The following is a 47,614-nucleotide window of genomic DNA, read 5'->3' on the forward strand; positions in this document are numbered from 1 at the left end:
TGGGGCGGCCTTCCTTGACCAGTGCGGCGAACGCCTCGAACTGGTCGGCCGGGTGCATCTGCTCGCGCAGCAGGTTTTCCGCGAGGCTGACGGTACGGGCCGAAGCGTCCGGCACCAGCAGGCAAGGCACCTCAAAGTCGGCGGCGATGCGCTTCTTCTTCGCCAGCAGCTTCAACGCGGTCAGTCGGCGGTCGCCGGCCACCACTTCGTATTGCTCGCCATCAGCGGCAAGGATGACGACGAGATTTTGCAGCAGGCCGATGCGGGCGATGCTCGCGGCCAGTTCAGGAATGGACAGGCGCGGGGTCTTGCGTGCGTTGCGCTTGGAACGGCGCGGCAGCAACTGCGAGAGCGAAACCAAAATCAGGTTCTTGGTCGGGTCGGCCACTTCCAGCGGTACGGCGGTTTCGATGGCGCGGGTTTCGGTTTGGGTAACGGCGTTCATGGTGATAACTCCTTGCGGTTAGGGATGCAGCAGCGAGAGAAGCGGCAAGGGCTGCTGCCTGCCCCTGCCGCGTGGGGGTTCAGGCTTTCAACTGGCGCATGCCATCGGCCAGCAGCCAAAGCGCACGGTTGAGGCGGATGTTTTGGTCGATGCCCTGCACCGGGCGGGTTTGCTGGCGGCGTCCGTTGGCGCTGCGCCCGCGCAGGCCGCCTTGGGTCAGGTTCTCTTGCGTGCGGTTGAACACGCTCCACAAGTCCGGGCGGCGGTCATCAAAGCGGCGCGGCATCAGGATTTGCGATTCCGTGATGGGCGCGGGCTTGTCGGGGTCGTCGTACTTGAGGGCCAGCGCGGCGCGGGCGAACACTTCGGATTCGCCATCGTTCAAGGTGATGGCGCGCATGGAATCGCGGGATTCCTGCACGCGATCGAAGCCGCTCAACACTTCGTAAGCGCCTTCGATGACCAGTCCGGCCACGTCGCCTTTGTGGGGCACGCGCACGTCTGCCACGGTGTCGCCGCAGACAAGACCGTTGCTGCACACGAACCGGAACATTCCGGCGAGCATCTGATAGCTGCTCGTGCCGTCGTGGGAATTGAGCAGCACGATTTCATTGGCTTCCGCGCCGTTGATCTGGCTTGCATGGCGCAGGCGCAGCATGTGTTTGGTGTGTTCGCGCTTGCCTTCGTCGCGCACGCGGGTCTGGCACGCCATGAAGGGCTGGAAGCCTTCTTTGCGAAGCTCGGCCAACACGGCGGCGGTGGGGATATAGGCATACCGCTCGGAACGGCTTTCGTGCGGGGCGTCCGCGAAGATGGACGGCGCGACCGTGCGGATTTGATCGTCGGACAGCGGGTAATCGCTGCGCAGCGAAGGGGAACGGGAAGCGAATCGGGATGCGAGTTGCATGGCATTTCTCCTGACGAAAAGGGTTTGCTGTTCAAACCGCACACCGGATTCCTAGATTCGGAAGCCCAGCCTTTCGGCTGTTTGGTGCGGTCGGCACGAGGAACCCGGTTGGCCCTGTTGCCACCGTCTTTCCTGAGTTCATCGCCCAGCGGCCAAGGAGCGCGCGGACGGGGGCCGTCAAGGAGGCAAGCGCAGGGTTGGTGCGGCCCGCAGGCGCAGCCGAGGACACGGCCCTGAGCGCCTTGACGGCACACGGGAGCGGGCTACGGTCGCGGGCAAGGTGATGAAGTCAGGGGAGACGGCTGGACAAGGCAACGGCCATCCCTATGTGCTGACCGCACGGCAAGCGAAGCGCGCAGGCCCGAAGCTGGAAGCCGGGCCGTAGGCGTCAGCCGAGCGGAGCGAGGGAACGATGGAAGCCCGAAGGGGCGAGACGCCGCAGGCGGCTCGATGCGAAGCACGACAGCGCGACCGGCCATGTTTCTTGGCCGGGGACGCCCATGCAGTCGTGGAGATGCAGCGTGGATCTTCTGTGGTGGACAAACAGCCTTTGCGGCATTGGTATTGCCGATCCGGCGCAGCCGGTTCGGCTGCATCGAGGAGCGCCAAGCATCGCGCGGCGCCGCAGGCGCGAAGAAGCCGGCAACAGGCGCAGCAGAAAAAAAGGTGCGCCGCCCCCGCAGGGACGACGCACCGAAGGCAGCGCGGCGCGATCAGCTCGCCGCCGGCGCCGTCATCGACTGCAACTGCTCGATCACGCCCGGCTCAACGAACACGCAAGCCTGCTCGTCCGCGATCGGCACGTTGAACACCTGCGCGAACACCGTGCGCCGCAGATGGGCCAGCCGGCCCGTGCGGTACGCCTGCTCGGGCTTCATGCGGCCACCAGCCTGCGAGCCGCTGCGCTGCGGATCGCATTCGACCAACGCGACGAAGCCATCGTCGGACAGCTTCTGATGCTCGGGGCACAGGCCCCAGCCGGTCGCCGTGTGGCGCCCCATGCTCGCGCGCAGGCGCTTGTCCAGCAGGATGGCGCCGGTATCGAACGCCGCGCCGCAGACCAGGCAAACGTGCTGTTCGAGGGAAACGTGTGATTTGTCGTTCATGACGATCTCCGGTTGCACGGGCGGAATTGCCCGGAACCGTCGCCCTCACGGCGCAGCGCAGCAGTCAGGGGTCGAAGACGGCCGCCAGGACGCAAGCGCGCAAGGCGCGCGCAGCCCTTGCACGGCGAGAACGCCGTGATACGGTGAAGGGAACAGCAAGACCGCCACCAACGCGATACACCCACACCTGCCGTTGGCAAGTGCGCAGCACGCGCAGGCCCGCGAGGGCCGGAGCTGCGCCACCGGGCGCAGCAAAAAGGGGGCCGAAGCCCCCTCGATCAGATCAAGCCACGTTCGGCGAAAGACGTGGTGGTGCCGCCCGCCACGATGATGTGATCCAACGTGCGAACGTCCACCAGCGCCAGCGCCTGCCGAAGCTGCGAGGTCATTGCCCTGTCGGCCGCGCTCGGCTCGGGGTTCCCGCTCGGGTGATTGTGCGAAATGATGACCGCCGCCGCGTTGAGCCGCAGCGCCTCCTTCACCACTTCGCGCGGATGAACCTCCGCGCTGTCGATCGTGCCGCGGAACATCTCGGCATAGTCGATCAGCCGATGGCGCGTATCGAGGAACAACACCGCGAAGACTTCGTGCTCGAAGCCGGCCAGCTTGGCGCGCAGGTAGTCCTTGACCGCCGCCGGCGAAGTGAACTCGTCACCGCGCTGCATCTTCTGGTCGATGACCTGGCGCGCGGCTTCGAGAATCTGGTCGGCCGATGCCTGACGGTAGCGCCCGCGCGAGTCACGCAGCATCAACGGGGAATCGAAGGAAGGAATGGACAGTTGCGACATGATCGTGCTCCGGTTGCTCGGGCGGAATTGCCCGGAACCGTCGCCAGCACGGCGCAGCGCAAGCCGTCACAGGGGCGAAGACGGCCACGGCCGCAAGCGTGCGAGCACGCGCAGCCCTTTACGGCGAGAACGCCGTGGTAGGGTGAAAGGGAACAGCAAGACCGCCTACACCCGCCCACTGCCCACACCCGCCTTTGTGCAAGCGGAGTGCGCAGGCCCGCAAGGGCCGAAGGCGTCAGGGGTCAAAGCCGGACGGCCGCGATTCGGAACGAAGCGCGGGGCGTAGCCCGCGAACCCGACGGCGGCACGCCGAGACGCAAACAATGTAGTCAGCAGAAAATCAAAATGGTGCTGACCTTCTATCGAAGTCAGTTCTCTTGATCTTCGGGATATGGCGCCTGAGGAATCGGCACCCAGCCATCACGGGTGATGCCCGCGCCGATGCGGATGTTCTTGCTTTCAGTTGCCGCCCAGTGCCCGCCCCGGTGCAATACAGCGCGAATCACCGACTTCCGCGGGTGATCCTCGTCCGCTTTGGCGGAGCTGCATATGGCATTCCAGTGGTGATTGTCAGGCATCGCGTCCAAGCGTGGCCCCAGCAATTGATCCAGAATTTCCGTCGAGACGTTGTGCCGACCTCCGTGGTGAGGCACTTGGAAGTATCGAATTCCGGGCAACGTAAGTCCCGCAAAGGGGGCATAGTCGATCACTTCCTGCAACGCTTCTCGTCCGGCATCACCAGTAAGCATAATGCGATGGCCGTTCAGCACAGCCGACTGCACCACACTCATTTCATTCTCCCTACTGGTGGGAGCCGGTGGAAAATACTCCTCGCCCCACAGGGACTTGATATAGGCCGTCGCGGCCTTTACTACCCGGAATAGGCTGCTCAGCGCACTATCCATAGCGCTTTCCTCAACAGCTTCCGGTGTCTTCGATGAATCTACGATCAGGTCAAGATAGCGACCCAAAGTTGGTGCCATTACCATGAATGGGCCAATGCTTTGCCCCTGAAGAGGGGCATGAATGGAAACTCCCTTCTCCAGCGCAATATCCTCAAGAGCTGCCGAAGCATCATAGATGGACCGCAGCTTCCTTCTCAGGGCTTCAACTGATTCATAGTTCTCGAAGCGATCAATCAATTGATCCGCGTATATCCATGGCCTGTTGATCCAGAGATTCTTGACTGTGCATTGCTCCAAGACCTTCCGCAGCCCATTGGCGTGGTCGCGATCAGGGTGCGTGAGGATCACATGGTCGATAACAGTTGTTCCGTAATAGGTTTTCAGGTGCTCGACGATCTGATCTCCCGTATCCAGGTATCCGCCGTCAACGACGTGTACGCCCTCAGTGCCATTCACCGAATAGCGTAGCGTGATCGCATCCCCGCTTTTCGCTGTTTCGACGCCTAAAAAATCAATCTCGAAGTAGTCAGCCATAAATCCCCCTCGTGTTTTGCCAAAAAGTGCCGGCGACTTTGTTCTTACCAGCGGTCAACCGCGCACGTGAGTCCTGTCGGAGTCCAGACCAACGACACGGCGGGAAGGCCACCGGCATCCTCTGCGATGCTGCGCAAGGTATTTCGGTCTATCCCCGAATGCGCGCCGCCTTTCGGGTGGGTGTGCCAAGTGCCAATGAAAGCGAGATATCCTAAAGAGGCCGCGTTTGCAGCGCGCAAACTTTGGACAAGCCCACTGGTTCCAAGGACAAAACGAGCGGCCTCGCGAACGCTGTCAGACGGTGCCTCAACAAGGCCTGCAATGGTGATGGTTCGATTTTCAAACGAGATACGGCCAACCAAGGCGCCTCCTGTTTCCACCGCCCCCCAGTGCAGCGCATCAGCATCGATCGCGTGCGCCACAGGGTGCAGAATCCGAATGCTCCAGCCGCCATCGTCCGCTACATCGAGCACAGTGGTCGGGCCAAGGCTGGCACGGCTCCATGCCATGCCAAGGCCTTCGGCGTCCGAGATACCAGCACAAAGCGTCGCTTCCTCCGGAAGCCCATCAACGAGCCAGCGCTCCAGTTGCACTCCAGCCAGTGATGCCGACCGCGAAACAACGGCATCTGACATTGGCATGGTCAGTGAGCGGCAGTTGTCCCCTACAAAAATGCGCGTCGGCTCCGACGTATCGCCGGCAATCGACGCACGAAGTTCTGGCACAAACCGGCAGCACTCGAACAAGAAAGCCGTGAGGTCATCAACCCGACCAGCGCGACTTGGCCCTTCAAGCAAAACCGCGACACAACGCCCCTGGCCATACATCACTACCCGTGCCAGTCGAGTTGGGGATTGGTCCAATGCTTCTGATTGCATTTCTGCGGCCAGCACTTGAAGTGAAGCCGTCGTGTCCACGATAAGGGCAGCATCCTGCGGAACAATTGTGGCGAATCTTTCCGGATCGACTAAGAGAGTCACAGCGTCAGCGTCGAACGCGCGCGATTGAAGATGCGACAGTTCCCCAAAGGCCGTCTTCATCAGCGCAGACTTTCGCGGTAGGACCAGCACCGATGCTCGCTCAATGAGTGCATGCCGAGCTGCGTTGTGAGGTGACATGGATTCGTTGTCAACGAAAGTCATTGAGCCGAAACCAGCCCGCCCGAGGTGCATCGCGATTTTTGATCCCACACTACCGCAGCCGAGGATGACCAGCGACTGCGATGTGGCTGCTGACGGGATACCGGATGTCCGTGCCAGCAGCTCGGGAGACAACGCATGCGCATGAAAGGCGGGGTGAACCGTGGCATTTCGCTCTAGGAGCGACTGAGCGTTGAGTTCATAGCGCACCACATAGGGCAATACCTCGACATTCCGGCCTGGTGATCCAACAAGCGGCGCTGGTCTTTGTACAGTCAGAATCACAATCGCGTACAAACCGTGCACCCAACCACGCGAGTCTTGTTGCATATCCAGAATCGAGCGCCGGTAATAACCCTCCAAGCTTTGGGCTAAAGCGTCACGATCGATGCCAAGTTCTGCTGCTCGATCTAGCAGTGTCGTAAGATCGACAACCGTCTCCGGTTGATAGCGTTCGACTACATACAGGTGGCCATCGGTGATTGGTCCCCGCGCAATGAAGGTCGCGGTATGGCCATTCCCCCACTTGCCCAACTTGTCGTTGTGAACGCCTTGGGAAAACACAGGATCGACTTGTGCGCTCAGCTCGTCATCGATGATGGCGTATAGCCCGCCATCAATCGTCACGTAGCTCGCGGAGACCACCAAAACCGCGCCGTCAACGGGGGCGGCGGCCGCGACCTTTTCGGCACTGAAGACAACGGTCGAAGGACAACTGTCTCGCCGCGTCGGTTCCCACCCTTGCTCCAGGTCCAACAACGTTCCGGCAGCAGCCTTGTGCAGCCAATCAACCAACTGATCGACAATGGCGTCGAGACCAAACCGATGCAGCAGTTCGTTCAAAGATCCTTCGAACAGGCATGGCGAAACCAACTCGCCTTCGCGATGGGGGTTTATGTGTGGCAAGTTGAGTGGGAAGTCCGCACGCAAGAAGGGCTTGGGCGCGGATAGGGGCCAGTCACCGCCGAATACCAGAACGCATGTCTCGACGGCACGCACCCCGGTTTCGGAGACGCCGCTACGCCGAGACCTGTTTGGCAGTTGCACGGCAACATCGACCTCTATCTGCGTCGATGCACCGATTACCTTTGGTTCGCCAACGCGGGTCAAGCCCCGATGTCGCTGAAGTTGATGCAGTGCGTCTGCGATAGCGTCCGTCATGATGCCCCGTGCGGCATGGGAGTTCGCGCGGAGGTGATCACGGCGGCGGCCTTCGATCCAGCTTCCTTCTTCGAGGGGGGCTGCACACCTTGGGAGGTGACGGTGAAAACGAGGGGCTCCACAGATTTCTCGCTCGGGTACTCGCCCGTGCAGTAGAACTCACCTTTTGCTTCCTCCACGATTTCTACATATTCACGCTTTGCACGGATGCAGGGCGGATCGCTGTCATCAGCTTTGATGGGCTTGCAACTTGCGACGATGACGGCGCCGTCACGGGTCTGTGAGAGCGCCTTTCTTGCATCTGCATCCAGTTTTGCTTTTTCTCCGCACTTCGACCAACTGTCATAGGACAAAGAGTGCCAAGAGCAATGATGAGGTGTCTGCATGATGTCGTACTCCAGCACCTCAGTCTCGGCCTCATGGCGCTGCCATTGGCGGTTCCAGATGAATACTTCAGCATCCCCGCCAGTAAGAAACTTCGCGCCATCTGGTGTCGCTGCATCGGCAGCTAATGTGAAGTTCAGGATCACACTGGACTGATTTTTGACCAGGCACTCTTCCTCTTCCTCATCGTCCTTGGCCTCCAAAGGTGCAAGAAGAAACGCAGAGAAGAATGCAGAACTCTTGCCGTTGATCGTAGAGAAGCGCGTATCGACCTTCCGCACGATGGAGGTGAGGTCATCGGTCTTTCCATTGATGTCCTCCCCCATGATCTGGATGCGATCACCGGACCCAACGGTGAAGTTTTTGTCTCGATTCAACTGAACACGTCGGCGCGCCTCGGTAGCCCAAGCCTTCGCGTCATCACACAAGGTGAGGGTCTTGCTCGCACGGCGAAACACAATGGGAGACGACCACATCTCGCGAATGACGATCTTCTTGTCCTTGTCGTCCTTCTTGTCGTCCGGGTACTTATCCAACTCGCCCAAGTAGAAGTGACGAGTCAGCCCTCGGCAGTGGTCGTCGTCGGGGTGGCTCAGCAGGAAGGCATCAACATATGGTCTGCCGTTTTCATCCTTCTTCAGTCGATCGCGCAGGTCCTTGGCGACATCACGCGCCTCCCCCTCTGGATCGTCGGCGTCTTGTCGGATGTTTACGTCGATCAGCAGCGTGGTGGCATCAAGATCACCGAACTTGATGAGGGTCATGTCCCCGTTGTCAACGGGGAAAAAGGTGATGGTGGTGGGCACTTGGGGTCTCCGAGTAGACGACTGAGGAGTGATCGCGTATAGTTAATGTACGACTATTTTGTTGATCCGTCTACTTTTTAGGCGCTACTGATGCAAGAGCCCCCCGTTGCTACTGCCGAACCTGTTGAGCCCAAGGGGCTGAGCTGGGGGCTGGAGAGCAGACTTCAATTCATCGATTTTCGGTTGCGCTGGGAGCGGCGCATCAATCGAATGGATCTCACTGAGCACTTCGGCATATCAGTGCCTCAAGCGTCACTTGACATTGCCAAGTACACAGAACTGGCACCGAACAATCTGACATACGACCGCAGCTCCAAGACCTACACGGCAGCGCCGAGTTTTCGTCCGCTTTACCAGCGAAGCTCTGCACAACGTTATCTGGCAGAACTGTTGGCAACCAAGATGGGGGTGGTTGAGTCAACTGCCAGCTTTATCGGATCCGCGCCGGAGACAGATTGGGCTCCTTCCCCCTGGCGCACCATCGACGAGCAGACTGTCGAATTGGTGGTTCGTGCAATACGGCAGCAGGAAGCTATTCGAGTCAGTTACCAGTCCATGACGTCCTTGAACGAGTCAATTCGCCTGTTGTCGCCACACGCTCTTGGCTACGATGGCTTTCGTTGGCACGTGCGCGCGTTTTGCCACAAGCGCCAGCGTTTCAGCGATTTCGTCCTCGCTCGAATCCTTCGCATCGATGGTATAGAGCCGAGCCAAGTGGACTTCAGTCAGGATACGCATTGGCATACTGTGCTGACACTGATCCTTGCGCCACACCCCGACTTGCCGGCGGCCAAGAAACGAGTGTTGGAGTTGGACTACGGCATGGAAGACGGACAGGTCAAGCTTCCGTGCCGTCAAGCATTCCTTTACTACACACTAAGACGTTTGGGCTTGCACACCAAGGAAGCACCAGATCCGCTCGCACAACAGATCGCGCTGAAAAATCGTGACGATATTCAACCCTACATCGATGCCCTTACGGCACAGGCTTGACTCCGTATGACAACAATTTTTGAACTGGTCAAGGACCCTTATGAGCGCAAGGCGCGGGTTGTTCCTGGGCTTCTTGTGGCCTTGCCGGTACTGGTTCCGTTGTTGTGCGTCTACGGAGCCAAGCATCCTGTGCTTACGAGTGTGATTGGCCTGCTTGGTGGCTGTGGGGCCATTTATGCGCTTGCGAGCGTTGCCCGTGGCCGCGGTAAGAAACTCGAAGAAACCTTAGTTGCCAAGTGGGGGGGCATGCCCACCACCATTGCACTGCGCCACCGCGACAGGTTTCTCGATGGTGTCAGCAAGCAGCGCTACCACACGGCGATCACTGCCAAACTTGGCATCGCGATGCCAACAGCGGAAGAAGAGTTGGCAGCCCCTGAACAGGCAGACGACACGTACATAGGGGCAACCAAACGACTTCGCGAACTCACGCGCTCGAACAAGCAGCTCTTGCTGAAGGAGAACATCGCGTATGGATTCCATCGCAACATGTTGGCGATGAAGCCCGTCGGTGTCGCGTCGTGTCTCGTGGGCATCCTTTACGGACTTTTGATCGCAAAGGTCCTACGGGTAGCACCGCCTCACTTCAACCCAATGAATTTTGCTGATCCAGGGCTCGCAGCCGGCTTGACACTACTCATTTCCCTAGCGCTGCTTGCCGCTTGGCTGCTGTATTTCGATCAGGATTCTGTCAGGCGAATGGGCTTCGTCTACGCAGAACGCCTATTCGAGTGCTTGCCATCTTTGTCTTCTTCGGCCCCTCGGAAAAAAGCGCAAAAAACAGCTATAGATTGAAATTCAGTATGGGAATGGTCACGCCTCTTGGCTGGTTGCCGCGTGATTGCGATGCAGGTCCGAAACCACCGCGATCAACCTGTTGATCGGTTCAGACAGTCGCTTGGGCAATACGCGGTGCTGGGTATGAGTTTTCAGGTCGGCGATCCAGCGATGCGCAACCCATACATCTTCTTCGGGATGGTTGTTGTCCACACCGTTGCAATACTTGTAGCCAACCAGCGCATCGGTGCGCGACAGCAGAACGCGCGCCATCGTCATGTGGAAGCGATGAGCCTGGAGATCAGCCGGACCTTTTGGTCGCGGAAGAGTCAGACGCAGGCATCGTTGGTCGTTGAATTCAGCCCAGTCGGGGCCAACCACTTGTCCGGCGCGTTCCAGCATCTTGCGCGACTGTTCGTTCTTGCCATTGACCAGGGCAACGGCGACCGTACCCTTCGAGTACTCCAGCTTTTCGGCCAGCGCGTTCATCCAGCGCACCAGCTTGTTTAGAGTGTTGTCGTCCGCAAACACAAGGAACTGGTGGCGCTGTTCATCGTCGAGAAATGCAGGTAGCTGCGCATAGAGGGGATACAAGAGATCATGCAGGTAGATGTATGTCTGCCGGCGTCCTTGCTCATGACTCCGCGTGGTTGTGGTCAGCACCTTCTGCGCCCATCCTGGTGTGAGTTCTGCCAGCGTCATCTCAGTGATGTCGATGGAGATGAGGGGGAATCCAAGCGATTTTCCGATTAGCGCCTTGCGCCCATCAAAGGCATGCCCGAGTTCGATTTCGACGCCCCCCAGCACCATCGGCTCGGTCTGGACAGGCGGCCCGAGCACGGCAACGTCGAGTCGGAATTTGCTGCCAAATGGTGTTTCCAGCGGGTGCTCGATCGCCACCCGATCGGCGCCAAGCAGCAAGTTGCCTTCCAGCGAATAGTCAGACGCATCCGCGTCCTTGAACGCCCAGGGCATTGCAAGTCCGGCGTTCAAGCGTCGGGCTAGTTCAGCCGCGACAAGTTCCTTCGCGCGTCGGTGTTCGGCGCTTTCCTGCACGGTGCGCCACCGACTGGCTTCTTCATCATCGAAGTGCGCTTTGGGGCTATAGGTGTGCTGGGCAGGAAGCATCCGGAAATGGGATCGCCGGCGCAGCTTCCCGCTTTCAAAGGATGGGCTGACCCATGTCACCATCTGCCGTGATGCGCCGGGAGATACCAGGGGCCACAGCTTGCGCGCATGCTCCCGGCTGCGAACGTCGCGTGCGGCGATCGTGGTCTGAAAGATCCCTTTCCGAGAGAAGACAACGATCGCCTCGTCCATTCTTCTCTTTCCGTTATGGCGATACGGCGGCGACTTTCGTGGCGCCGTCCAGCTTGCGGTGAATCAGCGACACCAGCGTCAGGATGTCCAGTGCGTCCTGCTCGGACATAGGCCAATTCGTCTTGGGTGCATGGGCCAGCGGATTGCGCACGGCACCAAACAGGCCGATCAGCAGGTTAGCAAAGCCTTTCTGCTCGCTCTTTTCGGACTCGGTGGTGAGCGATCCCAAGGTGAGAATGGGTTGCTGGCCTGCGAATGCCTTGCTCACCAGGTCAGCGCCATCGCCGTGCAGGCCCGACAGCAGGCGAATCCGCTCCGCAACGCCTTTCGTTGCCTCGAACACGGCATGGAAGTAGTTTTCGTCCAGCAGCTCGGCACGGCAATAGTTCAGCACTTCCGCGTGGACGACGCGGCTTTCGAGCGCGGCTTTGAGTCGTCCAGCTCGGGCGCGCGCGGCATCAAGCGTCGTGGCCTTGTCGGCGTGCCCAACCTTACCGTCTTCGCGCACGTAGAAGCCGGAGAAGGCCAGGACGACATTGAGTTCGTCGCGCCGCCAAGTGAATGTCGCGGGGTCGCGGGCGTAGTTCACCGGGTTCATCGCGCGATTGATGAACATGATGAGATGGTTCCCGATCTGGTGCCAGTTCTGCGCGCCAGCCAGCGCATTGAACAACCGCTTCCATTTGGTAATGCCGGGCGACGTGTCGGCAACCTCGATTTCTTGCAACAAGCGCTCGATCTGCGTTCCGCTCAGGCCCCGTTCGGTATCTGCAAGCACACGGCAAGCGGCTTCAAGATGCTGTGAGCTGAAAGGATCAATTCGCGTCGCCAATGCCTATCTCCTTCGTCAGGCATCAGATGATGGCCTGCAAGCCCTTGTCTGCGATGACGTTAAGCAGCTTGAGGGCCGGACCGGCCGGGCGAGTCTCGCCTTGCTCCCATTTGCGCACCGTCGAGGCTGTGGTATGCAGGTGAAGCGCGAACACCGGCTGGCTGAACTTCAAGGCCTCGCGCAGGCGTTTGATGTCGGCAGCACCGAACTCCCGCACCGGTGGCGGGCAGATCGCGTCGAACTTGCGCATCGTCACCTTGCTGATTGCGCCCACTTCGTGGAGCGCAGCCAGGTCGCCACGTAGCGATTCAATGATCTTGCTCACAATGCACCTCCAATAACACGCCGGCCTGCAATGCCTTCGACAGAGCTTCCGCTGACAGTTCCAGGAACACCTTGCCGGCGAATTGCAGCGCCTTCTTTTCGTCCTGCGTGATGTTCACCTTGTCGTTCTTCGGGAAACCATGCAGGAACACGTAGCGGCTGCCGATCCTGGCCGATACCAGCGTGCGGTAGCCTCCGCTCTTACCTCCGCCGGGGCGGGCCACCCGCTTCTTGTAAAGGGAGCCGCCCAAGTCCGCGTCGATCAGACCGCTTTCCATCTCTTGAACCGCCTTGCACAACGCGGCATCGGGCAGCTTCTCGCCCGACTGCCAGCGTGCAAAGTCCTTGCGCTTCAGGATGTCCGTCATTTCGACCTCCAAACTATACCCGAAACGGGCATACTTTTCCAGTCTCCGGTGTAGCACCTACATAGAAGGGATGACCCGCCCGATTGTCGTGACGCCGGCACGACAATCGGAGCCGACAGGACGGGATGCCGGCCACCGGTCACGCGGGCATCCTTGGCCGAAATCAGCAGCGCATAGGCCGACCACGGTAGCGTGAAGACCTTGGCCAGCTCGGCGAGGCCGAATTTCCCAGACACTGTCTCGGAAATTGCAGAACGGGGATAGTCGGTCGGCAAGGCGGCGGGAGGTTTCCCCGCCACTGAAAGCGTCTTCTTGCTCATGCCGTGGCCTCCGCAGGGCGCCGCGCGCCCGTGATGGCCTGTCGCCGGCTGGCCACCAGCTCGGCCGCATCGCGCACCGGCTTGTCCTCGGTGTGGACATAGTGCATGAACATCGCCACGGTCTTGTGGCCCGTCAGCTTCATGCCTACCTTGGTCGGCACGCCCGAATTGGCAATGTCGGTGGTCGAGCGATGGCGGATGCCGTGCGTGCCGACGTGCGGGACGCCGGCGGCCTTGAGCACCCGGCACCAGCCGCCGTAGTGCTCGCCAAAGGTCAGGTGCTTGGTCGGGTCGTTGGGCGACGGCAGGACGTAGGGGCAGCCCTCCCGGCGCGGTGCCGTCGAAAACAGCCGGTAGGCTTCCGCGCTCATGGGCTTTGAAAGGCCGCCGGTCTTGCTATCGGGCCAAACCACGCGCCGGTTCTCCAGATCGACCCAATCCCATTCGAGCGTGCAGATTTCGGAGCGACGGCCGGCGAACTCGAATTGCAGGCGGATCGCCAGCGGGATGACGTAGTTCTCCAGTCCTTCCGCCTCCAGCTTCTCCAGATGGCGGAAGATCAGCGCCAGTTCGTCGTCCACGATGAGCCGGGTTTCCTCACCGGGCGGGTACATCGGGACGTGGCGGCACGGGTTCGTGCCGTCCGGGCGATAGCCCCACACTTCGGCCAGGTTGAACATCTTGCGCAGCACGCCGAAGGCGTTGTTCGCCTCGGCCGGCTTGTAGGCCAGCTTTTCCATCAGCCCGGCAATGTCGGGCCGCTTCACGTCCTGCACCTTCTTGCGGCCGATCAGCGGGACGATGCAGCGGTCGATGACGGCCTGGTAGCCGCGCTGCGTGCTGGGCTTGTTGCGCTTCTTGGAGTAGTCCTCCATGAACTTCTTGCACAGCGCTTCGACCGTGGGCGCCTTGCGCGCCTCGGCCTTGGCGCCGCCGGGGTCGCCGCCCCGGCGAACCTCGGCCAGCCAGTCCTGCGCCATGACGCGGGCTTGCTCCACGGTCAGTTCCCCGAACAGGCCCAGCGAGGGCTTGCGGGGCTGCCCGGAGTTCGTGCGGTACTGGAGCATGAACACCCGGCGGCCCTTCGGGGTAATCTTGCACAGGAAGCCCGGCACTACGGTATCCCGTAGTTCGATGTCCTTGGCCTGGGGTTGCGTTGACTCTACGGCGGTCTTGGTGAGCTTGATCTTAGCCATGATGACTCCTTGGAACGACCCGGATTCCAAGAGCCAGATAGGAGCGGCGCGAGGGAAAACCGGGTCAAGTTTCAGAAAGCACCGGCATATGATGGACGCGCGTAAGTTATTGATAAACCTGCTGTATCGAGCTACGGCGCAGTCCAGCGAAGTACCGGGCTGGAGTCATCGTCAAACAAAAAACCCCGCCGAAGCGGGGTTCAAAATTGGTCGGCGAGAGAGGATTCGAACCTCCGACCCACTGGTCCCAAACCAGTTGCGCTACCAAGCTGCGCTACTCGCCGATGTACTGCTTTTTGAATTTTTAGTTCAATTCATTTAAAAAGTCGTGGTGCGAGGGGGGGGACTCGAACCCCCACATCCTAAGGACACTAACACCTGAAGCTAGCGCGTCTACCAATTCCGCCACCTTCGCAATTCACAACTCTTTCAATAATGGGGTGGCTAATGGGATTCGAACCCACGACAACTGGAATCACAATCCAGGGCTCTACCAACTGAGCTATAGCCACCACTGTATTCTTTCACGCGGTACTGACTACTTCTCAGACCACCGCAGCTCTAGCGCCGGGACTAAAATGGCGCGCCCGACAGGATTCGAACCTGAGACCTCTGCCTCCGGAGGGCAGCGCTCTATCCAGCTGAGCTACGGGCGCTTAGCGCCGTTGCGGGGCTGGATATTACGTACCTCCGTCCCCGCTGTCTAGTGCTTTTTTGAAAAAAATGCGCGTTTGGTTATCGTTTGCACATTTTGCCGCTTATTCCTCCACTTTCTGCGTGGTGGCACGGCGACCGAGACCAAAAAGCTTATAGGCAGCCGTTACAGCGGCCAGGAAGATCATCCCGACAAACAGCGACATGCGGGTATCTTCATTAAAGTACATTCCGATTAATACGCAAATCAGGAACGCCATCGTTAAATAGTTCGCATACGGGAACAGAATTGAACGGAACGGATGGCTTTCAATCGCCTTTTTATGCGCATGACGGAAACGCAGCTGGCTGATGAGGATAACAAACCACGGCACCATGCCCGGCAGGACGCTGGCGCTGTAGACGTAAACAAACACCCGCTGCGGATTGGGAATGATGTAATTCAGGCAAGAACCAATCAGCAGGATCGCAATCGAAACCGCCACGCCCGCCACCGGCACGCCAGCACGTGACACTTTGCTCATCGCCGCAGGCAGCTGGTTATTCTTCGAGAGCGCATAGAGCATACGCCCACAGCTGTACATCCCGCTGTTACACCCTGACAGCGCGGCCGTCAGGACCACAAAGTTGATGATGCCCGCCGCCGCCGTGATGCCAATTTTGGCAAAGGTTAAAACAAACGGGCTGCCCGTCGTGCCAATTTCGTTCCACGGGAAGATGGTTACGATAACGAAGATCGCGCCCACATAGAAAATCAGGATGCGCCACAGCACTTTGCCCACCGCGCTACGCAGCGTGACCTGAGGATTTTTCGCTTCACCGGCAGTAATACCGATCAGCTCTACGCCCTGATACGAAGCCACAACGATACACAGCGCCGTCAGGAAACCCTTCCAGCCGCCGGCAAAGAAGCCGCCGTTTTCGGTCAGGTTACCGAAACCGATAGCGTGTCCACCGTTGCCAAAGCCGAAGAAAATCACGCCCAGGCCAACAACAATCATCACGATGATGGTGGTGACTTTAATCATCGCGAACCAGAACTCGATCTCACCATAAAGACGCACGGCGGCCAGGTTTGCCAGCGCCACCAGCCCCACGGCAATAAGCGCGGGTATCCACTGGGCCATGTCCGGGAACCAGAACTGGACGTAGACCCCTATCGCGGTGATCTCGGAGATGCCCACCGCCATCCACATGAACCAGTATGACCAGGCTGTCAGGTAGCCGAAAAAGGGGCTCATATACCGGTGCGCGTAAACGGCGAAGGAGCCGGTTACCGGCTCCAGGAAGAGCATTTCGCCCATGGAACGCATGATGAAGAAAACAAACAGCCCGGCAATAATGTACGCCAGTAATACGGAAGGGCCTGCCCACTTGAGCGTGCTTGCGGAGCCCATAAACAGGCCCACGCCGATAGTGCCGCCCAGCGCTATCAGTTCAATATGACGAGCTTCCAGCCCACGCTGTAGCTCCTGTTTTTTCTCTGCCATAGATCCTCGATTGTGTTTGCTGTTTCCCGACTTAAGACCGGGTATTGTTTTTTAGGGGGACTAAAATACGGAGCGAATGGTTTCTTAAAATGTGCCAAATGGCAAACGATGCATAAAAAAAATGAATGCATTGCACAGATTATCAGCAGTTTTGCAGGCGAGTTGCAGCGCGAATAGCATATCGCGCTACATTTTGATTACATTTTCCCGGTGTAATGCCAGGCGAGGTAGCGAAGCAGACGGATCTGGCGTTTAATGCGTGTCGGTTGCGATAGCAGGCGATACAGCCACTCCAGCCCCAGATGTTGCCAGACCGCTGGCGCACGCTTGACGTGGCCGGTAAAGACGTCATATGTGCCGCCAACGCCCATGTAGAGGGCATCCGGGCAGACCAGACGACAGTCACGCATCAGGATCTCCTGGCGCGGAGACCCCATCGCCACGGTGACAATCTTCGCCCCGCTGTCACGAACGCGCTCAAACAGCGCCTGCCGATCTTCCGGTTTGAAGTAACCATCCTGGCTGCCGACAATATTAACATTCCATTGACGACGCAGTTTCTCTTCCGTCTGGGCCAGTATCTCCGGCTTCCCGCCAATCAGGAACACGGGCGTTCCCTGCGCGCCTGCACGGGCCATAAGCTGCTCCCAGAGATCGGCACCCGCCACGCGGGAAACATTAGCGTCAGGATACTTTTTACGGATAGAGCGAACCACGCTGATCCCGTCCGCGTATTTAAATTCGGCCGCGTCTATCAGGCTTTTGACTTCCGCGTTATCCTCAACCGCCAGCATCTTTTCCGCGTTGATGGCCACCAGCGTACCGGATTTCATCTGGCCGTCGGCGAACAGAAAATCCAGCGCGTGCTGCATGTCGCGCCAGCCAATCAGCTGCAGACCACGTAGCGCATAGCGCGGTGCAGAAATTCTATCAGTCATTACTATCCTTACTCAGACTTGCGACAGCGTTGTGCTGCCCTGCCGCTCGCGCCTGTGCACAAGCCCGGCGCTGTGAAACAGCCAGTACAACAGTTTGGCCAGTAACAGGCAGATGCCGAAAACGACCATGAAGAACACCACGCGCGAAACGAACGAGTCCAGACCTTCGCGCGCCAGAACGATCATATTGAAAATGGCACCAAAGCAGAAACTGTGCAAAATGGCCGCTTTATAGCGGTTGGTCTCTTCATTGCCACGCAGGTAAAGCCAGTCGAACCACTTGATAATCAGCCCTACGGCAACCGCTCCGGGGAGAATGAACCATGCCCCGCCCATCACCACCAGGGAACCGAGCAGCGTGGGTGAAATTGCCAGACCGGAATGGTTGTTCAGCACTTCCCAGGTGAAGTAATTCGCCGTATTCAGCACCACGCCAGGACGGTCCGGCCATAGCCAGGAAGGGATAAAGACGTAGAAGTCGCGAACAATCGGCGCCAGCCCCTGGAAATCAATCCTGTCATAATTTTGCAGCAGCAGTGCCAGGTTTTCCCATGGCGAGAAGGTATCGCGCGTGAGGTAAAGGAACGTGTAAAACGCCTCATCACCCGCCACGTTCATCCCGTAGCGCTTCAGCGCCAGCCAGAACATCCCCACAATGCCAAACACGCCTGCTGCAACCAGCATCCAGAGCGAGATCCAGCCGCGGATAATGCCGATAAACAGGAAGATCGCGAAGGCGATGATGATGTTCGCGCGCGTACCGCCCACAATCATGTAGGTCAGGATGCCAAATGCGACGGTACTGACCAGGAAGAACAGCCACGCTTTGCTGTCCTGGCGCAGGAAGAAGATCACCAGCATCGCCGGGATGAAGAAGTAGAAGAAACGCTTAAGCGCCACGCCCGAGACTTCTGCCGAAAAAATCTGGCTGTAGGAGTGGAGTTTAAAAAGCAGGAAGCCGTTATGCATGAAGAAGATGCCAACGCTGACCAGGGCGATAGTCATCAGCATCACCCATGTCAGGTGGGTTTCCACCCGATTCATGGTAAAGAGCGCCCGGCGTGGGGCAGCTGTCTGCGCTGAACGCAGACGCGTTTTATAGGTGACGTAGTAAACCGCATAGAAGCAGGTCGCCGCCAGAAGCGCCTGGAGCAGAATGTCCGGCGGCGCGACGCTCACGTCAAAACGGAAGACCAGTATGCTGGTCAACGGGAAGCCGAAAAAGAACGTTAGCAGAAACAGTAACGAGAAGAAGACGTTAAAGTTGAAGCGCACGCGGCGGAATTCAAACCAGGTGAGCGTGGCGATAAACAGGCTGCTCAGAAGCCAGACAACCAGTAAGCCGCTGAATTGCAACTGACTCATGCTTTGTCTCCTGCAGCGATACGCAGCGCGCGGTGCCAGGGCGTGAGATAATTCGGGCTGAAAAAATCGATGCTGTTTTTATCCACCAGCGTGAGCTGACGTTGAGCTTCACGTACCACCTCGACATTCAGCGTGTCTGAGGTAAACAGCACCGGAATATGCTGCTCGGCCATGTCCTGCCAGAACGGGTTGTCGCGGTTGAGCACGCACGGTACACCTGCCTGAATCAGCAGGCACAGCGTGCCAATCCCCTGCTGCCGGGCAAAGATGAAATAACCGAGATCGCATTTTCTCAGCAGCGCAAGATATTCATCAAATTCCAGCTTATCGCTGAGGATGTGCAGATTTTCAGCGCTAAACAGCGCCAGCCCCTGCTGACGAACCTCGTCGATATAGGCGCTGTTGTTGGCGGGATAGCCCATCGGCACCACCACGTTCACCGTGTCGCCAAACTGCTGATGCACCGCCCTGAGCGCCGCGACATGTTCGTTACTGCGATCGCCGGAATTCCCCACCAGAATCGTCAGCTTGCCTTCTCGCACCGCGTCATTCGCCATGGCATTCAGCGCCGGATCCATGCGGGTGGGGAAATAGAGCAACTCGCCGCGCACGTTCGGGTGCTGTTTAGCAAAATAGTTGAGATCGCCGCGGGTAGCAAAAACGCAGCCTACGCGCCCCTGAGCCATGCGGCGCAGGGGATAAAAAAGACGGAATTTCCAGCCGCGGGAGACTTCATAAAGATCGGCTCCCCAGATATGCCAGCTGCACTGGGAGGGTTTAACCCCTCCGCTGAGAAGCGCCAGCCACAGGCCGGTATTGAACTGCCCGTGGAAAAAGAAACGTTGCTTACGATCCGCTTTGGCTTTGGCAACCACCGCCTTCGCCAGTGAGGCCTTATCCGGCCAGAAGCGAATCGTCAGTGCCGGAAACGCCTCGCTCAGGCCCTTATCCTGACCTGCAACCATAAACTCACGCGCATCAGGATCTCCCGATGCCAGCTCGTCGTTGAAGAACCGCAAAACGGTCTGGTTATGGTGTGGGATATCCGATCCCAGGATGTGAATCAGTGCAGTCATGCGCGTTTACGCCACAATAAAAATACACCGCAACAGGCGGCGAAATAAACGATATAGGTTGCCATGTAGGCCTGAGCCGCCCCCAGCGCACCGTGCGCGGGTATCAGCCAGTGCGAGAACGAAGTCAGTAATGCAAACTGGCTAATTTCCGCCAGGATATAGAGCCGCAGGGACGCTTTCGCGATCACCAGATAGCCGAAAACGTAAGCCCCCACTTTCAGTACATCACCCACCAGCTGCCAGGCAAAGAGATCGCGCATGGCGGTGAACTTCGCCGAGAACAGCAGCCAGATGGCGACATCGCGCAATAACCAGACGGTAAAGCTGGCAGCCGCGACGGCCGGCAATACAAAGCGCAGCGATCGGAAAATCTCGCGCGTTATGTCCTGTCTGGACGTCAGACGCGACAGGGTTGGCAGCAGGTAAACGCTAAAGGAAGCCGTAATAAACTGAAGATAGGCATCGGAAATACTGCTTACGCCCTGCCAGATCCCGACCTCATCCCAGCTATAGTGCGCCGCCAGCAGGTTTCGCATCATCACGTAGGCCACCGGCAGCGTGACGGAGGTGATGAGCGCCATCAGGGTAAATTTACCCAGTTGGCTGGCAAGCATCGAGTCCCATTGCGGTTTCAGGTAGCTCAGCGGAATGACGCCCCGACGCATCAGCATAAATGCCGCAGGCACAACCACCAGCGCCGGAACCAGCGCCAGCCCCAGCAGTGCGCCTTCATAGCCACCCAGGCGATAGCAGAAATAATAGGCAATCACGCCGATGACGCTGCCCAGGATCAACGCAAGCGCGTTCCCGGCAGCATCACGAAACCCTTTCATCAGCGCCAGCAGCAGGTTAGCCCAGGCAATTCCCATCTGAACCAATGCGACCAGACGCACCAGCCCCTGATAGTGGGTGTGACCGAATAATCCCTGGCTGATGGGCGCTGCCGCCAGCAGAAAGATGATCGCCATCAGGGTCGAAAAACCCGTGACCATCGCCGACGAGGTGCCCACGACCCTCCGAAGCTGGGCCGCATCATCATGATACTGCGCAACGTATTTGGTGACGCCGTTGAAGATACCGGCACCGGCCAGCACGCCAAGGACGGTGACAAGCTGACGGAAATTACCCGCCAGCCCCACTCCTGACGGGCCAAATGAGACGGCCAGGAGCTTGACGACCAACAGCCCGGCCCCAATTTTTACAAGCGTGGACGCGGCGGTCCACACCGATGCTTTTGCCAGAGACATATCAGCCGAAATAACTCAGGAGGGTATTAATCACCGTACGCTGGTTAACTGGCGCGAGGTTGTAGAACAGTGGCAGACGAAGCAAACGCTCACTTTCTTTGGTGGTGTAACGGTCTTCACCCGCGAACGTTCCAAACGCTTCGCCCGCCGGACTGGAGTGCAGCGGGATATAGTGGAACACCGCCATAATTTCGGCTTCTTTCAGCCAGGCGATGAGCTCGCTGCGGTCGTCGTTATCGCGCAGCTTGATGTAGAACATGTGCGCGTTGTGGACGCAATCCGCCGGAATCGTTGGCAGCGCAATACGCCCGGCTTTTGCCAGAGGTTCCAGCGCATCGTAATAGGTTTGCCACAGGGAGAGACGCTGCAGGTTGATGCGATCCGCGGCTTCCAGCTGCGCCCACAGGTACGCGGCCTGCAGATCCGCCATCAGATAGCTGGAGCCAATATCGCGCCAGGTGTATTTGTCTACCTGGCCGCGGAAGAACTGGCTGCGGTTGGTGCCTTTTTCGCGGATCACTTCCGCACGCTCCACGAGCGCCCGGTCGTTAATCAGCGTTGCGCCACCCTCTCCGCCTGCCGTGTAGTTTTTGGTTTCGTGGAAGCTAAAGCAGCCGATGTGGCCGATGGTGCCCAGCGCGCGTCCCTTGTAGGTCGACATCACGCCCTGCGCGGCATCTTCCACCACAAACAGGTTATGTTTTTTGGCGATGGCCATGATGGTGTCCATTTCACAGGCCACACCTGCGTAGTGAACCGGCACGATCGCGCGCGTTTTGTCGGTGATCGCCGCTTCAATCAGCGTCTCATCAATGTTCATGGTATCCGGGCGGATATCCACAAAGACGATTTTCGCCCCGCGCAGGACAAACGCATTCGCCGTGGAAACGAAGGTGTAGCTCGGCATGATCACTTCATCGCCGGGCTGGATATCCAGCAGCAGTGCGGCCATTTCCAGCGATGCCGTACAGGACGGGGTCAGCAGTACTTTGGCGCTGCGAAAACGCTGTTCCATCCACTGCTGACAGCGACGGGTGAAACCGCCGTCACCGCAGAGTTTGCCGCTGCCCATGGCAGACTGCATATAGTCGAGTTCCGTTCCGACGACGGGTGGTGCGTTAAATGGAATCATCTTGTCACCTGTATAACCAGTAGGCGGTGGCGTCGATGTTGGCACCACTCGCAATATAACGTTTAAGCGCGGCGGTGTTGCCCACCTGGGTCGCCACCCGCAGCGTCTCAACCTGCTGCTGCTGCTGCGCCCAGTGCAGCGCCGCCTGCATAAGTTTCTCACCCATGCCGCGCCCGGCTAATAAGCCAATACGCGCCTCGCGCACGTTGAGCTTGCGAAGCGAGACGAACCCCTGGGGTTGACCGTCCCCTGCGCGTAAAACCAGGCAGACGTGGTCAAAGGTGCCTTTAACCGCATTCTCTATCCACTGGGCATAGAAACGGCCGCTATCGTCAGGTGCGTACCAGGGCGTACGAAAGCGACTCTGCGCAAACGCCTGAGCCGCCATCTGACGCAGCACGGGAATATCCTGTTCGGTTGCGATTTCAGCGCCGGGTGCATCATGCCGGGTGAGGGTTATGGAAAGGTCTGCCTCACCTTCCACCAGCTGAAAACCGCGTTGCTGGAGCGCATCAAGCAGGTCGGTACGGTCCGCCGGGATCTTCGCCTGAATCCGTTGCCAGGCGATGAAATCCGATTCAGCCAGTACCGGCGCATCATCGCGCAGACGCACAATGGCCGACGGCAGGCCGAAAAAGGCACTCTCCCACTGCAGGGGCTCAAGTACCCCGTTCAGGCTGTTCAACGCCAGACACCTTTGGTATCAACCACATAATTCTGACGCACCGCATCACCGGACGTCGCTTTAAACGCTTTATGATCCACCAGCAGCACCAGCACGTCCGCCGTCGCCAGCGCCTCATCCAGCGCTGCCAGCGTGCAGTGCCCCGCCAGTTTTGCCGGCAACTCATGGATATTCGGCTCAACCACCAGCGTTTCACCCTTGTGCCATTCGGCAATCATCTGAGTAATTTCCATTGCCGGGCTTTCACGCAGATCGTCAATGTTGGGTTTGAATGCCAGACCAAAGCAGGCAATTTTCAGCTCGCTGGCGCGCTTTCCGCTCTCTGCCAGACAATCCGCTACCGTGGTTTTGACCTGATTGAGCACCCAGTGAGGTTTGCTGTCGTTCACTTCACGCGCGGTGCGAATCAGGCGCGCCTGCGCCGGATTCTGAGCCACAATAAACCACGGATCGACGGCGATGCAGTGTCCACCCACGCCCGGGCCTGGCTGGAGAATGTTTACACGCGGATGGCGATTCGCCAGGCTAATCAACTCCCAGACGTTAATCCCCTGATCGGCGCAAATCAGCGACAGTTCGTTCGCAAAGGCGATATTAACGTCACGGAAGCTGTTCTCCGTCAGCTTGCACATCTCGGCGGTGCGGGAGTTTGTCACCACGCACTCGCCTTCCAGGAAAATCTTGTACAGCGCGCTAGCGCGTTCGGAACAGACGGGCGTCATACCGCCAATGACGCGGTCATTTTTAATCAGTTCGACCATGACCTGGCCCGGTAGCACGCGCTCCGGACAGTAGGCAATGTTGATATCCGCCTGCTCCCCCGCCTGTTGCGGGAAGCTTAAATCAGGGCGCGCGTCGGCCAGCCACTGCGCCATCTGCTCGGTAGCACCGACCGGAGAGGTTGACTCCAGAATCACCAGCGCCCCTTTCTTCAGCACAGGAGCAATGGACTTTGCCGCCGCCTCGACGTAGACCATGTCGGGCTCGTGGTCGCCTTTAAAGGGCGTTGGAACAGCAATCAGGTAGGCATCCGCTTCAACCGGCGTGGTACTGGCGCGCAGGAAGCCGCCCTCCACCGCCTCTTTCACTACGCGATCCAAATCGGGCTCGACAATATGAATCTCGCCACGGTTAATGGTTTCCACCGCACGGGCGTTGATATCCACACCGACAACCTGTTTCTGACGAGAGGCAAACGCCGCCGCGGTAGGCAAGCCAATGTAGCCAAGACCAATGACAGAGAGGGTAGTAAAACTCATAGCGATACCTGATTGTGTTTAAGTGCATGCAAAATACGGCCACAAGCCTGCCCGTCTCCATACGGATTATGGGCCCGGCTCATCGCCTGATACGTTTCGTCGTCATGCAGAAGGCGCGTGACCTCTTCGACGATGAGTTCCGCGTTGGTGCCGACCAGACGCACCGTACCGGCTTTGACCGCTTCCGGACGTTCGGTGGTTTCACGCATCACCAGCACCGGTTTGCCAAGAGAAGGCGCTTCTTCCTGAATGCCGCCGGAATCGGTAAGGATCAGCCAGGCATGGTTCATCAGCCAGACAAACGGCAGATAGTCCTGAGGTTCAATCAGAAGGACATTTTCGATATGACCCAGGATGCGGTTAACCGGCTCGCTGACGTTAGGATTGAGATGGACCGGATAGACAATCTGCACGTCGTCGTTCTGCGCCGCGATTTCAGCCAGCGCGTGACAGATTTGCTCAAAACCCCGGCCAAAGCTTTCGCGACGGTGGCCGGTGACCAGAATGGTTTTTTTGCCGTTGTGCAGGAATGGATAGCGGGCAGCGAGTTCGTTCTTAAGCTCGTGGTTTGCCAGGACCCGGTCACGTACCCAAATTAACGCATCGATGACCGTATTGCCGGTCACAAAGATTTTGTTATCGGCGATATTTTCACGCAGCAGGTTCTGACGCGAGTTTTCCGTAGGCGCAAAGTGATACATCGCCAGGTGGCCCGTTAGCGTGCGGTTGGCCTCCTCCGGCCACGGCGAATAAAGATTGCCGGTACGCAGACCCGCCTCAACATGCCCCACGGGAATTCGCTGGTAAAACGCGGCCAGGCTGGTCGCCACGGTCGTGGTGGTGTCGCCGTGTACCAGCACCACGTCAGGCTTGAATGACTCCAGGATAGGCTTCAGCTCTTGCAGAATACGACAAGTTATCTCCGTCAATCCTTGCCCCGGTTTCATAATATTGAGGTCATAATCCGGGACGATGGAAAAGAGCGTTAACACCTGATCGAGCATCTCACGGTGCTGGGCCGTGACGCACACTTTCGCTTCAATATCAGGATCGCTGGCCAGCGCATGAACCAGAGGCGCCATCTTTATGGCCTCCGGCCTGGTGCCAAATACGGTTAGTACTTTCACATCGATTCTCTTCGATTAGGCGATCAAGGCAGTAGCCTTCATCGTAAACGGTATTCTTAGTTTGTACGACGACGCGTTAACGCCACGCCTGCGCCCGTCAGTGCGCCCACAATCCCCCACATGATCATCAGGAATGCACGACGCGGACTATCGCGTTTTACAGGTTCTTCAGGCGTTCGCAAATAACGATAGGTCTGAAAACGCGGGTCCAGAGATGGACCGACATTAAGCGTATTGAGCATCGCGCGATTTTGATCGTAATCGAGGTCAAAATCAGGACCGACGGCCTGAAGGTTTTCCAGACGTGCCTGCAACATGGGGCGGCCAAGGAGGAACATCTCTGAATCAGGTAGTTCATCAGCCGGCACGTCCGTCTCAGTACGGGAAATATTGTGCTGTTCCGCAATTTTCAGCGCCTGCTCAATATTGTGTACACGGCGAGCGAAAATCGCTTTAGCCACCTCTTCCTGACGTTTCACCTGCGCTTTCATCTGGATGGTACGAGCCGACCAGGCGCCTTTAAGCTCTTCGTTAAGATGGCTTGCGGCACGCTGGCTGGCAAACGCGACATACTGACGCAGCAGGTTGTTGGCGTCCGGCGCGGTTTCTGCAATCAGCTTGACGCTGTCATTCACGTTACGCAGCGCGTCGCCCGGCATAAATTGAATATTGTTAATCAGATCGTCCAGCAGAGCGGCATCGGCTTTGGTGTTATCAACCCGACGCTGCTTGTAGTAATCCGTCTGGGACCAGAAGTCGCGGCGCGTATCCCACGAAGCCAGTTGCATCACAAACTCTTTATAGGCCTCATCCATAACGGAGACCTGATCCGGCGTGGCGAGGTTAGCTTTGATATCCAGGTTTCGCAGGAATTGCTGTTGGGAATAGAACCCCCCAAGCATGTTAACCGTTGGTTTGTCAGTGATTGCCGTGGCGCTCCACTCTTGTTTTGCAAAGAACGTATAGGCCAGCGCTAACAGTGCAAACCCCAGCGCGATCCCCGCAATCCAAAGTTTGCCTGCCCATAACACGCGAAACAAACCCCGAATATCCAGTTCATTCTCAGTTACCACTGATTTCGCTCCCGCCAACGGTTGAGTCATCATAGTCCCGGTTTTACTTAGTTAATGTTGTGTTTTTGCCACTGTTACGACGCATCCTGCGTTTAATACGTTTAATGAACCGCGCTACTTTCCATGCGCGCTTAATGCAGTAGCCGTAGAGAGAAAAAGCTAGCAAGAACAATACCAACATAGCCCATTCAGGTACAAAATGTGTATATTCCGCCGTCACGCCAATCGCCGCTAGAATAGCAGCCGCCAGCGTAATAAGCACAAATGCCTGCCGGGAAGTGAATCCGGCTCGCATGATTAAATGATGAATGTGCTGGCGGTCAGCAGAGAAAGGGCTCATCCCTTTACGCAGACGGCGATACATAATCGCAACCATATCCATTAACGGGATAGCGATAATCCATAATGCTGTTACCGGGCTAATGGGGTGTACATCACCCTGAGTGGTTTCCAGCAAGATCCAAATGATAGTAAAGCCGATAAGCGTGCTACCCGCATCACCCATGAATACTTTATAGCGCCGGCCCAATGCACCGAGATTTAACAGGATATAAGGCAGGATGGCCGCAATCATGGCAAAACACCACATAGCAAGGCTATATTGCCCATCGAACCATAAAATGAAACCAATTGCGGCAAATGAGACGCAGGACAGGCCTCCCAGCAAACCATCAATACCGTCAACCATGTTGAATGCGTTAATCGCCACCCACACGGCAAAAAGTGTCAGGAAATAACCGAACGGACCGAGTTCCATCTCCCAGGAGCCAAAAATATAGCCCAAGCTACTCAAGTGCAGCTTAGCGAACACCATCATAGCAATAGCCACAGCAGCCTGAACGAAGGCGCGGATTTTGACGCTAATATCATAACGGTCGTCAAGAGCGCCAACCACCACAAGCACCGTCGCGCAGGTTAGGTACAGCCTGGCATGTGGGATATAGTAATCCGCGATGGCAAACGTGAAGCAGATCCCCGCGAAAACAGAGATACCTCCGACCAAAGGGATCATGCCTTGATGACGCTTACGGAAGTTGGGTTTATCCACTAACCCCAGATATTTCGCCACCTTACGTGCCAGAAACAAAAAGCAGGTGGTAAACAAGAAAATACTGGTTAGTTCAGTAAACGTATCAAGTAGGTTCACAATGGATGTTCTCAACAAATGTTAGTCAAGGAAGTATAACCATCAAGGCGCTGAGCCTGAAGTTATAAAGCAAACCTCTTACAGTTCCATTTGTTTATTATTCAAGCTATTAATGTTTTTACTGTGCGAATTATCTTATTGTCGCACTGCCCAGTCAAAATTGTGAGTAGGTGGTACTAGCGTATAGTCCATAAAAGAAAAACGCCACGTAAAAACGTGGCGTTCGCTGGCTTTATTTGCGTTACGAGCGTTTCATCATGTCGAAGAAATCGTCGTTGGTTTTGGTCATTGCCAGTTTGTTAATGAGGAACTCCATCGCGTCGATTTCACCCATTGGATGAATGATTTTGCGCAGGATCCACATTTTCTGCAGCTCTTCCTGGGTGGTGAGCAGCTCTTCTTTACGGGTACCGGAACGGTTGTAGTCGATTGCCGGGAAGACGCGTTTTTCAGCGATCTTACGAGAGAGGTGCAGTTCCATGTTGCCTGTCCCTTTAAACTCTTCGTAGATAACTTCGTCCATTTTGGAACCGGTATCGATCAGCGCCGTCGCGATGATGGTCAGGCTGCCGCCCTCTTCGACGTTACGTGCAGCACCGAAGAAACGTTTTGGACGATGCAGGGCGTTAGCATCCACACCACCGGTCAGGACTTTACCAGACGCCGGGACCACGGTGTTGTAGGCACGCGCCAGACGGGTGATGGAGTCGAGCAGGATGATCACGTCTTTCTTGTGCTCAACCAGGCGTTTTGCCTTCTCGATAACCATTTCCGCAACCTGAACGTGGCGAGATGCTGGCTCGTCGAAGGTAGAAGCAACCACTTCACCTTTAACCAGACGCTGCATCTCGGTCACTTCTTCCGGACGTTCGTCAATCAGCAGCACCATCAGCACACAGTCAGGGTGGTTGTAAGCAATGCTCTGCGCGATGTTCTGCAGCAGCATGGTTTTACCCGCTTTTGGCGGCGCCACAATCAGACCACGCTGACCACGACCGATTGGTGAGGCCAGATCCAGAACGCGCGCGGTTAAGTCTTCGGTAGAACCGTTACCACGCTCCATACGCAGGCGAGAGTTCGCGTGCAGCGGCGTTAAGTTCTCAAAGAGGATCTTATTGCGCGAGTTTTCTGGCTTATCGAAGTTAACTTCATTGACTTTCAACAGCGCAAAGTAGCGTTCACCCTCTTTAGGAGGACGAATCTTACCTGAAATGGTGTCACCAGTGCGGAGGTTGAAACGGCGGATTTGGCTGGGGGATACGTAGATGTCGTCAGGGCCGGCGAGGTAGGAGCTGTCTGCAGAGCGGAGGAAACCAAATCCGTCTTGCAATATCTCCAGCACACCGTCGCCAAAGATATCTTCGCCACTCTTAGCGTGCTGCTTCAGGATGGCGAAAATGATGTCCTGCTTGCGCATACGAGCCTGGTTTTCCAGCCCCATATTTTCGCCGAGAGTGATCAGCTCAGAAACCGGCGTATTCTTTAATTCGGTAAGATTCATAATGGTGTGGGTTCTTAAACTCGGGGTGATTCTCGAACTTAATGTTGTGAATGGTATGGCAGGGTCATCCATGCCTGTTTAGCGGCCATCAACTCATGTCTGTTCGCTGTCTGGTCACAGGGAAAGAACGCAGAACTGAAACGACAAGACGGATTGAGTGACAAGCCCGGAATTTAGCCACTTCACGCACTGTTCATGTTAACAACGGGAAGTATCGGGTAAAACAAGATTCAAACAACAAGATATGTTTAAAACGAAGTCATAGCTAACTTAGCACGACTTCAGCCGGGCGTCCAGAGTTCCGAATCATTTAGCCGGGGGCTCTGAACGCACAGCGGAGAAACCTTACGCCAGGTTAGCGTCGAGGAACTCTTTCAGTTGACCTTTGGACAGCGCGCCCACTTTGGTCGCCGCCACTTCGCCGTTTTTGAACAGCAGCAGGGTCGGAATACCACGGATACCGTATTTTGGTGCGGTGCCCGGGTTCTGGTCGATGTTCAGCTTGGCAACGGTCAGTTTGCCCTGATATTCGTCGGCGATCTCATCCAGAATCGGGGCGATCATTTTGCAAGGACCACACCATTCAGCCCAGAAATCGACGAGGATCAGCCCGTCAGCCTTAAGTACGTCCGTGTCAAAACTGTCGTCAGTCAGGTGAATAATTTTATCGCTCATATATAACTCCACAGGAATAAGCCTGGTACGTTGGTTTTGTCTCCACCAACGACGCGTTGATGTCGCATTAACCAACTAAAGGTTGACTTTATTTCACCGGATACGCTTTCGTAAAGCAATAGTAAGCTGATATTCTACCACACTATGAGCAAAACACATTTAACAGAACAGAAGTTTTCCGACTTCGCGCTGCACCCGAAGGTGATTGAAGCCCTTGAAAATAAAGGATTTCATAACTGCACGCCCATTCAGGCCCTCGCGCTGCCGCTGACGCTGGCCGGACGCGATGTTGCCGGGCAGGCGCAAACCGGTACCGGCAAAACGATGGCGTTTTTAACGTCAACGTTTCATTATTTACTTTCTCACCCAGCGATTGCAGACCGCAAAGTTAACCAGCCGCGCGCGCTAATTATGGCCCCGACGCGAGAACTGGCGGTACAGATCCACGCAGACGCTGAACCCCTGGCGCAGGCTACCGGCCTGAAGCTGGGCCTGGCCTATGGCGGCGATGGCTACGATAAGCAGCTGAAAGTGCTGGAAAGTGGTGTGGATATCCTGATCGGTACCACCGGCCGTCTTATTGATTACGCCAAACAGAACCACATTAACCTCGGTGCCATCCAGGTTGTGGTGCTCGATGAAGCTGACCGCATGTACGATCTGGGCTTCATTAAAGACATCCGCTGGCTGTTCCGCCGTATGCCTCCGGCTAATCAGCGCCTGAATATGCTGTTCTCTGCAACCCTCTCCTACCGCGTTCGCGAGCTGGCGTTCGAACAGATGAACAACGCCGAATACGTTGAAGTGGAACCGGAACAGAAAACGGGTCACCGCATTAAAGAAGAGCTCTTCTATCCTTCAAATGAAGAGAAAATGCGCCTGCTGCAAACGCTGATTGAAGAAGAGTGGCCAGATCGCGCCATCATCTTTGCCAACACCAAACACCGTTGTGAAGACATCTGGGGCCACCTGGCTGCCGATGGTCACCGTGTTGGCCTGTTGACCGGCGACGTGGCGCAGAAAAAACGCCTGCGTATTCTCGAAGAGTTTACCCGCGGCGATCTCGATATTCTGGTCGCCACCGACGTGGCTGCACGTGGTTTACACATTCCAGCCGTAACGCACGTCTTTAACTACGATCTGCCAGACGACTGCGAAGACTACGTACACCGTATCGGTCGTACCGGTCGTGCGGGCGCAAGCGGTCACTCTATTAGCCTTGCGTGTGAAGAGTATGCGCTGAACCTTCCGGCCATTGAGACCTACATCGGTCACTCTATTCCGCAGAGCAAATACAATCCGGAAGCGCTGTTAAGCGAACTGCCGCCGCCTAAGCGTCTTACCCGCCCACGCTCCGGCAATGGTCCGCGTCGTTCAGGCGGCGCACCGCGTAATCGTCGTCGTTCAGGTTAAGAAAATATGCTCAGCTCCACCACGCTTTATGCGGCAATTGATCTCGGTTCGAATAGTTTTCATATGCTGGTTGTGCGCGAGGTGGCGGGAAGCATACAAACGCTGACGCGCATTAAGCGCAAGGTCCGCCTCGCGGCGGGCCTGAGCAGCGACAATCACCTCTCGCCTGAAGCCATGGAACGTGGCTGGCAGTGCCTGCGACTCTTTGCCGAGCGTCTGCAGGATATCCCGCACGCCCAAATAACCGTTGTCGCCACTGCGACACTCCGCCTGGCGGTTAACGCCGTGGATTTTATTGCCAGAGCGCAGGAGATTCTCGGTTGCCCGGTTCAGGTTATTAGCGGTGAAGAAGAAGCTCGCTTGATTTATCAGGGGGTTGCACACACCACGGGGGGTGACGATCGCCGCCTGGTGGTGGATATCGGCGGAGCCAGTACCGAGCTGGTGACCGGCACCGGCGCGCAGGCTACGTCGCTGTTCAGCCTGTCGATGGGCTGCGTGACCTGGCTTGAGCGCTATTTTACCGATCGTAATCTGGGTAAAGAGAACTTCGACGAGGCAGAAAATGCCGCGCGCGAGGTATTACGTCCCGTGATGGACGAACTGCGCTATCACGGCTGGAAAGTGTGCGTGGGTGCGTCGGGGACCGTGCAGGCCCTGCAGGAAATCATGATGGCGCAGGGAATGGACGAGCGGATTACGCTTGCCAAACTTCAGCAGCTAAAACAGCGCGCCATCCAGTGCGGACGCCTGGAAGAACTGGAAATTGAAGGCCTGACGCTGGAACGCGCGCTGGTCTTCCCGAGCGGGCTGGCCATTCTGATCGCCATTTTCACCGAGCTCAACATCCAGTGTATGACCCTTGCCGGCGGCGCGCTGCGCGAAGGTCTGGTCTACGGGATGCTGCATCTGTCGGTCGATCAGGATATCCGCAGCCGAACCCTGCGCAACGTACAGCGTCGTTTTCTGGTCGATATCGATCAGGCAGGACGCGTATCGCAGCTGGCATCTCGCTTCGCCGATCAGGTCGCTAACGTCTGGGATCTTGATCATCTGAGCCGCGATTTACTGCTGAGCGCCTGTGCGCTGCATGAAGTGGGGCTGAGCATTGATTTTAAGCAGGCCCCCGCTCACGCAGCGTATCTGGTTCGCAACCTGGATTTACCGGGCTACACGCCCGCACAGAAAAAGCTGCTGGCAACGCTGCTGCTGAACCAGACCAACGCCGTTGATCTCTCATCTTTGCATCAGCAAAACGCCGTACCGCCGCGCGTGGCCGAGCATCTGTGCCGCCTGCTGCGTCTGGCGATTCTCTTTGCCAGCCGCCGTCGCGATGATTTGCTGCCTGCAATCAATCTGGTGGCCGATGACGAAAAACTGTCGCTGACGCTGCCGGAAAACTGGATTGAGCGTCACCCGCTTGGGGCAGAGATGATCGAGCAGGAGTGCCAGTGGCAGAGCTATGTGCACTGGGTGCTGGAAGTGAAGTAATACGCTGAACATTGCCGGGTGGCGGCTTCGCCTTATCCGGCCTACTCATCATTATCCTTTCTCTTTGGCTTTTGCCAGCATGGCGCGAATGTTCGCCACGTTAGCCTGCCCCTTATGCATCCGCTCTTCTGCGGTAATCACTTTGCGTTCCTGTTCCCAGATCAGGTCATCCTGCGGCAGCTCCAGCAGGAAACGGCTCGGCTCCGGGCGGACGAGTTCGCCATACTGACGGCGCTCTTTACACAGCGTGAACGTCAGCTCTTTCTGCGCACGGGTGATCCCCACGTAGGCCAGGCGGCGCTCCTCGTCGACGTTGTCTTCATCAATGCTGCTCTGATGCGGTAACAACCCCTCTTCCATACCAACCAGATAGACATACGGGAACTCCAGACCTTTTGACGCGTGCAGCGTCATCAGCTGTACCTGATCGGCCTCTTCTTCGCTCTCGCCACGCTCCATCATGTCGCGCAGGGTAAAGCGGGTGACGACCTGCGTCAGGGTCATCGGCTCGTCGATTTCAGAGCCCTCCAGCATTTCGGTCATCCAGCTGAAGAGCTGGTTAACGTTTTTCATCCGCATCTCAGCCGCTTTCGGGCTGGCCGAGGTTTCGTACAGCCAGGACTCATAGTCGATGCCGTGAATAAGATCGCGCACCGCCGCCACCGGCTCGCGCTCCGCGAGACGCTGCACTTCGCCGAGCCAGTGGGTGAATCGCGTTAGCGAATCATAGCCGCGACCGGTTAACGTCTGGCTCAGCCCCATGTCGAAGCTGGCGGTAAACAGGCTTTTATTACGCGTCATCGCCCACTCGCCCAGCTTTTGCAGCGTCGCCGGGCCAATCTCGCGCTTCGGCGTATTCACGATGCGCAGAAACGCGCTGTCGTCATCCGGGTTCGTGAGCACGCGCAGATAGGCCAGCAGATCTTTAATCTCTGGCCGTGAGAAGAACGACGTACCGCCCGAGATTTTGTACGGAATGCGGTTCTGCATCAGCATCTTTTCAAAGACGCGCGACTGGTGATTGCCGCGATAGAGGATCGCGTAATCCTTATATTCGGTTTTATTGACGAAGTGGTGGGCGATCAATTCGCCCGTCACGCGCTCCGCCTCATGCTCTTCATTATTGGCGCTGAGCACCTTCAATTCAGTACCGTAACCCAGCTCGGAGAAGAGACGCTTCTCAAACACATGCGGGTTATTGGCGATCAGGATATTTGCCGCTTTCAGGATACGCCCGGAGGAGCGGTAGTTTTGCTCCAGCTTAATCACCTGCAGAGCGGGAAAATCTTTGCTCAGCAGCACCAGGTTTTGCGGACGCGCGCCGCGCCAGGAGTAAATTGACTGGTCGTCGTCGCCGACAACTGTGAAACGCGCGCGCTGCCCCACCAGCAGCTTCACCAGCTCGTACTGGCTGGTGTTGGTGTCCTGATACTCATCCACCAGCAGGTAACGGATTTTGTTCTGCCAGCGCTCGCGAACCTCTTCGTTCCGCTGCAGCAGCAGCGTGGGCAGCAGAATCAGGTCGTCAAAGTCCAGCACGTTGCACGCTTTCATATGTGCATCGTACAGACCGTAGCAGTGGGCGAAGATCCGATCCCGTTCGCCTTTGGCGATCGCCGCGGCCTGGGCCGGGGTCATCAGATCGTTTTTCCAGTTTGAGATCGTTGAGATCAGCTGCTGCAACAGCACCTTGTCATCTTCGATCAACCCCTCGGTGAGCTCTTTGAGCAACGCCACCTGGTCGGTGTCATCGAAGAGCGAGAAGTTGGACTTCATTCCCAGCGCAGCATACTCGCGTTTAATGATATCCAGCCCCAGCGTGTGGAAGGTGGAGATCATCAGGCCGCGCGCCTCTTTTCGTCCCAGCGTCTGGCCGACACGCTCTTTCATCTCACGCGCCGCTTTATTGGTAAAGGTTACCGCCGCAATGTGCCGGGCCTGATAGCCACAGCCGCGGATCAGGTGCGCAATCTTATTGGTGATAACGCGCGTTTTGCCGGATCCTGCACCCGCCAGCACCAGACACGGTCCGGTGACAAATTCGACGGCTTGTTGTTGTCCGGGGTTTAAACGCATAAATGATCGCTCAATGAAAGTCAGGAGGGGAGAATAACAGCGTGGTAGTATAGCGAGCCTAATCCATACCACTCAAGGCACGATCATGGCAAAAACAGCAGCAGCACTGCATATTCTTGTTAAAGAAGAGAAACTGGCTCTGGATCTTCTGGAGCAGATCAAAAACGGCGCCGACTTCGGCAAGCTGGCGAAGAAGCACTCTATCTGTCCGTCAGGCAAACGCGGCGGCGATCTGGGTGAATTCCGCCAGGGTCAGATGGTACCGGCATTCGATAAAGTGGTCTTCTCCTGCCCGGTGCTGGAGCCAACCGGCCCGCTGCACACGCAGTTCGGCTACCACGTGATTAAAGTGCTGTACCGCAAATAAACAAGCCGGGTGGCTGCTGCGCCTTACCCGGCCTACATCTTACGGTTTTGTAGGTCGGGTAAGCAAAGCGCCACCCGACAAAGTTGTTAACCCGCTACCGCGATACGCTTCATGTCGGTCATGTAGCCACGCAGTTTGTGACCCACTTTCTCGATCTGGTGGCTGCGAATCGCTTCGTTCACATCGCGCAGCTGCGCGTTGTCCACGGCACCTTCTGCAATCGCTTTACCCAGATCGCCCGGCTGCAGAGTGGTCATAAACTCTTTCAGCAGCGGTACGCAGGCGTAAGAGAACAGGTAGTTACCGTATTCTGCAGTATCAGAGATAACCACGTTCATTTCGTACAGACGCTTACGGGCGATGGTGTTCGCGATCAGCGGCAGCTCGTGCAGTGATTCGTAGTACGCAGACTCTTCAATGATGCCGGAATCCACCATGGTTTCGAACGCCAGCTCAACGCCTGCTTTCACCATCGCGATCATCAGCACGCCTTTATCGAAGTACTCCTGCTCGCCGATTTTACCTTCGTACTGTGGCGCGGTTTCGAACGCGGTCTTACCGGTCTCTTCACGCCAGGTCAGCAGTTTCTTATCGTCGTTCGCCCAGTCAGCCATCATGCCGGAAGAGAACTCGCCGGAAATGATGTCGTCCATATGTTTCTGGAACAGTGGCGCCATGATGGTTTTCAGCTGTTCAGACAGCGCGTAAGCACGCAGTTTTGCCGGATTGGACAGACGGTCCATCATCAGCGTAATACCGCCCTGCTTCAGCGCTTCGGTGATGGTTTCCCAGCCGAACTGAATCAGTTTTTCCGCGTATGCCGGGTCGGTGCCCTCTTCAACCAGCTTATCGAAGCACAGCAGAGAACCGGCCTGCAGCATGCCGCACAGAATGGTCTGCTCGCCCATCAGGTCGGATTTCACTTCGGCAACGAAGGACGATTCCAGCACGCCCGCACGGTGGCCGCCGGTCGCCGCTGCCCATGCCTTGGCAATCGCCATGCCTTCGCCTTTCGGATCGTTTTCCGGGTGAACCGCGATCAGCGTCGGCACGCCGAAGCCACGTTTGTACTCTTCACGGACTTCGGTACCCGGGCACTTCGGTGCCACCATCACTACGGTGATGTCTTTACGGATCTGCTCGCCCACTTCAACGATGTTGAAGCCGTGGGAGTAACCCAGCGCCGCGCCGTCTTTCATCAGCGGCTGTACGGAACGCACAACGTCTGAGTGCTGCTTGTCCGGCGTCAGGTTAACCACCAGATCCGCCTGCGGGATCAGCTCTTCGTAGGTACCCACTTTGAAGCCATTTTCGGTCGCTTTGCGCCAGGAGGCACGCTTCTCGGCAATCGCTTCTTTGCGCAGGGCGTAGGAGATATCCAGACCGGAGTCACGCATGTTCAGGCCCTGGTTCAGACCCTGTGCGCCACAGCCGACGATGACCACTTTTTTACCCTGAAGGTAGCTCGCGCCATCGGCAAATTCATCGCGCGCCATGAAGCGGCATTTGCCCAGCTGCGCCAGCTGCTGGCGCAAGTTCAGTGTATTAAAGTAGTTAGCCATGGGTGATACCTCGTGATGTTGTGTGTCTTATTGTTCGGTTCGCGTTTCAGCGAGAATGTACCCACATTACAACAGGAAATTTATTGCGGAAATTGATATATTCACAACGTCACATTGCAATTTATGCAATGTAAAAAGAGGGAGTGGAATCGGTGGATTTACGCGATCTGAAAATGTTCCTGCACCTGGCGGAAAGCCGTCACTTTGGCCGCAGCGCCCGGGCGATGCACGTCAGCCCCTCCACGCTTTCGCGCCAGATCCAGCGCCTTGAGGAAGACCTCGGCCAGCCGCTGTTCGTGCGCGATAACCGCACCGTCACCCTCACGGAAGCGGGCGAAGAGCTGCGTATTTTTGCCCAGCAGACGCTGTTGCAGTACCAGCAGCTGCGGCACTCTATCGATCAGCAGGGGCCGTCACTCTCCGGTGAGCTGCATATTTTCTGCTCCGTGACCGCCGCCTACAGCCATCTGCCGCCCATCCTTGACCGCTTTCGCGCGGCGCATCCGTCGGTTGAAATTAAGCTCACTACCGGCGACGCTGCCGACGCGATGGAAAAAGTGGTGACAGGCGAAGCGGATCTCGCCATTGCCGGGAAGCCGGAAACCCTGCCGGGCGCGGTAGCGTTCTCGATGCTGGAAAATCTGGCGGTGGTGTTGATTGCCCCGGCGCTGCCCTGCCCGGTGCGTAACCAGGTATCGGTGGAAAAACCGGACTGGTCCACGGTGCCGTTTATCATGGCCGATCAGGGCCCGGTTCGCCGCCGCATTGAGCTGTGGTTCCGCCGTCAGAAAATCAGCAACCCGTCGATTTACGCCACCGTCAGCGGCCATGAGGCGATGGTGTCGATGGTGGCGCTGGGCTGCGGCGTGGCGCTGCTGCCGGAAGTGGTGCTGGACAACAGCCCGGAGCCGGTGCGCAATCGCGTGATGATTTTAGAGCGCAGCGACGAGAAAACGCCGTTTGAGCTTGGCGTGTGCGCACAAAAAAAGCGGCTGCATGAGCCGCTTATTGATGCGTTCTGGACGATACTGCCGAACCACTAAAGCCGGGTGGCGCTGCGCTTACCCGGCCTACATGCCGCTCAGCCCTTAGCCTGCCAGGAAGAAGCGGAACGCCGGGTTGTGGGTTTCGTCATGGCACTCGTAGCCCAGCTCGTTCAGCCGCGTTTCGAAATCCGGCTCGTGCTCGCCCAGTTCGAACGCCGCCAGCACGCGGCCGTAGTCGGTGCCGTGGCTGCGGTAGTGGAACAGAGAGATGTTCCAGTGCGTGCCCAGCGTGTGCAGGAACTTGAGCAACGCGCCCGGCGATTCCGGGAACTCAAAGCTGAACAGGCGTTCCCTGAGCGGCTTCGAAGGACGACCACCGACCATGTAACGCACGTGCAGCTTCGCCATCTCGTCGTCGGAGAGATCGACTACGCTATAGCCGCCCTCATGCAGCAGGCTGAGGATCTCTTTGCGCTCCTCCACGCCGCGGCTCAGACGCACGCCGACAAAAATACAGGCGTCTTTAGCATCGGCAAAACGGTAGTTAAACTCCGTCACCGAACGACCGCCCAGCAGCTGACAGAACTTCAGGAAGCTGCCCTTCTCTTCCGGAATGGTCACCGCCAGCAGCGCTTCACGCTGTTCGCCCAGCTCGCAGCGCTCGGACACGTAGCGAAGACCGTGGAAGTTCACGTTGGCACCGGAAAGCACGTGCGCCAGACGCTCGCCGCGAATGTTGTGCTGCGCGATGTATTTTTTCATGCCCGCCAGCGCCAGCGCGCCGGAGGGTTCCGCCACCGCACGCACGTCTTCGAACAGATCCTTCATCGCCGCGCAGATCGCATCGCTATCCACCGTGACGATATCGTCGAGATATTCCCGGCACAGGCGGAACGTTTCGTCGCCAATGCGCTTCACCGCCACGCCCTCGGCAAACAGCCCGACGCGCGGCAGGTCGACCGGATGCCCGGCATCCAGCGCCGCTTTCAGGCAGGCGGAGTCTTCCGCTTCCACGGCAATGACTTTGATCTGCGGCATCAGCTGTTTGATCAGCACCGCCACGCCTGCGGCTAAACCACCGCCGCCCACCGGGACAAAGACGCGGTCGAGATGGGCATCCTGCTGCAGCAGCTCCAGCGCCAGCGTCCCCTGCCCGGCAATCACCATCGGGTGGTCGAACGGCGGCACCCAGGTGAACCCCTGCTGCTGCGCCAGTTCAATCGCTTTGGCTTTTGCTTCGTCAAAGTTGGCCCCGTGGAGCAAGACTTCGCCGCCGAAACCGCGCACCGCGTCGACCTTGATATCGGCGGTAGCAACCGGCATCACGATCAGCGCTTTCAGCCCCAGACGGGCAGACGAGAACGCCACGCCCTGCGCGTGGTTGCCCGCCGATGCGGTAATCACCCCGCGCGCTTTCTGCTCGTCGGTCAGCCCGGCCATCATCGCGTAGGCACCGCGCAGCTTGAAGCTGTGCACCGGCTGGCGGTCTTCGCGCTTCACCAGGATGACGTTGTCGAGGCGCGAAGAGAGTTTTTCCATTTTCTGCAGGGGAGTGACCTGCACGGCTTCATAGACCGGCGCGCGAAGCACCGCCCTGAGATATTCCGCCCCCTCGGGGGCGGCGGATAAGGGTTGCGACTCGGCCATCGTTAGCCCCCAAGTTTAGATTTATCGCGCACCGCGCCTTTATCTGCACTGGTGGCAAGGCTCGCGTAGGCGCGCAGGGCGAAGGAAACTTCACGCTGGCGGTCTTTCGGCGTCCAGGCTTTATCGCCGCGCGCTTCCTGCGCTTCACGACGCGCCGCGATCTCCTGGTCGCTCAGCTTGAGCTGAATGCCGCGATTCGGAATGTCTATTTCGATCAGGTCGCCGTCTTCGATGATGGCGATGTTGCCGCCGCTTGCCGCTTCCGGCGAAACGTGACCGATGGAGAGACCAGAGGTCCCGCCGGAGAAACGACCGTCGGTGATCAGCGCACAGGCTTTACCGAGGCCCATGGATTTCAGGAAGGTGGTCGGGTAGAGCATCTCCTGCATGCCCGGCCCGCCTTTTGGACCTTCGTAGCGAATGACCACCACGTCGCCTTCCACCACTTTGCCGCCGAGGATGGCGTCTACCGCTTCATCCTGGCTTTCGTACACCTTCGCCGGACCGGTGAATTTCAGGATGCTGTCGTCCACGCCAGCGGTCTTCACGATGCAGCCATTTTCCGCAAAGTTACCGTACAGCACGGCCAGGCCGCCGTCTTTGCTATAGGCATGCTCCAGCGAGCGGATGCAGCCTTCAGCGCGGTCATCGTCCAGGGTATCCCAGCGGCAGTCCTGCGAGAACGCCTGGGTAGTACGAATACCAGCAGGGCCCGCGCGGAACATCTTTTTCACCGCGTCGTCTTTGGTCAGCATCACGTCGTACTGGTTCAGCGACTCAGGCAGCGACAGGCCAAGCACGTTTTTCACGTCACGGTTCAGCAGCCCGGCGCGATCCAGCTCGCCGAGGATACCGATGACGCCACCCGCGCGATGCACGTCTTCCATATGGTACTTCTGGGTACTCGGTGCGACCTTACACAGCTGCGGCACTTTACGGGAGAGCCTGTCGATGTCGCTCATGGTGAAGTCGATTTCGGCTTCCTGCGCGGCGGCCAGCAGGTGCAGAACGGTGTTGGTGGAACCACCCATGGCGATGTCCAGGGTCATGGCGTTCTCGAACGCCGCTTTGCTGGCGATGCTGCGCGGCAGCGCGCTGGTGTCGTCCTGCTCGTAGTAGCGCTTAGTCAGCTCAACGATGCGTTTACCAGCACTGAGGAACAGCTGCTTACGGTCGGCGTGGGTCGCCAGCAGCGAGCCGTTGCCCGGCTGAGAGAGGCCCAGCGCTTCGGTCAGGCAGTTCATGGAGTTCGCCGTGAACATACCGGAACAGGAGCCGCAGGTCGGGCACGCGGAGCGCTCCACCTGGTCACTCTGCTCGTCAGAGACTTTCGGGTCCGCGCCCTGAATCATCGCATCGACCAGGTCGAGCTTGATGATTTTGTCGGAGAGCTTGGTTTTCCCCGCTTCCATCGGGCCACCGGAGACGAAGATCACCGGAATGTTCAGGCGCAGGGAGGCCATCAGCATCCCCGGGGTGATTTTGTCGCAGTTGGAGATACAGACCATCGCATCGGCGCAGTGGGCGTTAACCATGTACTCTACCGAGTCGGCGATCAGCTCGCGCGACGGCAGTGAATAGAGCATGCCCCCATGGCCCATCGCGATACCGTCATCCACCGCAATGGTGTTGAACTCTTTCGCCACGCCGCCGGAGGCTTCGATTTGCTCGGCAACCAGCTTACCGAGATCGCGCAGGTGCACGTGGCCCGGTACGAACTGGGTGAAGGAGTTCACCACGGCGATAATTGGCTTGCCGAAATCGGCGTCGGTCATTCCGGTGGCGCGCCACAGCGCGCGGGCACCGGCCATGTTACGGCCGTGGGTGGTGGTGGCTGAACGATACTTAGGCATGCTTTATTTACTCCCGTCTGACTATGTAATGGGACGGTGCGTGCCGTCCCAAATTTATATTTAGTGATTAACCTGATCCAACCAGCCGTATTTATCTTCTGTCTCGCCGGTGAAGAGGCCAAAGAACGCTTGCTGAATGCGTTTGGTGACCGGGCCACAGCGGCCCTCGCCCACCTGAATGCCGTCTACGCTGCGCACCGGGGTGATTTCAGCCGCGGTACCGGACATAAACACTTCATCGGCCAGGTACAGGGATTCGCGGGACAGCACCTGCTCGCGCACTTCGATACCCAGATCTTTCGCCAGCTTGATGATGGCATCACGGGTGATGCCCGGCAGCGCGGACGAGGTGAATGGCGGCGTAAACAGAATGCCGTCTTTCACTTCAAACAGGTTTTCACCTGCGCCTTCGGAGATGTAGCCATTCACGTCGAGCGCGATACCTTCCTGGTAGCCGTGACGGCGCGCTTCGCTGCCGACCAGCAGGGAAGAAAGGTAGTTACCGCCCGCTTTCGCCGCGGTCGGGATGGTGTTTGGTGCAACGCGGTTCCAGGAAGAGACCATTGCGTCGATCCCCTGCTCCAGGGCTTCAGCACCCAGGTAGGCACCCCATGGGAACGCGGCAATGATCACATCGGTGTTGTAACCGGCTGGCGGGTTCACGCCCATACCGACGTCACCCACGAAGACCAGCGGACGAATATAGGCGCTAGTCAGGTTGTTCTTACGGATCACGTCGCGGCAGGCTTCCATCAGCTCATCCACGCTCTGAGAAACCGGGAAACGATAAATTTTGGCTGAGTCATGCAGACGCTGCATATGTTCGCGATGGCGGAACACCACTGGCCCTTTGTGAGAATCGTAGCAGCGGATGCCTTCAAACACGGAGGTACCGTAATGCAGCGCGTGGGACATCACGTGGACCTTCGCGTCCTCCCAGCGAACCATCTCACCATTGAACCAAATGTAATCAGCTTTTTTTGTCGTCATTTTTTCGTCCTGTCACGCTTAAGCGCGGATTTGTTGTGATGTGGTTGTGCTCTGGCAGATGGCAACATGGGCAACGTCTACCAGCTTTGATAACTGACTAAACAGTAAGTCGACCGGCCGCGGGCTGGCAACGGTTAATTCGATACTGATGTTTTGCGCGTCGGTGGCCGTCTCCATATTCATAGAGCAAATCTGAAAACCACGATGGCGCACCACGCGCAAAACGCGTTCTAATGTTTCCGGGTTGAAGCGAGCCTGCACGGCGACCTGATGTTGCATCATGATAATTTCTCCAGCATTTGTGAGTTACTGGCACCGGGCGGTACCAACGGCCAGACGTTCTCAAGCTCGTCGATTGAGACATGAAGCAGGTATGGCCCTTCGCTTGACAGCATGGTGTCGAGTGCCGCTTCAACCTGGTCTTTACGGGTGATGTGCTGGCCAGGAATGCCGAAGGCGCTGGCCAGGGTGAGGAAATCGGGGTTATCGGTCAGGGTGGTTTCACTGTAACGTTCCTGGAAGAACAGCTGTTGCCACTGGCGAACCATCCCTAAACGCTGGTTATCGAGCAACACGATCTTCAGCGGTAACTGCTTGCGCTTCACGGTGCCGAGCTCCTGAACGTTCATCATGAAGGAGCCGTCACCGGAGATACAGATAACGGTATCGTTCGGGCGGGCAACCTGTGCGCCAACCGCGGCTGGCAGACCGAAGCCCATCGTCCCTAACCCGCTGGAAGTGATGAAGTTTTCCGGACGGGTGTAGGTCATGTGCTGGGCGGACCACATCTGATGCTGGCCGACATCGGTCGTCACCACGCTGTCGGCGGGCTTACGGTCGGACAACTGCTTCAACAGCAGCGGCGCGTAGATGGCCTCGCCGGGATGGTCGTAACGCCAGGCGTGTTCAGCGCGCATATCGGCGGTATGCTGACGCCATGCGTTGATATCCAGCGGCTGCTGCAATGCCGGTAACAGCGCGTTGAGATCGCCCTGCAGCGCGACGTGCGCCTGACGCAGCTTGTTCATCTCCGCCGGGTCGATATCCATATGGATAACTTTGGCGTTCGGCGCAAAGGTATTCAGCTTACCGGTGACGCGGTCGTCAAAACGGGCACCGACGGCGATGAGCAGATCGCACGCCTGCACCGCCAGGTTTGCCGCTTTGGTGCCGTGCATCCCCAGCATGCCCAGATAGTAGGGGTAATCGGCATCTACCGCACCCAACCCTTTCAGCGTGCAGGTGGCAGGCATTTGCGTTGCCGCGATAAATTCGCGCAGGGCAGGAACCGCCTGCGCCATGCCTACGCCACCGCCAACGTACAGCATCGGCTGTTTCGCCTGCACCAGCATCTGACGCGCCTCTTCAACTTCCGCATGCGGAAACGCGTCGTCGTTTCCAACGGTGGAGAAGTGCGGCTCCAGTTCGCCGTGTGCGACCTGGATATCTTTCGGGATATCGACCAGAACCGGACCAGGGCGACCGGAGCTGGCAACCTCGAATGCTTCTGCCATTACGCGCGGCAGCTCTTCCAGAGACTGAACGAGAAAACTGTGTTTGGTGCAGGCCAGCGATAAACCGAGTACATCGACTTCCTGGAACGCGTCGGTGCCGATGAACGGAGAGGCAACCTGTCCGGTGATGGCAACAACGGGAACAGAATCCAGCAGTGCATCAGCCAGACCGGTGATCAGGTTCGTTGCGCCCGGACCTGAGGTCGCCATACAGACACCGGTTTTACCGGTGGCACGGGCATAACCGATGGCGGCCATCGCTGCGCCCTGCTCGTGTCGGCACAACAGGTGCTCCACGCCGCCGTCATACAGTGCATCGTAAATCGGCATAATTGCGCCACCCGGATAACCGAATACTGTCTCGACTCCCTGCGCGCGCAACGCATGTACTACCCACTGTGCCCCATTCATAGTTAGTTCCCCGTCATAAATCGGGAGAAACAGAATTTTGTGCTACTTGTCATTCTCTGCTCCTCATTTACGTTTTTTAGTCATAAAAAAACCCCCGGACCTTTCGGTGCGGGGGTCTTAGTTCGTTAAGGCTTGATTTCTAAGCCTTTCCTCGTCCAAGTGCAGCCCCGCACGGTGGGATAATAATCACCACCACGCTAATCACGACCAGGCTAATCACTCGTAGAAGGGCTGTCATTTTCAGTTCTTTTTGCATCTTGTTCGAAGGAATACCTAAAGAGTTATCACAGTTTTTCAATCAAACACAAGATTTATTTATGCCGGATTTGGTTAGCCCGCGAATCATATTTCTTAAAATCGTTGTTTTATATACGGAAATTAGAAAATGAATATTTTTCACTTTTTTACTCCTCCGCTAACCGTCAAAACAGGTTTTTTTTCGCTCTGCGAGGAGGGTTCCACGATTGTGCAATAGTTTCAGTGTGCTTTTAAAATCCCTGAACAGGCAGCGTAAATTCGCTAAATAGCGCTAAACAGGCATAACGCGTACTGGCATAGTGACACCAGGAGGTAGTGCAAATGTCACTGTCAGTTGTTTATACGCGTGCGGCTCTCGGGGTAAAGGCACCGCTTGTTTCCGTAGAGGTTCATTTGAGTAATGGGCTGCCCGGACTCACGCTTGTCGGGTTACCTGAAACGACGGTTAAAGAGGCCAGGGATCGCGTTCGCAGCGCAATAATAAATAGCGGTTATACCTTCCCCGCGAAGAAGATCACCATCAACCTTGCCCCCGCCGATCTGCCCAAAGAGGGCGGGCGATACGATTTACCTATCGCAATTGCGCTTCTCGCGGCTTCTGAGCAGCTTACTACGACCAGGCTAGGCTCGTACGAGTTCGTGGGTGAACTCGCGCTCACAGGCGCATTGAGAGGCGTTCCCGGTGCGATATCGGGAGCGCTGGAAGCCATTCGTGCAGGGCGGCAAATCATTGTCGCCAATGAAAACGCATCAGAAGTGAGTCTTATTGCCGAAAAGGGGTGCCTCATCGCCGGGCATCTTCAGGAAGTGTGTGCCTGGCTGGAAGGCCGACATGAACTGTCCGAGCCGGAGGAGTGCGACGAGGCTGTAGCAGATGTGCCAGAAGATCTCAGTGAGATCATGGGACAGGAGCAAGGTAAACGGGCGCTGGAGATTACGGCTGCAGGCGGACACAATCTCCTGCTGATTGGCCCGCCTGGTACAGGTAAAACGATGCTGGCGAGCAGGCTGAGTGGGTTGCTCCCGCCGCTCAATAATCATGAAGCGCTGGAAAGCGCTGCCATATATAGCCTCATCAGTTCGGCATCGTTGCAAAAACAGTGGCGCCGTCGCCCTTTTCGTTCCCCACATCATAGCGCTTCTCTGACGGCAATGGTCGGCGGTGGGTCTATCCCCGGACCGGGTGAGATCTCACTGGCACACAATGGCATTCTGTTTCTTGATGAGTTGCCTGAGTTTGAGCGTCGCGTGCTGGATGCACTGAGAGAACCTATTGAATCTGGAGAAATACATATCTCGCGCACGCGGGCCAAAATAAGCTATCCCGCGCAGTTTCAACTGGTCGCTGCGATGAACCCCAGCCCCACGGGGCATTATCAGGGCAACCATAACCGCTGTACGCCAGAGCAGACGCTGCGCTATCTGGGAAAGCTTTCCGGCCCATTCCTCGACCGTTTCGATTTATCCCTCGAAATCCCCCTCCCGCCGCCGGGCCTGCTCAGGCAGACGGGCATAACGGGTGAGAGCTCAGTAAAAGTGCGCGAGCGGGTGATCGCTGCCCAGGCACGACAATACGCCCGTCAAAACAGGCTGAATGCTCGGCTTGATAATGCCGGGATCCGGCAGTTTTGTTCGCTTAACAGTGAAGATGCAGGATGGCTTGAGGAGACGTTGACGCGCTTTGGGCTGTCTATACGAGCGTGGCAACGTTTGCTAAAAGTGGCCAGAACCATTGCTGACGTGGAGGGATGTACTGACATTGAGAGGAAACACTTGCAGGAGGCGCTGAGTTACCGCGCTATCGATCGTTTGCTGCTGCACCTGCAGAAGTTGCTGGCATAAAAAAAGGGGCCGTAGCCCCTTCTTATCATCTTAGTCATCAGACTCGGTGTAGTCTTCTGCACCTTCCATCTGCGGCTTACCGCCAGACAGCGTATGGAAGCGCTTTGGACGCTTAATGCGTGCCATATACTTGATCCATACACGTTCCGCTTCAGACTGCGGCTCACGCTCACCACGGCAAACAGAAACAAACTGTTTTTCGTCTTCAGTAGCAGGCTCACGCTTGCCCAGATCCAGCTCGTTAAAGGCATAACCATGGCGCTCAAGCAGTTGAGCTTCTTTGATGGTGAAATCGCCGTGACGAGAGAACCCGCGCGGATAATGTTTATTGTCGAAAAAACGATTAGTCGTCGTAAAGCTTTCCGCCATCCTACACGCTCCTAATTCTTTGGCCGAGCTATTTATGGCGCGGAGTATTAGTTACGCTTGACAGAGTGTAAAACAAAACATTTAAATCATAACGACAAATAATTTTGCGGAGAAAGATGTGGATACGGAATTGCTTAAAACTTTCCTTGAAGTGAGCAGAACACGCCACTTTGGGCGAGCAGCTGAAGCCCTTTACCTGACGCAGTCAGCAGTCAGTTTTCGTATTCGACAGCTGGAAAATCAACTGGGTGTGAATCTTTTTACCCGCCATCGCAACAATATCCGCCTCACGCCCGCCGGCGAAAAACTACTGCCGTACGCAGAAACGCTGATGAATACCTGGCAGGCGGCACGCAAAGAGGTTGCACATACTTCGAGGCATAATGAGTTCTCGATAGGGGCCAGCGCTTCCCTGTGGGAATGTATGCTAAGTCAGTGGCTTACCCGGCTTTATCAATCTCATAGCCACCTGCAATTTGAAGCCAGGATTGCGCAACGGCAGTCGCTGGTTAAGCAACTTCATGAGCGCCAGCTTGATCTTCTTATCACAACCGAAGCCCCCAAGATGGACGAATTTAGCAGCCAGATTGTGGGCCAGTTTGGCCTGGCGCTTTATGCCTCTGAACCTTCGATGATGAAGGCAGACTTGACCTATTTGCGCCTGGAATGGGGGCCTGATTTTCAGCAGCATGAGACGGGCTTGATTGCACCTGATGACGTCCCACAGTTAACGACCAGCTCTGCAGAGATCGCCTGTCAGCAACTGCCCTTGCTGAGAGGTTGTACCTGGTTACCTGTTCGCTGGGCAGACACTAAAGCTGGGCTGCATACCGTAATGGATTCCACCACGCTTACCAGACCGCTGTATGCGATTTGGCTGCAAAACAGTGATAAGCAGTCGCAGATAAAAGATCTGTTAAAAATCAATGTAATGGATTGATACATCAGCCAGCAGGAATGCTGGCTGAATAGTAAGAAGAGATGTTTTTACAGTCTTTCAGGCAAAAAAAAATCCTTTGCCGAAGCAAAGGATTCTATATGGCAGGGGCGGAGAGACTCGAACTCGCGACACCCGGTTTTGGAGACCGGTGCTCTACCAACTGAGCTACGCCCCTAAAGTCTTTTTGCCATTAAGCCTGCCAGTAAGGCAGGCTTAATGTC

44 protein-coding genes and 5 tRNA genes (1 of these 49 cut by a window edge) are annotated in these 47,614 nt (G+C 57.1%); 8 read left to right on the plus strand and 41 right to left on the minus strand.

Annotation, left to right across the window (positions count from 1 at the left end; translation table 11 throughout):
- The 7 genes from ACVCAM_RS14360 to ACVCAM_RS14390 form a co-directional block, all read right to left on the minus strand.
- A protein-coding gene (locus tag ACVCAM_RS14360) for a ParB/RepB/Spo0J family partition protein (RefSeq protein WP_058172882.1) crosses the window boundary here: on the minus strand, positions 1 to 445 show its start. 1,604 nt of this gene lie to the left of the window's left edge; the window shows 445 of its 2,049 coding nt (coding positions 1-445); its start codon is at positions 443 to 445; the stop codon falls past the left edge of the window.
- Positions 446 to 524: 79 nt separating this feature from the next.
- Positions 525 to 1,352, minus strand: a complete 828-nt coding sequence (locus ACVCAM_RS14365) for a DUF932 domain-containing protein (RefSeq protein ID WP_058172881.1) — start codon at positions 1,350 to 1,352, stop codon at positions 525 to 527.
- Between the two features lie 713 nt (positions 1,353 to 2,065).
- Positions 2,066 to 2,458, minus strand: coding sequence for a hypothetical protein (locus tag ACVCAM_RS14370; RefSeq protein ID WP_058172880.1), 393 nt, complete (start codon positions 2,456 to 2,458; stop codon positions 2,066 to 2,068).
- 278 nt (positions 2,459 to 2,736) lie between these two features.
- Entirely contained in the window at positions 2,737 to 3,207 is a 471-nt protein-coding gene (gene radC / locus ACVCAM_RS14375; RefSeq protein WP_447093617.1) for a RadC family protein, read from the minus strand.
- A gap of 407 nt (positions 3,208 to 3,614) precedes the next feature.
- The gene (locus ACVCAM_RS14380; RefSeq protein WP_058172879.1) at positions 3,615 to 4,685 is read right to left on the minus strand and encodes a hypothetical protein; all 1,071 of its coding nucleotides are present in this window, start codon (positions 4,683 to 4,685) and stop codon (positions 3,615 to 3,617) included.
- A gap of 44 nt (positions 4,686 to 4,729) precedes the next feature.
- Positions 4,730 to 6,985 carry a ThiF family adenylyltransferase gene (locus ACVCAM_RS14385; protein ID WP_058172878.1) on the minus strand — a complete coding sequence of 752 codons (2,256 nt, stop codon included), beginning with the start codon at positions 6,983 to 6,985 and terminating at the stop codon, positions 4,730 to 4,732.
- Entirely contained in the window at positions 6,982 to 8,175 is a 1,194-nt protein-coding gene (locus tag ACVCAM_RS14390) for a hypothetical protein (RefSeq protein ID WP_033959564.1), read from the minus strand. Before ACVCAM_RS14390 ends, ACVCAM_RS14385 begins: the two co-directional genes overlap by 4 nt.
- A 90-nt stretch (positions 8,176 to 8,265) precedes the next feature.
- On the opposite strand from ACVCAM_RS14390, the gene ACVCAM_RS14395 reads away from it, so the two are divergent.
- Positions 8,266 to 9,168, plus strand: a complete 903-nt coding sequence (locus ACVCAM_RS14395) for a helix-turn-helix transcriptional regulator (protein WP_058172877.1) — start codon at positions 8,266 to 8,268, stop codon at positions 9,166 to 9,168.
- Between the two features lie 6 nt (positions 9,169 to 9,174).
- Positions 9,175 to 9,963: a hypothetical protein gene (locus tag ACVCAM_RS14400; protein WP_033959559.1), complete on the plus strand. Its 789-nt coding sequence runs from the start codon at positions 9,175 to 9,177 to the stop codon at positions 9,961 to 9,963.
- Between the two features lie 18 nt (positions 9,964 to 9,981).
- Here ACVCAM_RS14400 and ACVCAM_RS14405 read toward each other — a convergent pair whose 3' ends face one another.
- The 23 genes from ACVCAM_RS14405 to trxA form a co-directional block, all read right to left on the minus strand.
- On the minus strand, positions 9,982 to 11,265 hold the full coding sequence (locus ACVCAM_RS14405) for a hypothetical protein (RefSeq protein WP_058172876.1): 1,284 nt from the start codon (positions 11,263 to 11,265) through the stop codon (positions 9,982 to 9,984).
- A 13-nt stretch (positions 11,266 to 11,278) separates the two neighbouring features.
- On the minus strand, positions 11,279 to 12,097 hold the full coding sequence (locus tag ACVCAM_RS14410; RefSeq protein ID WP_058172875.1) for a TIGR02391 family protein: 819 nt from the start codon (positions 12,095 to 12,097) through the stop codon (positions 11,279 to 11,281).
- A gap of 22 nt (positions 12,098 to 12,119) precedes the next feature.
- Positions 12,120 to 12,422, minus strand: a complete 303-nt coding sequence (locus ACVCAM_RS14415) for a helix-turn-helix domain-containing protein (protein WP_005304626.1) — start codon at positions 12,420 to 12,422, stop codon at positions 12,120 to 12,122.
- Positions 12,406 to 12,789 (minus strand): type II toxin-antitoxin system RelE/ParE family toxin, encoded by a 384-nt coding sequence (locus ACVCAM_RS14420; protein WP_058172874.1) that lies wholly within the window; start codon positions 12,787 to 12,789, stop codon positions 12,406 to 12,408. Before ACVCAM_RS14420 ends, ACVCAM_RS14415 begins: the two co-directional genes overlap by 17 nt.
- Positions 12,786 to 13,109, minus strand: a complete 324-nt coding sequence (locus ACVCAM_RS14425) for a hypothetical protein (RefSeq protein ID WP_086250394.1) — start codon at positions 13,107 to 13,109, stop codon at positions 12,786 to 12,788. Before ACVCAM_RS14425 ends, ACVCAM_RS14420 begins: the two co-directional genes overlap by 4 nt.
- Positions 13,106 to 14,305 (minus strand): tyrosine-type recombinase/integrase, encoded by a 1,200-nt coding sequence (locus tag ACVCAM_RS14430; protein ID WP_058172873.1) that lies wholly within the window; start codon positions 14,303 to 14,305, stop codon positions 13,106 to 13,108. The genes ACVCAM_RS14425 and ACVCAM_RS14430 overlap by 4 nt, the downstream gene beginning before the upstream one ends.
- Positions 14,306 to 14,512: 207 nt before the next feature.
- A tRNA-Pro gene (locus tag ACVCAM_RS14435) sits at positions 14,513 to 14,589 on the minus strand.
- 45 nt (positions 14,590 to 14,634) lie between these two features.
- Positions 14,635 to 14,720 (minus strand) — tRNA-Leu (locus ACVCAM_RS14440).
- A 21-nt stretch (positions 14,721 to 14,741) separates the two neighbouring features.
- A tRNA-His gene (locus ACVCAM_RS14445) sits at positions 14,742 to 14,817 on the minus strand.
- Between the two features lie 67 nt (positions 14,818 to 14,884).
- Positions 14,885 to 14,961, minus strand: a tRNA-Arg gene (locus ACVCAM_RS14450).
- 102 nt (positions 14,962 to 15,063) lie between these two features.
- Positions 15,064 to 16,449: a bifunctional threonine/serine APC transporter ThrP gene (thrP, locus tag ACVCAM_RS14455; protein ID WP_021242842.1), complete on the minus strand. Its 1,386-nt coding sequence runs from the start codon at positions 16,447 to 16,449 to the stop codon at positions 15,064 to 15,066.
- Positions 16,450 to 16,646: 197 nt separating this feature from the next.
- Entirely contained in the window at positions 16,647 to 17,387 is a 741-nt protein-coding gene (gene wecG, locus ACVCAM_RS14460; protein WP_008501554.1) for a lipopolysaccharide N-acetylmannosaminouronosyltransferase, read from the minus strand.
- Positions 17,388 to 17,399: 12 nt separating this feature from the next.
- Positions 17,400 to 18,752: an ECA oligosaccharide polymerase gene (gene wzyE / locus ACVCAM_RS14465; protein WP_407223748.1), complete on the minus strand. Its 1,353-nt coding sequence runs from the start codon at positions 18,750 to 18,752 to the stop codon at positions 17,400 to 17,402.
- The gene (locus ACVCAM_RS14470; RefSeq protein ID WP_447093616.1) at positions 18,749 to 19,828 is read right to left on the minus strand and encodes a TDP-N-acetylfucosamine:lipid II N-acetylfucosaminyltransferase; all 1,080 of its coding nucleotides are present in this window, start codon (positions 19,826 to 19,828) and stop codon (positions 18,749 to 18,751) included. The genes wzyE and ACVCAM_RS14470 overlap by 4 nt, the downstream gene beginning before the upstream one ends.
- Positions 19,825 to 21,075, minus strand: coding sequence for a lipid III flippase WzxE (gene wzxE / locus ACVCAM_RS14475; protein ID WP_023326289.1), 1,251 nt, complete (start codon positions 21,073 to 21,075; stop codon positions 19,825 to 19,827). Before wzxE ends, ACVCAM_RS14470 begins: the two co-directional genes overlap by 4 nt.
- Before the next feature lies 1 nt (position 21,076).
- Positions 21,077 to 22,207 (minus strand): dTDP-4-amino-4,6-dideoxygalactose transaminase, encoded by a 1,131-nt coding sequence (rffA, locus tag ACVCAM_RS14480; protein ID WP_008501559.1) that lies wholly within the window; start codon positions 22,205 to 22,207, stop codon positions 21,077 to 21,079.
- Between the two features lie 4 nt (positions 22,208 to 22,211).
- The gene (gene rffC, locus ACVCAM_RS14485) at positions 22,212 to 22,892 is read right to left on the minus strand and encodes a dTDP-4-amino-4,6-dideoxy-D-galactose acyltransferase (RefSeq protein WP_025912236.1); all 681 of its coding nucleotides are present in this window, start codon (positions 22,890 to 22,892) and stop codon (positions 22,212 to 22,214) included.
- Complete coding sequence (gene wecC / locus ACVCAM_RS14490) at positions 22,889 to 24,151, minus strand: UDP-N-acetyl-D-mannosamine dehydrogenase (RefSeq protein WP_025912235.1); 1,263 nt, start codon at positions 24,149 to 24,151, stop codon at positions 22,889 to 22,891. Before wecC ends, rffC begins: the two co-directional genes overlap by 4 nt.
- A complete protein-coding gene (gene wecB / locus ACVCAM_RS14495; RefSeq protein ID WP_023615519.1) occupies positions 24,148 to 25,278 on the minus strand; it encodes a non-hydrolyzing UDP-N-acetylglucosamine 2-epimerase in 1,131 nt (376 codons plus the stop codon). Before wecB ends, wecC begins: the two co-directional genes overlap by 4 nt.
- Positions 25,279 to 25,334: 56 nt before the next feature.
- Positions 25,335 to 26,381 (minus strand): ECA polysaccharide chain length modulation protein, encoded by a 1,047-nt coding sequence (wzzE, locus tag ACVCAM_RS14500; protein ID WP_008501563.1) that lies wholly within the window; start codon positions 26,379 to 26,381, stop codon positions 25,335 to 25,337.
- Positions 26,382 to 26,394: 13 nt separating this feature from the next.
- The gene (gene wecA / locus ACVCAM_RS14505; RefSeq protein WP_025912234.1) at positions 26,395 to 27,498 is read right to left on the minus strand and encodes a UDP-N-acetylglucosamine--undecaprenyl-phosphate N-acetylglucosaminephosphotransferase; all 1,104 of its coding nucleotides are present in this window, start codon (positions 27,496 to 27,498) and stop codon (positions 26,395 to 26,397) included.
- Positions 27,499 to 27,739: 241 nt separating this feature from the next.
- On the minus strand, positions 27,740 to 28,999 hold the full coding sequence (rho, locus tag ACVCAM_RS14510; RefSeq protein WP_008501566.1) for a transcription termination factor Rho: 1,260 nt from the start codon (positions 28,997 to 28,999) through the stop codon (positions 27,740 to 27,742).
- A 345-nt stretch (positions 29,000 to 29,344) separates the two neighbouring features.
- Positions 29,345 to 29,674 carry a thioredoxin TrxA gene (gene trxA, locus ACVCAM_RS14515; RefSeq protein ID WP_006179218.1) on the minus strand — a complete coding sequence of 110 codons (330 nt, stop codon included), beginning with the start codon at positions 29,672 to 29,674 and terminating at the stop codon, positions 29,345 to 29,347.
- Positions 29,675 to 29,818: 144 nt separating this feature from the next.
- On the opposite strand from trxA, the gene rhlB reads away from it, so the two are divergent.
- Together rhlB and gppA are read left to right on the plus strand one after the other, a co-directional pair.
- A complete protein-coding gene (gene rhlB / locus ACVCAM_RS14520; RefSeq protein ID WP_021242834.1) occupies positions 29,819 to 31,087 on the plus strand; it encodes an ATP-dependent RNA helicase RhlB in 1,269 nt (422 codons plus the stop codon).
- 6 nt (positions 31,088 to 31,093) lie between these two features.
- Positions 31,094 to 32,578 (plus strand): guanosine-5'-triphosphate,3'-diphosphate diphosphatase, encoded by a 1,485-nt coding sequence (gppA, locus tag ACVCAM_RS14525; protein ID WP_025912233.1) that lies wholly within the window; start codon positions 31,094 to 31,096, stop codon positions 32,576 to 32,578.
- A gap of 51 nt (positions 32,579 to 32,629) precedes the next feature.
- Here the strand turns inward: gppA and rep are convergent, their stop codons facing one another.
- Entirely contained in the window at positions 32,630 to 34,654 is a 2,025-nt protein-coding gene (rep, locus tag ACVCAM_RS14530) for a DNA helicase Rep (RefSeq protein WP_008501569.1), read from the minus strand.
- An 85-nt stretch (positions 34,655 to 34,739) separates the two neighbouring features.
- On the opposite strand from rep, the gene ppiC reads away from it, so the two are divergent.
- On the plus strand, positions 34,740 to 35,021 hold the full coding sequence (ppiC, locus tag ACVCAM_RS14535) for a peptidylprolyl isomerase PpiC (RefSeq protein ID WP_008501570.1): 282 nt from the start codon (positions 34,740 to 34,742) through the stop codon (positions 35,019 to 35,021).
- Between the two features lie 86 nt (positions 35,022 to 35,107).
- Here ppiC and ilvC read toward each other — a convergent pair whose 3' ends face one another.
- Positions 35,108 to 36,583 (minus strand): ketol-acid reductoisomerase, encoded by a 1,476-nt coding sequence (ilvC, locus tag ACVCAM_RS14540; protein WP_008501571.1) that lies wholly within the window; start codon positions 36,581 to 36,583, stop codon positions 35,108 to 35,110.
- Between the two features lie 152 nt (positions 36,584 to 36,735).
- Between ilvC and ilvY the strand changes: the two genes are divergently transcribed.
- A complete protein-coding gene (gene ilvY / locus ACVCAM_RS14545) occupies positions 36,736 to 37,626 on the plus strand; it encodes an HTH-type transcriptional activator IlvY (RefSeq protein ID WP_023293577.1) in 891 nt (296 codons plus the stop codon).
- A gap of 45 nt (positions 37,627 to 37,671) precedes the next feature.
- On the opposite strand, the gene ilvA is transcribed toward ilvY, so the two are convergent.
- The 7 genes from ilvA to ilvL all read right to left on the minus strand — a co-directional run bounded on the left by ilvA (position 37,672) and on the right by ilvL (position 44,222).
- Positions 37,672 to 39,216 (minus strand): threonine ammonia-lyase, biosynthetic, encoded by a 1,545-nt coding sequence (gene ilvA, locus ACVCAM_RS14550; protein ID WP_025912232.1) that lies wholly within the window; start codon positions 39,214 to 39,216, stop codon positions 37,672 to 37,674.
- A 2-nt stretch (positions 39,217 to 39,218) separates the two neighbouring features.
- A complete protein-coding gene (gene ilvD, locus ACVCAM_RS14555) occupies positions 39,219 to 41,069 on the minus strand; it encodes a dihydroxy-acid dehydratase (RefSeq protein ID WP_025912231.1) in 1,851 nt (616 codons plus the stop codon).
- Positions 41,070 to 41,129: 60 nt separating this feature from the next.
- Positions 41,130 to 42,059: a branched-chain-amino-acid transaminase gene (ilvE, locus tag ACVCAM_RS14560; protein ID WP_023326297.1), complete on the minus strand. Its 930-nt coding sequence runs from the start codon at positions 42,057 to 42,059 to the stop codon at positions 41,130 to 41,132.
- 18 nt (positions 42,060 to 42,077) lie between these two features.
- Positions 42,078 to 42,341: an acetolactate synthase 2 small subunit gene (ilvM, locus tag ACVCAM_RS14565; RefSeq protein ID WP_003860184.1), complete on the minus strand. Its 264-nt coding sequence runs from the start codon at positions 42,339 to 42,341 to the stop codon at positions 42,078 to 42,080.
- The gene (ilvG, locus tag ACVCAM_RS14570) at positions 42,338 to 43,984 is read right to left on the minus strand and encodes an acetolactate synthase 2 catalytic subunit (RefSeq protein WP_025912230.1); all 1,647 of its coding nucleotides are present in this window, start codon (positions 43,982 to 43,984) and stop codon (positions 42,338 to 42,340) included. Before ilvG ends, ilvM begins: the two co-directional genes overlap by 4 nt.
- A 2-nt stretch (positions 43,985 to 43,986) precedes the next feature.
- Positions 43,987 to 44,037, minus strand: a complete 51-nt coding sequence (gene ilvX, locus ACVCAM_RS14575; RefSeq protein WP_192930497.1) for a peptide IlvX — start codon at positions 44,035 to 44,037, stop codon at positions 43,987 to 43,989.
- Between the two features lie 86 nt (positions 44,038 to 44,123).
- A complete protein-coding gene (gene ilvL / locus ACVCAM_RS14580; RefSeq protein WP_001311244.1) occupies positions 44,124 to 44,222 on the minus strand; it encodes an ilv operon leader peptide in 99 nt (32 codons plus the stop codon).
- A 341-nt stretch (positions 44,223 to 44,563) separates the two neighbouring features.
- On the opposite strand from ilvL, the gene ACVCAM_RS14585 reads away from it, so the two are divergent.
- On the plus strand, positions 44,564 to 46,084 hold the full coding sequence (locus ACVCAM_RS14585; protein ID WP_025912229.1) for a YifB family Mg chelatase-like AAA ATPase: 1,521 nt from the start codon (positions 44,564 to 44,566) through the stop codon (positions 46,082 to 46,084).
- A 30-nt stretch (positions 46,085 to 46,114) separates the two neighbouring features.
- Here the strand turns inward: ACVCAM_RS14585 and ACVCAM_RS14590 are convergent, their stop codons facing one another.
- Entirely contained in the window at positions 46,115 to 46,453 is a 339-nt protein-coding gene (locus tag ACVCAM_RS14590; protein WP_008501577.1) for a DUF413 domain-containing protein, read from the minus strand.
- A 118-nt stretch (positions 46,454 to 46,571) separates the two neighbouring features.
- Here ACVCAM_RS14590 and hdfR point away from each other — a divergent pair, with 118 nt between their 5' ends.
- Positions 46,572 to 47,393: an HTH-type transcriptional regulator HdfR gene (hdfR, locus tag ACVCAM_RS14595; RefSeq protein WP_021242824.1), complete on the plus strand. Its 822-nt coding sequence runs from the start codon at positions 46,572 to 46,574 to the stop codon at positions 47,391 to 47,393.
- Between the two features lie 99 nt (positions 47,394 to 47,492).
- On the opposite strand, the gene ACVCAM_RS14600 is transcribed toward hdfR, so the two are convergent.
- A tRNA-Trp gene (locus ACVCAM_RS14600) sits at positions 47,493 to 47,568 on the minus strand.
- Positions 47,569 to 47,614 lie beyond the last annotated feature (46 nt).

It is taken from the genome of Enterobacter sp. CFEC122 (assembly GCF_052983755.1).

Excerpts from the sequence above, each read along its gene's own strand:
- ACVCAM_RS14365 (WP_058172881.1), bottom strand. The coding sequence starts at position 1,352 with ATGCAACTCGCATCCCGATTCGCTTCCCGTTCCCCTTCGCTGCGCAGC.
- ACVCAM_RS14370 (WP_058172880.1), bottom strand. The coding sequence starts at position 2,458 with ATGAACGACAAATCACACGTTTCCCTCGAACAGCACGTTTGCCTGGTC.
- radC (WP_447093617.1), bottom strand. The coding sequence starts at position 3,207 with ATGCTGCGTGACTCGCGCGGGCGCTACCGTCAGGCATCGGCCGACCAG.
- ACVCAM_RS14380 (WP_058172879.1), bottom strand. The coding sequence starts at position 4,685 with ATGGCTGACTACTTCGAGATTGATTTTTTAGGCGTCGAAACAGCGAAA.
- ACVCAM_RS14385 (WP_058172878.1), bottom strand. The coding sequence starts at position 6,985 with ATGACGGACGCTATCGCAGACGCACTGCATCAACTTCAGCGACATCGG.
- ACVCAM_RS14395 (WP_058172877.1), top strand. The coding sequence starts at position 8,266 with ATGCAAGAGCCCCCCGTTGCTACTGCCGAACCTGTTGAGCCCAAGGGG.
- ACVCAM_RS14400 (WP_033959559.1), top strand. The coding sequence starts at position 9,175 with ATGACAACAATTTTTGAACTGGTCAAGGACCCTTATGAGCGCAAGGCG.
- ACVCAM_RS14405 (WP_058172876.1), bottom strand. The coding sequence starts at position 11,265 with ATGGACGAGGCGATCGTTGTCTTCTCTCGGAAAGGGATCTTTCAGACC.
- ACVCAM_RS14420 (WP_058172874.1), bottom strand. The coding sequence starts at position 12,789 with ATGACGGACATCCTGAAGCGCAAGGACTTTGCACGCTGGCAGTCGGGC.
- ACVCAM_RS14425 (WP_086250394.1), bottom strand. The coding sequence starts at position 13,109 with ATGAGCAAGAAGACGCTTTCAGTGGCGGGGAAACCTCCCGCCGCCTTG.
- ACVCAM_RS14430 (WP_058172873.1), bottom strand. The coding sequence starts at position 14,305 with ATGGCTAAGATCAAGCTCACCAAGACCGCCGTAGAGTCAACGCAACCC.
- thrP (WP_021242842.1), bottom strand. The coding sequence starts at position 16,449 with ATGGCAGAGAAAAAACAGGAGCTACAGCGTGGGCTGGAAGCTCGTCAT.
- wecG (WP_008501554.1), bottom strand. The coding sequence starts at position 17,387 with ATGACTGATAGAATTTCTGCACCGCGCTATGCGCTACGTGGTCTGCAG.
- wzyE (WP_407223748.1), bottom strand. The coding sequence starts at position 18,752 with ATGAGTCAGTTGCAATTCAGCGGCTTACTGGTTGTCTGGCTTCTGAGC.
- ACVCAM_RS14470 (WP_447093616.1), bottom strand. The coding sequence starts at position 19,828 with ATGACTGCACTGATTCACATCCTGGGATCGGATATCCCACACCATAAC.
- wzxE (WP_023326289.1), bottom strand. The coding sequence starts at position 21,075 with ATGTCTCTGGCAAAAGCATCGGTGTGGACCGCCGCGTCCACGCTTGTA.
- rffA (WP_008501559.1), bottom strand. The coding sequence starts at position 22,207 with ATGATTCCATTTAACGCACCACCCGTCGTCGGAACGGAACTCGACTAT.
- wecC (WP_025912235.1), bottom strand. The coding sequence starts at position 24,151 with ATGAGTTTTACTACCCTCTCTGTCATTGGTCTTGGCTACATTGGCTTG.
- wzzE (WP_008501563.1), bottom strand. The coding sequence starts at position 26,381 with ATGACTCAACCGTTGGCGGGAGCGAAATCAGTGGTAACTGAGAATGAA.
- rho (WP_008501566.1), bottom strand. The coding sequence starts at position 28,999 with ATGAATCTTACCGAATTAAAGAATACGCCGGTTTCTGAGCTGATCACT.
- trxA (WP_006179218.1), bottom strand. The coding sequence starts at position 29,674 with ATGAGCGATAAAATTATTCACCTGACTGACGACAGTTTTGACACGGAC.
- rhlB (WP_021242834.1), top strand. The coding sequence starts at position 29,819 with ATGAGCAAAACACATTTAACAGAACAGAAGTTTTCCGACTTCGCGCTG.
- gppA (WP_025912233.1), top strand. The coding sequence starts at position 31,094 with ATGCTCAGCTCCACCACGCTTTATGCGGCAATTGATCTCGGTTCGAAT.
- rep (WP_008501569.1), bottom strand. The coding sequence starts at position 34,654 with ATGCGTTTAAACCCCGGACAACAACAAGCCGTCGAATTTGTCACCGGA.
- ppiC (WP_008501570.1), top strand. The coding sequence starts at position 34,740 with ATGGCAAAAACAGCAGCAGCACTGCATATTCTTGTTAAAGAAGAGAAA.
- ilvC (WP_008501571.1), bottom strand. The coding sequence starts at position 36,583 with ATGGCTAACTACTTTAATACACTGAACTTGCGCCAGCAGCTGGCGCAG.
- ilvA (WP_025912232.1), bottom strand. The coding sequence starts at position 39,216 with ATGGCCGAGTCGCAACCCTTATCCGCCGCCCCCGAGGGGGCGGAATAT.
- ilvD (WP_025912231.1), bottom strand. The coding sequence starts at position 41,069 with ATGCCTAAGTATCGTTCAGCCACCACCACCCACGGCCGTAACATGGCC.
- ilvE (WP_023326297.1), bottom strand. The coding sequence starts at position 42,059 with ATGACGACAAAAAAAGCTGATTACATTTGGTTCAATGGTGAGATGGTT.
- ilvM (WP_003860184.1), bottom strand. The coding sequence starts at position 42,341 with ATGATGCAACATCAGGTCGCCGTGCAGGCTCGCTTCAACCCGGAAACA.
- ilvG (WP_025912230.1), bottom strand. The coding sequence starts at position 43,984 with ATGAATGGGGCACAGTGGGTAGTACATGCGTTGCGCGCGCAGGGAGTC.
- ilvL (WP_001311244.1), bottom strand. The coding sequence starts at position 44,222 with ATGACAGCCCTTCTACGAGTGATTAGCCTGGTCGTGATTAGCGTGGTG.
- ACVCAM_RS14585 (WP_025912229.1), top strand. The coding sequence starts at position 44,564 with ATGTCACTGTCAGTTGTTTATACGCGTGCGGCTCTCGGGGTAAAGGCA.
- ACVCAM_RS14590 (WP_008501577.1), bottom strand. The coding sequence starts at position 46,453 with ATGGCGGAAAGCTTTACGACGACTAATCGTTTTTTCGACAATAAACAT.